The sequence below is a fragment of the Thalassomonas sp. RHCl1 genome, from assembly GCF_947387555.1.
Taxonomy (GTDB): domain Bacteria; phylum Pseudomonadota; class Gammaproteobacteria; order Enterobacterales; family Alteromonadaceae; genus Thalassomonas.
Genome location: NZ_CANDNZ010000001.1, coordinates 342,375 through 400,045 on the forward strand (window position 1 = coordinate 342,375; position 57,671 = coordinate 400,045).

Consider the following 57,671-nt stretch of genomic DNA (forward strand, 5'->3'; position numbering starts at 1 on the left):
ATTTGCTGCGGTTTTTTATTTCTGAAATAAAACCAAGCCAAGGTGTTGTAGTAAGTCTGATTGCAGCTAGGCAGGCTGTTGATACAACTGCTTCACCTCGGTAACTGTCTGCTTCAGCAGGCCAATAAGATTAATAAAATTCATTGCTTTACCCTTGTTTTTGCGATGAAGACCCTAACAATAGTATTTTAGTTTTCACCCACCCCTAAGGGTGAATGTTACAGAGGATAAAAAATGTCAAATATTAGTAAGATTATCGCACGTGAGATCATGGATTCGCGTGGTAATCCAACCGTTGAAGCCGATGTTTATCTTGAATCCGGTGCTTGGGGCAGGGCATGTGCGCCATCCGGTGCTTCTACCGGCTCACGTGAAGCGTTGGAATTACGTGACGGTGATAAGTCACGTTATTTAGGTAAAGGTGTGCTTAAAGCGGTTGCTGCTATCAATGACAAAATTAGCCCGGCACTGTTGGGTAAAGATGCTTTAGCCCAGGCCGATATCGATAAAGTGATGATCGACCTTGACGGCACCGAAAACAAAGAAGTATTAGGCGCCAATGCTATCCTGGCAGTTTCCCTGGCAAATGCCAAAGCGGCGGCTATGGCTAAAGGCGTGCAATTGTTCGAACACATTGCCGACTTGAACGGCACTTCGGGTCAGTACTCTTTACCTCTGCCGATGATGAATATCTTAAACGGTGGTGAGCACGCCGATAACAACGTTGATATTCAAGAATTTATGGTTCAGCCTGTTGGCGCTGTCAGTTTCAGTGAAGCTTTGCGTATGGGCGCTGAAATCTTCCACCAGCTGAAAAAAGAACTTTCTGCCCAAGGCCTTAACACGGCGGTAGGTGATGAAGGCGGTTTTGCTCCTAACCTGGCTTCCAATGAAGATGCCTTAAAAGTTATCGAGCAGGCGGTTGCTGCTGCCGGTTACGAAATGAATAAAGACGTGACTCTGGCGCTTGATTGTGCTGCTTCTGAATTCTACAAAGAAGGCGTTTACGATTTAAGCGGCGAAGGCAAGCAATTTGATTCCGAAGGTTTTGCCGGTTACCTGGCTGAGCTCAGCGAGCGTTACCCTATAGTTTCCATTGAAGACGGTTTAGACGAAAGTGATTGGAACGGTTGGAAAATTCTTACCGATAAAGTCGGCGAAAAAGTACAGCTGGTAGGAGATGATTTATTTGTTACCAACACCAAGATCTTAAAGCGTGGTATCGATGAAGGCATAGGTAACTCTATCCTGATCAAATTCAACCAAATCGGCTCGCTGACCGAAACCCTGGCGGCGATCAAAATGGCCAAAGATGCCGGCTTTACCGCGGTTATTTCTCACCGCAGTGGTGAAACCGAAGATGCTACCATTGCCGATCTGGCGGTAGGTACCGCGGCGGGCCAAATTAAAACTGGCTCTTTATGCCGCTCTGATCGTATTTCAAAATATAACCAGTTATTACGCATCGAAGAGTTCTTAGGTGACAAAGCTGTCTTCAATGGCCGCTCTGAAATCAAAGGACAATAACAAACCTGATGCTTGCAGCAGCTTATTCGCTGCTGTGGGCGGCTTTGTTAATTGCTTTACGACAAGCAAAAAAACCAGCGAACCCTCGCTGGTTTTTACTTTTTAAGGAGCCAGAATCCTGTCTCTTTAGCTCCCGGTAATAAGAGCCGGTTATGTTTGTTAACTTATCGTTAGTTAATATCCAGCCACTTGCTGCTTTATCTCGCCTTTTTTTATCTTAATGTTAACGAAATGTTTAATTTTTATTCGTAAAGTTGAAATTTTCCACTAGGCTTAATCTGGCATCCGGCTAATGTGTCTTGGCCTGGTTGCCGACAATAATACGAAATTAAAGGACTAAACAATGAGAAAAGTATCAAAACTATCAAGCCTGGTAGCCTTGGCGCTTGGCGGTGTACTGCCGGCATCCCAGGCGGGTAACCATCAGTTGGAGCAAACCCTGGACGGCATCACGCAGGAAATGGCGGTGACCAATATTTACCGGGCGTATTTTCCCAATGAAGAGATTGCCCGCAAAACGGCGATCAGCTTTCACAGCAATTTGCTTGAATCCCACCTCAGTGAAGGTTATTTAATCCTTGAGCTGAGCGAAGAGGAAATGGCGAAACTGAAACCTTTCGGCTATAAATTCGAGCAGGCGCAAGCCTTTATCAAACAAAGAGATCAGCGTCTGTTACGTCTTGAGCAGCAAATGCTGGAAAAAAAGCGAACATTGACTGATACCCCTCAAGCATTGCAGGCACTGCCGGAAATTCAGTCGATCCCCGGCTATAGCTGTTACCAGACGGTGGAAGAAACCTTTACCCAGGCGGAAGCCATGGTTGCAAACAATACCAACCTGGCAGAGCTTATCGATGTCGGTGACTCCTGGATGAAAACCCAGAACCAGGGGGGATACGATATCCGGGTACTCAAACTTACCAATAAGAATACCAGCGGTGATAAACCTATCTTATTTATCAACACCGCCATCCATGCCCGGGAATATACTACCGCGCCGCTGATCATGGAATTTGCCAACTGGTTGCTTAATGGCTACGGCACCGATGCAGATGCCACCTGGCTGCTCGATGCCCATGAGATTCACTGGATGATGCAAACGAATCCCGACGGCCGCAAGCAAGCGGAAACCGGGTTATCTTGGCGTAAAAACACCAATGAGAATTACTGCGGTACGACTTCCAGCAGTCGTGGCGCGGACTTAAACCGTAACTTCACCTTCAGCTGGAACTCCACCAACGGCCAGGGCTCGAGCGGCAACCAGTGCAGCAGTACCTACCGCGGACCGACGGCCGGTTCTGAACCGGAAATCCAGGCGCTGGAAAATTATGTCCGCTCTATCTTCCCCGACCGGCGCGGCACCGGCAGCAATGATGCCGCCCCTGCAGATACCCAGGGCATACATCTGGATATCCACAGTTACAGTGAGCTGATTTTATGGCCCTGGGGGGATACCAGCCAGGCGGCGCCTAACGGCACCGCTTTGCAGACGCTGGGCAGGAAGCTGGCGGATTTTAACGGGTATATGCCGCAGCAATCGGTTGGTTTATATCCCACCGACGGCACCAGTGACAATGTCAGTTATGGCGAATTAGGGGTGGCGGCTTTTACCTTTGAGCTCGGCACCAGCTTTTTCCAAAGCTGCTCTGTCTTTGAAAATACCATAGTGCCGGATAACCTGCCGGCGCTGGTGTATGCGGCGAAAGTGGTCGGTGCCCCCTATATTACCCCGGGTGGACCGGATATTACCGCCCTGACCATTAACGGCAGCAGCAACAGCGGTACTATCCCGCCAAACAGCAGCGGTACTTTGGCGGCTACCGCCAGCGATGATCGTTTCAGCTCCCGTAACGGCACCGAATCAACCCAGAATATCAGTGCGATAGAATATTACCTGGATACCCCGCCCTGGGAAAACGGCGCGGTGGCCATCAGCTTGTCCGCCAGCGACGGCAGCTTTAACAGTAAAACCGAAAGCGGTGATGTCACTATCGATACTACCGGCTTAGCGGCCGGCCAGCACACGGTTTACTTAAGGGCACAGGATGCTGGCGGTACCTGGGGGGCGGTTTCGGCGATGTTCCTGCAGGTCTCCGACGATGTGGTGATCCCCGATCCCGATAACCAGCTGGAAAACGGCGTCGCGAAAACCGGATTGAGTGGCGCAAGAGGAGAGGATAGTTACTTCACCATGGAAGTGCCGGCGGATGCCAACTCATTGAGTTTTGTCATGACCGGCGGCAGCGGTGATGCCGATCTTTATGTCAAATTTAATGCCGATCCGGCCAATGGCTATGATTGTCGTCCCTATAAAAACGGCAATGAGGAAACCTGTACCATCACTAATATCCAGGCAGGCACCTACCAGGTGATGCTCAGGGGATATAGTGCCTATAGCGGCGTGAGCCTGACCGGTACTTATACCACGGGCACGGTATCCGGCTATGAAAATACCACGGATGTGGCAATTCCGGATAACAGCACTGTCGGTGCCAGCAGTACCATCAATGTTGACCGCAGCGGTGCGTCCGGCACTGTCAGTGTTGAGGTCGATATTATCCATACCTATATCGGTGACTTGACTGTGGATGTTATTGCCCCCGATGGCAGCAGCTTTAACCTCCATAATCGCACCGGTAATGGTAGCAATAACATCAGCCAGACCTACAGCGTGGATGTCGGTGCTATCAATTCCCAGGGCACCTGGACCCTCAAGGTGGTAGATAATGCCAATATTGATACCGGCAATATCGATCGCTGGAAAATCAGCTTTTAATCTTGCCTGAGTCGCCTGGCCCCTTAAGTTAATACGTTATGTTAGTGCTTAAGGGGCCTTATCAATCTTTCCAACCCTTGCTTGCCTGTTAGTAAAAACGGCGGATAAAACCATCATTGTAAGTCTCTAACCCTGCTCTCTTTTTTTAACTCATTGCAATTATTGAGTAAAACCAAGTATGCTAAGTTAGGGGAGGCAGTCCAGGCACTGGCCTGATGCTGATATTGCAAGGAATTGTCCTGAGAAAGTACGCACGCTTATGACTCAAACATCAATTTGGCAAGATGACCAGCACACGGCACAATATGCCGAATTGTGTAATGCCCTTTATGAGCGGGAGTTAGCCATTTTGGCCCAGGCCGAGTTAACTAGTGCCGCTGCTATCCAGCACAGGATCAAAAGCCTGCCGTATTATATCAAGCGCACCGCCCATGCCATGATCCAAAGCCAGTGCCCGCTGGACTTAGATACGGTTAACGGCAGCTGGTCTGCCAAGCAGGGGACAAAAATGCCGTTATCCGGACAGGATGAATCGGCTATCTGGCAATGGTACCAAACGAGCAAGCCGCGCCCTGGCCTGGTGGTGCCGGTTGCTTTGGCCGATCGTATTATTCTTGACTGTATCGATCGCCTCGATAAACAGGGACAGGGTTTTCGCACCAATGTCTGTGGCTGGTTCAGGGAAGAAAGCAAGGCTCAGGCGCAAACTTTCCAATTGTTAAAACCGAATAAAAAAGTAATGATGGCCGCCTGCTGCGGACACAGCTGGCAAAACAATAAAAAAGTCCAGCCTGTGATGCCAACTTTGCGGGAACTTTTGCTGTCATGTGCGATAAACTGGCAAAACTTCAAGCAATCCCTGTTTATTTAGCCTGACCCCCTTATTTAATCGTCAATTTTATTTACAGCAGCAGGCACGCAATTATAATGGGTGCTTTATTTCTTTATGCTTTTTTTGGCTTTCTTTAGGCTTAGGTTGAGGCTTTTACGCTATGCGGGTGATCACTGCTGTTTTACTGGTGTTTTTGCTGTTATTGCAATACCGCCTTTGGTTCGGGAAAAACAGTGTGCCCGACTACCTGGCGCTGGAAGAGGAAGTGGTCCGGCAAAAGCTCGACAACGACAAGCTTACCCAAAGAAATAAATTATTATATGCCGACACCGATGATCTCAAATCCGGGGTCGAAGCCATTGAAGAGCGTGCCCGCAACGAATTGGGCATGATCAAAAGCGGTGAAACCTTTTTCCGCATTATTCCCAAAGATAAAAACGCCACGCAGGAAAGCCGTTAATGACGTTAAACACAGCTGCCACAGATAAAGCTTTAGTGGCAATAGTCCCGGCTGCCGGGGTCGGTAAGCGGATGTTATCGGCTTGTCCGAAACAATATCTGCAACTTGATGGCCTGACTATTTTAGAGCATACCGTAAACCGTTTGTTGTCGGTGGCAGATATAAAACATGTGGTGATCGCCATCAGCCCACAAGACGGTTATTTTCATGAGACCGGCCTGGCGGGGCATCCGGATGTGACTACCGTTTTTGGCGGCAAGGAGCGGGTAGATTCGGTGCTGGCAGGATTAAAAGCCATCGACAGCTCTTGTTATCCCTGGGTGCTGGTGCACGATGCCGCCCGCCCCTGTGTGCCGGGACAAGATATTGATGCCCTGATCAAGCGTTGCCGGGAAAGTGGCGAAGGCGGCTTATTGGCTTATCCGGTCAGGGATACCATGAAACGCAGTGATGCTTCGGACCAGGTGCTGGAAACCGTAGAGCGTGAAGCCTTATGGCATGCGCTGACACCGCAGATGTATCCGGCTGCCAAGCTGAAAGCGGCAATAGAAAAGGCCCTTGAAGATAACATCCAGATCACCGATGAATCTTCGGCGATGGAGTATGTTAACCACACCAGTGTTTTGGTGGCGGGCAGCAGTGAGAACCTGAAAATTACCCGCCCCGACGACTTGGCGATGGCGGAGTTTATTCTTCTTCGGCAGCAAGCAAACGACTAAGCCAAAAGGCGGTCACCAATAATAAAACAGGAAAAAACAGGAAAAGATATGCGCATAGGTCATGGTTATGACGTACATAAATTTGGCGGTCCGGGCCCCCTGGTTTTGGCCGGGGTGGAAGTGGAGTATGAGCAAGGTTTTATTGCCCACTCAGACGGTGACGTTGCCATTCATGCCTTATGTGATGCTATCTTAGGCGCGCTGGCTCTCGGGGATATCGGTAACCATTTTCCCGATACCGAGGCGCAATATGAAAATATTTCCAGCCGTATTTTATTGCGTCATGTGGTCGGCCTGATGGTGGCAAAAGGCTATCAAATCGGTAATGCCGATGTCACTATAGTCGCGCAGGCCCCTAAAATGGCGCCGCATCTGTTGGCAATGCGCCAATGCCTGGCACAGGATTTAAACTGCGATGTCGACCAGGTGAATGTCAAAGCCACCACCACAGAAAAATTGGGTTTTGCCGGGCGCAAGGAAGGCATCGAAGTCCATGCGGTTACCCTGCTGGAAAAAGTTTAACCCGGCATCTGGCACCATTTTTAAAGAAGAGACCTGCTGATCTGCCCTTAGGGTAAAGAACAGCTAAACCGATAGATATAAGGCAACTGAGCAATAATGACAACCGATGTAGTTTCCCAACTCGCTTATTTCCATGGCAAACCTCAATCCAGGGGTGAGCTGAGAGCACAAATGAGCGACTTTAAAGTATTTGAACAGCTGCCTTTTTCTCCCTGCGGAGAAGGTGAGCACCTGCTTATCCATATCCGTAAAACCGGCGCCAATACCGTTTATGTCGCCAGGCAGTTGGCCAAATACTTTAAGGTCAAAGAAGCCCTGGTTTCTTATGCCGGGTTAAAAGACAGGTTTGCGGTGACCGAGCAGTGGTTCGGGGTACATGTGCCCGGAAAACAGGTTTATGATCTCAGCGATCTGGTTATTGACGGGGTCGAAGTGCTCTCATATGCCCGCCACAATAAAAAACTCAAGACCGGTGCCTTAACCGGTAACCGCTTTGAAATTACCTTGCGCAATGTCACCAATATTGAGAGCTTAAAGCAAAAGTGGCAGCAAATTGTTGCCCACGGTGTGCCCAATTATTTTGGCGAACAGCGTTTTGGCATCGACGGCGGCAATATTGCCAGGGCCGAAGAGCTCTTTGCCGGTACTAAGGTGAAAGACAAGAAAAAGCGCGGTATCTATTTATCGGCGGCACGCTCTTATTTGTTTAATAAGGTGGTCAGCCAAAGGATTGAGGATAACACCTTTGATGTCCTGGCGCCGGGCGATGTTTGTATGCTGGCAGGCACGCAATCGGTATTTTTAGCCGAGGAAATCGACGAGGTGTTAACAGGGCGCTTGAGTGACAAGGATATCGATATTACCGCGCCCATGTGGGGAGCGGGAGAGCTGAAAACCACCGGCTCGGTGTTGGCTTTTGAGCAAGCGCTGATGGCGCAGCACCCGGACTTTTGTCAGGGGTTGCCCAAGTTTGGTTTAAAACAGGAAAGGCGACGTATTCGTTTAAATGTTGCCGGCACAAATATCAGCACAGCACAAGACAGCGTGACCTTAACTTTCTCCCTGCCGTCGGGCTGTTATGCCACGACCATTTTAAGGGAATTAGTTGATTATACCGATCTCACCGAGCGGGCCGTCGGGCGCAACCAAGCCAGCGCGGATGAAACAAAACCTGCGGCCGGTTAACCCCAAAGCGGTCTTTTTAAATGGATAACAAGATGAATATTTTATTAAGCAATGATGATGGTGTGCATGCCTTAGGTATCAAGGTACTGCACCAGGAGCTGGTGAAATTTGCCGGGGTAAAGGTTATTGCCCCCGACAGAAATTGCAGCGGCGCCAGTAACTCCCTGACCTTATTAAATCCTTTGCGGGCGCAAACGCTGGATAACGGCTTTATTTCCGTTAACGGTACGCCGACCGACTCGGTGCATCTTGGTATCAGCCAGTTGATGGATCCTCTGCCGGATCTGGTGGTGGCGGGGATCAATAACGGCGCCAACTTAGGCGATGATGTGCTTTACTCCGGTACGGTGGCCGCCGCCACCGAAGGCCGTCATATGGGGATGCCGGCGATTGCCGTTTCCCTGGTGGGCAAACATGAGCAACATTACCAAACGGCAGCCATAGTGGCTGCCCAGCTGATTAAGCGTTTACAGCAGCATCCGCTGCCGGCGGATCAAATCATCAATTTAAATGTTCCCGATGTTGCCATTGAAGACTTAAAAGGCATTAAGGTGACCCGCTTGGGCAACCGCCATAAAGCGGAAACCATGGAAAAAACACAAGATCCCTGGCGCCGCGATATTTACTGGTATGGCTCGTTAGGCCGGGAGCAGGATGCCGGCGAAGGCACTGATTTTCACGCGGTCGCCAATGGTTATGCCTCGGTTACGCCGTTAACCGTGGATATGACCGCCTATAAAAGCATGGAGCAAATGACCGAGTGGATGAGTGAATTGACGCTATGACTTTAAACAAGAGCAGAGTACACAGCAATATCGGCGGCAAGTCCGGGCGCAGCGGAGAAATTCTTGCGCAAAAACTCTTTGCTGAAGGTATTCAAAACCAGCAGGTATTACAAGCCATTGCCCGCAGCCCGCGCCATATTTTCGTGCCGGAAATACTGGCCCATAAGGCCTATGACAATACCGCGCTGCCGATAGGCCAGGGACAAACCATCTCTCAGCCTTATATTGTCGCCAAAATGTCTGAGTTATTGCTGGCCGGGGGAACGCCCGGCAGCATTTTGGAAATCGGCACCGGCTCCGGCTATCAGACCTCGATCCTGGCGCAGTTAACCAACCGGGTATTTTCGGTGGAGCGCATTAAATCGCTGCAATGGCAGGCGAAAAGACGATTGCAGGCCATGGATCTGCACAATGTGTCGATGAAACACGGCGATGGCTGGCAGGGCTGGGCCAGTAAGGCGCCGTTTGAAGCCATAATCGTTACCGCCGCTCCCAACCAGGTACCGCAGGCCCTGCTTGAACAACTGAGCGACAACGGCCGTTTGGTGATCCCGGTGGGGGAGCAGCAGCAGGTATTAAAAATCATCACCCGCAAGGGTGATCAGTTTCACGAACAACAGGTAGAGGCGGTGCGTTTTGTTCCCCTGGTACCGGGAACCCTATTATGAGAATTTTTTCCGCCCTATATGAGTGGACCATGCGCTGGGCCGAGCATAAGCTGGCGCCGAAAGCCCTGGCAGTATTAACCTTTGCCGAGTCGGTATTTTTTCCTATTCCCCCGGATGTCTTGCTTGCCCCTATGGTGCTGGCGAAGCCGAAAAAAGCCTGGTCGCTGGCAGCGTTGACCACAGTCTCGTCTGTGATCGGTGGTATTGTCGGTTATGTATTGGGTTATCTGATGTTTGAACCCTGGATTCAGCCGGTGATCACTGAGCTGGGTTATCAGGCGCGTTTTGATCAAGTCACCGACTGGTTTACCCGCTGGGGCTTTTGGGTGGTGTTTTTAGCGGGCTTTACCCCGATCCCCTATAAGTTATTCACCGTCAGCGCCGGTTTCCTGCAAATGGCCTTTTTGCCGTTTTTATTTGCCTCGGCGGTGGGGCGCGGCATGCGCTTTTTCCTGGTAGCGGGCCTTATTCAGTGGGGCGGCGAAAAAATGGAGCAAAAACTGAGGCAATGGGTGGATGCCCTGGGCTGGGGTGTAGTGATATTGGCGATCATGGCATACTTCCTCAGCCGCTGATGTTTTTTGAAAGTTTGTCTTACAGATTTAATCTTGATAAGCATTTTTAACGGCGTTATCTTTGAACCGGGTTTTTAAGTGTTTTTTATCGTGGCAAATAATGGCAATAAGATGACTGATATTATTAAGGAAATATTAAATTTTAACCGTGGCAGTGCCGCGGTTTTCTTTTGTTGTTTGCTGTTATCCGCCTGTAGCAGCCGGCAGACCCCGGCGCCGGTTGGCGATGTCCACGGCAGCGTGCCTTTGAAAAAGCGGGTCAAAAACAGTATCAGCGCCACCGAATATACGGTGAAGAAAGGCGAAACCTTATATTCTATTGCCTGGCGTGCCAATCTTGATGTCAGGAAGCTGGCGAAAATAAACAGCATAAATGCCCCCTATCGGATCTTCCCCGGTCAAAAATTAACCTTGACGCCAAAAGTGGCGAAAGCGAGTAAAGTCGCTGCCTCCGCTAAAAAATCGACTAAAAACTCTGGTAAGACCATTGCTAAAGTAGTGAAGAAACCAGTTGCACCGATTAAAAAGCAAGCGTATGGTAAGAGTGCAAGTGAACAAAAATTAAGCAAAAAATCAACTTTACCCCAGGACAACTATTCACAAAAAATTCGTGAATGGCAGTGGCCGGCGGCGGGAAAGGTAATTGCGAAATTTTCAACTGCACCCCAAGGCAACAAAGGAATAGATATTGCCGGTCGTCGGGGCAACGCGGTTAAAGCCGCCGCAGCGGGTAAAGTCGTGTATGCGGGCAACGCGTTAAGGGGATATGGAAATTTAATTATCGTCAAACATAACGATGATTATTTAAGTGCCTACGCCCACAATGACCAGATTAAAGTGAAAGAGCAGCAACTTGTTAAAGCAGGTGATGTTATCGCCAACATGGGAGATACCGAATCCGAAAGAGTCATGCTTCATTTTGAAGTTCGCTTTCGGGGCAAGTCGGTCAATCCACTGAAGTACTTACCAAAAAAATAATAATATCTATAAACGGATTATTGGAGCCAACGTGAATATTTAATCAGTATTTTTAAGCTTTGCTAAATTATGGGAGATATAGCATGGGCAAACAAAAAGAACTAAATGAAGTTGTTATTGATGATAAGAGCAGCGAACAGGAGGTCTCATTAAAGGCTCAGGATGAGGTTTCGGCGAACTTGGATGCAACCCAGTTGTATTTGAGTGAAATTGGTTTTTCCCCGTTACTGACCGCAGAAGAGGAAGTTTATTTTTCTCGTCTGGCACTTAAAGGTGACGAACCATCCCGTAAACGCATGATCGAAAGCAATCTAAGGTTAGTGGTTAAAATAGCGCGGCGCTATAACAACCGAGGTTTGCCGTTACTGGATTTAGTCGAAGAAGGAAATTTAGGACTGATCCGCGCCGTAGAAAAATTTGATCCCGAACGGGGCTTCCGCTTTTCCACCTACGCCACCTGGTGGATACGACAGACGATCGAACGGGCGATCATGAACCAGACCCGTACCATACGTTTACCTATCCATGTTGTCAAAGAGCTTAATATCTACTTACGTGCCGCCCGAGAGCTGGTGCAAAAACTTGACCATGAACCGACAGCCGAAGAAATAGCAGCAGCGCTTGATAAGCCGGTGGCGGATGTCAGCAAAATGCTCAGGCTCAACGAGCGTATTACCTCCGTCGACTCTCCCTTTAGCGGCGATACCGAAAAAGCCCTGCTGGATGTGATCCCCGATGAAAAAAGCGGTGGCCCGGAAGGGGACCTGCAGTCGGAAGATATGAACAATAATATTATCCACTGGCTGAATGAGCTTAACTCCAAGCAGCGGGAAGTACTGGCGCGCCGTTTTGGTTTAATGGGATATGAAGCGGCCACCTTGGAAGATGTTGGCGTGGAAATTGGGCTGACTCGGGAGCGGGTAAGACAAATTCAGGTAGAAGCATTGAAACGCCTGCGCGATATTTTAAGTCAGCAAAACTTGTCGATAGAAGCAATTTTCCAAAACTAACGATAGATACCTTAGCGGTAAGTATCAGTACACTCTGTAGTTTTTAAGCCTTGTCGCCTTTGGCGGTGAGGCTTTTTTATGTATGAAGGCTTGGTATTAAGTGGCTTTATGGATACCGAGAAACTTCGCCCTGAAAATACGAATGCAGGGAACATGTTTATTAAATGCAGCGTCAGTAGTTTATACCCGATAGAGAATAAGGGAGGGTTTTAAGCCGGGTGGGCCATCAACATAGCTGGCGATTGCCTGTGTTAGCTCACCTAAATCTTTTCCTCATCACCAAACCGATAGTTAAACCGGTTGTTCAGGCTTTAGATCGCGCAATCCCTGGAGGATCTTATTCATTTTATCCCGGTAGTCCCTGATCTGCATTTTCAAACGATAGCATACATACCAGATACCTTCACTAGTTGGCGGGGTGATGCATTCGGGCTCGCGGGCCACTGCGGCGAAGGCATCACAGAGAAAGGAGCATTCATCGCTAAACCTGCTAAAGTCGTCACAAAGCTCAAGACACTCACTTGATAGCTGTTTTCGCTTAGCTTCGTAATTAGTATTTGGGCTAGTTGATTCAGACATGATACTGCCCTCCTATGATGCTTGGTTGTACACAGTAACGGGCAAGCTTGCTACAGGTTATTGGCAGTTGCCTGGGGTGAGGTATAAGGTTAGGTATATCTTCTGTTAAAGAAACTTTAACCGCGTGAAACTCTGGCATATCATTAGAGTTAGCCATGATGGATACCTTCTTTATCTGTTGTGGTTAGCTTCCTCTGAGTGTTGCTATCACTTAGGGGGAGCGCTTGGTTTATCTGTTAGTTCTCTTTGTTAAGCACCTCCGCTGGTGAATTATTCACCTATTAGTCATAGTACAAAAGGCTGTAAAAATCAACAGTGATGGCTGGTTCTTGGTTATAAAGTGAAATAGCTTTTTAGTTTTTTCAGCAGCAGTGAGTGAGGTTTTTTTGGGGAGATTTAGAAAATCACTTGTCATCAATTATATTTCGAAACACTTTCCCGCATTTTGCCTCGACTACAACATAAATTCATTAAGCACTAAGGGGGTGAAGTGTGCAAATCGGATAAAAGTCACTAATTTTTATTTGAGCCCGTTTTCTTCCCCAAGCCGCTAATTTACTGCAGAAACCCGTCTATACTTAGCTGCGAAGTACCCACTCATAAAAACCGAGGACATATTCATGGACAGGAAAATAAGTTGCTCGTTAGTAGTCGGATTCGCCGTTTTAATCTCTCCCGTAAGCAATGCAGAAAACCTCCCCAGTGCGGAGGAAATGTGGCAGGCAATACAAGATTTACAAGCAGAAAACAAACGATTGCGTAAGGTACTAAGTTCATCCCCCGGCAATAAGGTTCAAGCATCTGGGCATGATAAAAATACTGAGACTCAGGTAAAGGAGGATAGTGGATTTAGCTTTAAATTTGGCCGGTTTATCCGTGCCGATGCCGGGCATGGTGATCGTTACGGCGATGGCCATGGTGATGATCGGCTAGGCATCACTAAGGCGGCACTTGCCATCACCAGTGAATATGAGAATATCACTGGCGTGTTTGTGGTCGGTACCGAAATAACCAGTCTTGACGATCCCAATGAAGATGGCGATGTTGATATTAAAGATGCCTTCATTGTCATTAAAGATTTTGGCTGGCAAGGCTTTGATGTCACTATGGGGGCGCAACCCCTGTTGATAGGTTTAAAGCCTGAAGGCTATCCGGGAGACCATAGTATTCAAGGCAGTATCGAGTATGGCGCCGGTGATGCTTTTGCTTTTTCCAATCAGGCCGGTCCGGCATTAACCGCCGATTGGCGCTATAGTGATACCCAGCGCATCAGAGTGGGGGTCTTTGATCAAAAAGACTATTTCAACTCGGGCTCTGTCGATGTCACCCTTGCCGAAGAGGGCTCTGATATCTCAGATAATTATTATTTGCAGTGGACCGGGAGCAGCCTGTTTGGCTCCGGCTTTTATGCCAACCTGGTTTATGAGTCACGCTATCTGGGGGGCATGATAAATAATAATGAAGATATATGGGCAGCCGGTTTGGGCTGGCAACAAGGAGCGGTTGATTTATCTTTGGAATATGTTTCTTTGGATAAAGCCTTTAATGCTACCTTAAAGGATGAGAGCTACCTTATTGCCGAGTCTTCTTATGCTGTGAGTGAAAAAACCGGTATCTACTTTGATTATTCGGCGGCCGATGAACTTGATTTGAAAACCTACCGTCTCGGTTTGAATTATTTTTATAATCCACACACCACCTTTTCCGTTGAATATAGTGAAGATGACTTACCCGGTGAGGATCTGGAGAGTTTAGATTTACGGGTTAGTTTGCATTATTAACCTGCATTATCGGTTTATACAAGGGCTGGTTAAAGATTGAATATTCGCCCTTGTTTTCCGTGTTTTAAAAAATAGAAATCCCGCCGCAGAAGTTTTATTATCTGTGACGGGGTTTCATGTTTACAAGTCAGTCATCTGCTGGTGTTACAGCTGTTCCTTGAGGTTAAAGAGTAAATCCAGTGCCTGTCTGGGGCTTAAGTCATTAATATCTGTGGCGGCTAAAGTATCGATCACCGGGTGGTTATTATCCATCAGCGGCAGCTGCTCGAAGCTGGCCTCGGTTGCGGGCAATATCGAGGGCGCCTGCTGATTTTCCAGTTCGCTCAATCTTTGTTTCGCCCTGTGGATCACGGTTTTCGGCACCCCGGCAAGCTGAGCTACCTGCAAGCCGAAACTCTTGCTGGCGGCCCCTTCCTGCACTGCATGCATAAAAATAATATTGTCGTTATGTTCAACCGCATCCAGGTGCACATTGGCCAGGCTGGGGATTTGTTCGGCCAGCAGGGTCAGTTCGAAATAATGGCTGGCAAACAGGGTAAAGGCGCGGGTTTTATTGGCGAGCATTTCGGCGCAGGCCCAGGCCAGGGATAAACCGTCATAGGTACTGGTGCCGCGGCCGATTTCATCGAGCAAGACCAGGCTTTTATCTGTGGCATTATGGAGAATATTGGCGGTTTCCGTCATTTCTACCATAAAGGTCGAGCGGCCGCTGGCGAGATCGTCGGAGGCGCCGATACGGGTGAAAATGCGATCCACCATGCCGATTTTGGCCGTGCTGGCCGGTACATAACAGCCGATATGGGCCAAGAGTACGATTAAGGCGGTTTGGCGCATATAGGTTGATTTACCGCCCATGTTCGGGCCGGTAATGATCAGCATTTTCCTGTCCTGGTTTAAGGCAACCGGGTTGGCGATAAAGGCATCTTCCGTCATTTGCTCTACTACCGGGTGGCGGCCGGCTTCTATTTCGACCCCGGGTTTGTCGCTTAAGACAGGTTTGACATAATTTAAGGTTTCCGCTCTTTCGGCGAAGGTATTAAGGACGTCCAGCTCTGCCAGGCCCTGGGCCAGCTGTTGTAATTGCGCCAGTTCCGGCAAGACTTTGTCGAAAAGCTCGTCGTATAAGCGTTTTTCCAGCGCCAGGAATTTACTCTGGGCGCTGAGTACGGTTTCTTCGTGCTGCTTCAGCTCTTCGGTAATATAACGTTCGTTGTTTTTCAGGGTCTGGCGGCGGATATATTCCGGCGGCACATCGCCGGAGGAGGCGCGGCCCACTTCGATAAAGAAGCCGTGCACCTTGTTATAGCCGACTTTCAGGCTGTGGATGCCGGTGCGGGCTTTTTCCCTTTCCTCTATTTGGGCGAGGAAGTCGGTGGCGCCGTCGCTTAAATCCCTTAACCTGTCCAGCTCCTGGTGATAACCGGGAGCAATTACGCCGCCGTCGCGGATCAGTACCGGCGGATTGTCGACTATCGCCTGTTCCAGCAAGTGCTGGATTTGCGGCATAGGCTTAGTATCCCGTGCCAGTTGCAATAAATAATCTTTCGGGCTGACCGCCAATACCTGTTGTATTTCATCCAGTTGCTGCAGGGCATTACGCAAGCGGGCGAAATCCCGCGGCCGGGCGGATCTTAACGCAATACGGGAGACGATACGCTCAACATCCCCTAAAGGTTTGAGCAAGTCGAAAAGCTCTTCCTGCAGGTCTTGCGCTAAGATATCGCTGATGGCATTTTGCCTGTTAGTCAGGGTACGCAGCTCCCTCAGCGGGAAGTGCAACCAGCGTTTTAACAGCCGTGATCCCATGGGGGTGGCGCTTTTATCCAAAATGGCTGCCAGGGTATTTTCCTGGCCGCCGGAGAGATTGATGGTTAATTCCAGGTTACGCCGGGTGGCGGCATCGAGCACTACCCCGGTGGCGGAAGACTCGCTGATAATGGCGCGGATATGGGGCAGGGCGGTGCGCTGGCTGTCTTTGACATATTGGAACAGGCAGCCGGCGGCGGCCAGGCCACGGGTTTGCTCGCTCACGCCAAAACCCGATAGTTCCTTGGTGCCAAATTGTTTGTTGAGTAATTTTACCGCGGTATCGAGATCGTATTCCCAGTCGGGGCGACGGCGCAGGCCCTTTCTGTGGTCGATTAACGCCATTTCGGAGAAAGACTCGGGATAAAGCAATTCTGCCGGCGATAAACGTTGTAATTCTGCCTGTAACTGTTCGCTGCTTCTGGGCTCGGTTAAGACAAAGCGACCGCTGGTCATGTCGAGATAAGCTAAACCAAAGCCCTGAGCCGTTTCGGCGATGGCGACAATCAGGTTATCCTGCCGGTCCGATAATAATGCCTCGTCGCTGACGGTACCCGGGGTGACGACTTTTACTACTTTACGCTCTACCGGGCCTTTGCTGGTAGCGGGATCGCCAATTTGCTCACAAAGGGCCACCGACTCACCCAGCTGGACTAATTTTGCCAGATAAGTTTCCACCGCATGATAAGGTACCCCCGCCATAGGGATGGCATTGCCGCCGGATTTGCCCCGGGCGGTGAGGGAGATATCTAATAAATCCGAGGCTTTTTTGGCATCGTCGAAAAACAACTCATAAAAATCTCCCATGCGGTAGAACACCAATATATGGGGAAACTCAGCTTTAATGGTCAGATACTGGCGCATCATCGGGGTATGGGAGGAAAAATCTGTCGTCGTCATTGCTCTTGGATTATTTGTTAACTGGCATTAAATATGCGGGAAATTATTTGCCGGGAATTATGCCACAGCCTCAGGGGAGAATCTTTAGTTATTACCAGGCAGATTGCCTTAAATTATTTATCCAGTAAAAACACCTGTATAAAAACACTGTGGCTGTGTTATCAACAAGAGGGGAGTCATTAAAAGATGAAAATAATTTTACTTTATTAACAGCGCGTTAGTTCGGTTTTGCCCACTAAGGATGAATTTAAATCACGAAAGGACTTGATACTGTACGACTATACAGTATACTGGCGTCATTGAAACAGATTAAACCTATCGTAATTGTGGAGCGATAAATGGACGATAACAAAGAAAAAGCACTTTCAGCAGCGTTAAGCCAGATTGAACGTCAGTTTGGTAAAGGCTCAATCATGAAACTGGGTGAAAACCGCAGCATGGAAGTCGAAACTATTTCTACCGGATCCCTGGGTCTGGATGTCGCCTTAGGTGCCGGTGGCTTGCCTTTAGGACGTGTTGTTGAAATTTACGGTCCGGAATCAAGTGGTAAAACCACGTTAACCCTGGAAGTGATTGCCGAAGCCCAGCGTAACGGTAAAATTTGTGCTTTCGTTGATGCCGAACACGCCCTTGACCCGATTTATGCTGAAAAACTCGGTGTTAACATCAATGATCTTTTAGTGTCTCAGCCGGATACCGGTGAGCAGGCTCTAGAGATTTGTGACATGTTAACCCGCTCCGGTGCTATCGATGTTATCGTGGTCGACTCGGTGGCGGCTTTAACGCCGAAAGCGGAAATCGAAGGAGACATGGGTGACTCTCACATGGGTTTACAGGCCCGTATGTTATCCCAGGCGATGCGTAAGTTAACCGGTAACCTGAAGCAGTCAAATACTATGCTGATCTTCATCAACCAAATCCGGATGAAAATTGGTGTGATGTTCGGTAGCCCGGAAACCACCACAGGTGGTAATGCCTTGAAATTCTATGCTTCGGTTCGTTTAGATATCCGTCGTATCGGTGCGGTGAAAAGCGGCGATGAAATTGTCGGTAACGAAACCCGGGTTAAGGTGGTTAAAAACAAAATTGCGCCGCCGTTTAAACAAGTGGAATTCCAAATCCTTTACGGTGAAGGCATCAACAACCTGGGCGAATTAATCGACCTGGGCGTACAGCACAAAATGGTAGAAAAAGCCGGTGCCTGGTACAGCTATAACGGTGAGCGTATTGGTCAGGGTAAAGCAAATGCCACTAAATATTTGGATCAGCACCCGGAAATGGCCCAGGAAATTGACGGCCGCCTGCGCGAGTTGTTGTTAACCAGACCTGTTGACAGCGAAGCTCAGGAAGAAAACGCTACTGAGTAATCTAGTTGGCTGTTAAGTCAGGTAGACTAAAGCTTAATATTAAACCACTGCCCCGGCAGTGGTTTTTTATATACAGGATGTATGGTATGCAGTGGCTTCATGGATGAAGAAGAACTGCTATACAGGATGTATGGTATGCAGTGGCTTCATGGATGAAGAAGAACTGCTATACAGGATGTATGGCATGCAGTGGCTTCATGGATGAAGAAGAACTGCTATACAGGATGTATGGTATGCAGTGGCTTTAAGGATGCAGAAGCATTTTGATGGCCTGAATTTACCGGTCCTGACCCGCGACATTTAATCCTCCATTTCCTATGCTGATTTATAATTTATCTAACAGTAAGAGAATAAAATAACTTATTTGGACGTCTAAACGTTTAGATGTTGACATTTCTAGAGTTCCAAGTCACATTAGACACTTTATATCTTAGTGTTCTTGTTTAGGTTGATAGTTATGCCCATTAAAATTCCGGATCAGTTACCTGCTTTGTCCATTCTTGATAATGAGAATATCTTTGTGATGTCAGAGCACAGGGCGGTAAACCAGGATATCCGTCCGATGGAAGTGGCGATACTCAACCTGATGCCGAATAAAATCGCCACCGAAGTACAAATTCTGCGTATGCTGGCCAATACCCCGTTGCAGATCAATGTTGAATTTGTCCGCATCCATGCCGACGAGTCCAGACATACCCCTAAGGAACATCTGGATAATTTCTACCGCCTGTTTGATGATATCAAGGACAAGCAATACGATGGCCTGATCATCACCGGGGCGCCGCTGGCGCTGCTGGATTATCAGCAAGTAACTTTCTGGGACAAGATTTGCGAGGTTTTTGACTGGGCGGAGAAAAATGTTACTTCCACCATGTTTTCCTGCTGGGCCGCCCATGCCGCCCTGTATCACCATTACGGCATTAATCGCCACCTGCGTGAGCATAAGCTTTCCGGGGTTTATAACCATAGTCCGCTGGATGCCAGGGAGCAGTTGACCCGGGGGTTTGATGAAAGTTTCAAAGTGCCGCATTCCCGCTATGGTTATATCAGCAAAGAAGACTATCTTTCCATTCCGGGGTTGAAAATCCTGGCAGAATCAGATGCTGCCGGCGTCTACCTGGCGGCCAGTGAAAACAAGCAGCAGGTTTATCTGACCGGGCACCCGGAATATGATGCCAGCACTTTGGCTGAGGAATATCAAAGGGATCTGCAGGCGGATTTAGCGCCAACAATACCTGAGTTTTATTTCCCGGAAAATGATCCCGGCAAGTCGCCGCAGAGCACCTGGCGCAGTCACGGCAGTTTACTGTTTACCAACTGGCTCAATTACTACGTTTATCAAATTACACCTTATAAATTGGATGCCGATAATATCCAGGCCATCCACCCGGGAGTTTAATATGAAGCAGTCTGACTCTTTTGATTTATTTTCACAGCAACTAAGCAGCAGGATTTTAATTCTCGATGGCGCCATGGGCACTATGATCCAGGCGTATAAGCTCGAAGAGCAGGATTACCGCGGCCAGCGCTTTGCCGACTGGCACTGTGACGTTAAGGGCAATAATGATCTGCTGGTACTCACCCAGCCGGACATTATCCGGGATATTCACCGCGAATACCTGGAAGCCGGGGCGGATATCCTGGAAACCAATACCTTTAATGCCACCACAATCGCCATGGATGATTATGAGATGGCGGATATCAGCGCAGAAATCAATAAGGTGGCGGCGCAGCTGGCGCGAGAGGTGGCGGATGAGTATAACCGCAAGACTCCGGATAAGCCCAGGTTTGTCGCCGGGGTGCTCGGGCCGACCAACCGTACCTGCTCAATATCGCCGGATGTTAACGATCCCGCTTTTCGTAATGTCACCTTTGAGCAGTTAAAAGCCGCTTATATAGAATCTACCCTGGCCCTGATTGAAGGGGGCAGTGATATTATTCTTATCGAAACCATCTTCGATACTCTTAATGCCAAGGCGGCTATTTTTGCGGTGGAAGAAGCCTTTGAGCAGCTGAACCTGCGCCTGCCGGTGATGATTTCCGGCACTATTACCGATGCATCCGGCCGGACCCTGTCCGGGCAAACCACGGAAGCTTTTTATAACTCCCTGCGCCATGCCAAGCCGATTTCTTTTGGCCTGAACTGTGCCTTGGGGCCGGTGGAATTACGTCAGTATGTTGAAGAGCTCAGCCGCATCAGCGATGTTGCGGTTTCTGCCCACCCCAATGCCGGTTTGCCCAATGCCTTTGGCGAATATGATTTCTCGGTTGAGGACATGAACAATCATGTCAAAGAATGGGCGCAGTCGGGGTTTTTAAACATTATCGGCGGCTGCTGCGGCACCACACCCGAGCATATTAAAGGCATGCTGGAATCGGTAGAGGGCATGAAACCCAGAGAAATCAAAGCCCGTGATATTAGCTGTCGCCTTTCCGGTCTGGAAGCCTTAAACATTGCCGGCGACAGCTTATTCGTCAATGTCGGCGAGCGTACCAATGTTACCGGCTCGGCGATTTTTAAACGTTTGATCACCGAAGAAAATTATGACCAGGCCATAGCCGTGGCGCTGCAGCAGGTGGAAAACGGCGCCCAGATCATAGATATCAATATGGATGAAGGCATGCTGGACTCAAAAGCGGCCATGGTGCGTTTCTTGAACTTGATCGCCGGTGAGCCGGATATCGCCAAGGTGCCGATCATGATCGACTCTTCCAAATGGGATATCCTCGAAGCGGGGCTGCAATGCATTCAGGGTAAGGGCATAGTGAACTCCATCAGCCTAAAAGAAGGTGAAGAAATCTTCCGCAGGCAGGCGAAACTATTACGCCGTTACGGTGCTGCCGTGATTGTGATGGCTTTTGATGAAGTCGGCCAGGCGGATACCCGGGTGCGTAAGTTTGAAATTTGCCAGCGCGCCTATCATATCCTGGTGGATGAGATTGGTTTCCCGCCGGAAGATATTATTTTCGACCCCAACATTTTTGCCGTGGCCACAGGCATCGAAGAGCATAATAACTATGCCCTCGACTTTATCGAAGCGGTGGCAGATATTAAAGAAAACCTGCCTCATGCCATGATCTCCGGCGGTGTTTCCAATGTCTCTTTCTCTTTTCGGGGCAATAACCCGGTACGTGAAGCCATACATGCGGTATTTTTATATCATGCCATTAAAAACGGCATGGATATGGGCATAGTTAATGCCGGCCAGCTCGCCATCTATTCTGATATTCCGGATAACCTGCGCCTGGCGGTAGAAGATGTTATTCAAAACAGCGATGACGGTGCAACCGAACGCCTGTTGGAAGTAGCGGAAGCTTTCCGCGGTCAGGGGGGCAGTAAAAGCTCGGCGGTGGATTTAAGCTGGCGGGAATTGCCGGTTAATAAGCGTTTGGAACATGCCCTGGTTAAAGGCATCAATGAATTCATCGTGGAAGATACCGAAGCGGCCCGCCTTGAAGCCGACCGGCCTTTGGATGTAATTGAAGGGCCGCTGATGGATGGTATGAATATCGTCGGCGACCTGTTTGGTGCCGGGGAAATGTTTTTGCCCCAGGTGGTGAAATCCGCCCGGGTGATGAAGCAGGCGGTGGCTTATCTTAATCCCTTTATTGAGGCGGAGAAAACCGAAGTCAGCTCCAACGGTAAAGTACTGCTGGCCACGGTGAAAGGGGATGTGCACGATATCGGTAAGAATATTGTCGGCGTGGTGCTGCAGTGTAATAACTATGACATTATCGATCTCGGGGTGATGGTCTCCTGTGAAGAGATTTTACGGGTGGCCCGTGAGGAGAAGGTTGATATCATCGGCCTGTCCGGCTTGATCACCCCGTCACTGGATGAAATGGTGCATGTTGCCAAAGAGATGAAGCGCCAGGACTTTAACCTGCCGCTGTTAATTGGCGGGGCCACCACCTCAAAGGCCCATACCGCGGTGAAAATTGAGCCCCAATACCAGCACCCTGTGGTGTATGTGCCGAATGCCTCGCGCTCGGTTTCCGTGGTTACCAGCTTATTGTCGGATGAATTACGGCCGGCATTTATGGCGCGCCAGACGGATGAATATCAGCGGGTGCGTGAGCGCCATTATAAAAAAGGCCCGCGCTCGAGTTTAGTGTCGCTGGAACAGGCGCGGGAGAATGCGACGCCGCTCAGCTTTGAGCAGTATCAGCCGAAAACCCCGAATAAGCTTGGCGTTACCGTACTCGATGAACTGGACTTAACCGAGATCCGAAATTTTATCGACTGGACGCCGTTTTTTATGACCTGGCAGCTCTCAGGTAAATATCCGAAAATTCTTGAGCATGAGCTTATCGGTGAAGAAGCCAGGAAACTCTTTAACGATGCCAATGCCATGCTTGATGATTTGATCAATAACAGCAAGGTTAAAGCCAAAGCGGTTTTTGGTTTATTCCCGGCGTTACGGGAGCAAGATGATTTAATTCTGTATCAGGATGATAGCCGCTCAGAGCAGCTGATGAGATTACATCAATTGCGCCAGCAAAGTAAGAAACCGGCCGGCCAATACAATCGCTGCTTATCGGATTATGTGGCCGATAAAACCTCAGGTATTAACGATTATGTCGGCGCTTTTGCGGTTTCTGCCGGTTTTGGTGTCGATGAACTGGTGAAGGTCTATGATGAGAACCATGATGCCTATAACAGTATTTTGCTAAAAGCGGTAGCGGATCGCCTGGCTGAAGCCAGTGCCGAATATCTGCATATGAAGATACGCACCGAGTACTGGGGTTATGCGCCGGATGAAGCTTTGGATAATGAAGCGCTTATTCGTGAGCAATACCAGGGCATACGCCCGGCGCCGGGTTATCCTGCCTGCCCCGAGCATACCGAAAAAGGCCTGTTATGGGAGCTGCTCAATGTCGAAGAAAATATCGGCATGCAACTTACCTCAAGTTATGCCATGTGGCCGGGGGCTGCAGTGAGCGGCTGGTACTTTGCCCATCCGGATGCCAAATACTTTGCGGTGGCCAAAGTGGCCAAAGACCAGGTACTCGATTATGCGGCGCGTAAAGAGATGACCTTGCCGCAAGCCGAGCGCTGGCTGGCGGCGAATCTGGATTATGAACCTGAGTAGCTGCTTTGAATAAGCCTGGCTTGAGCATAACAGGCAAATAACTTGAGATAAAAAATAACCCGGTGACTTGATAAGTGACCGGGTTATTTATTGCTTATTTATTTTGGCAGTTTAACGGCCTGTACTTGCACTGGCTTCACTGCTACTGGCAGCATTTTTACTTTCATCTTTGCTGTCCGTTTCTGCGATCGCCGGAGTGACATTAAAGTGGCGGTTAAAGAAGCCCATAATGGTATTGTTTAAATGTACTTTGACTTTTTTACCGCGCATACTGTGTTTGCTGCCGGGATAGGTCATGAGTTCAAACACCTTGTTTTCATCCTGTAAGCTCTTGATAAGCTTAGTGGTGTTGGTAAAGAGTACGTTGTCGTCCGCCATGCCGTGGTACACCATCAGCGGTCCCTGCAGGCCGCCAACATAAGGGAATACGCTGCTTTGCTGGTAACCGAAAGCATTGCTTTGCGGGTGGCTCAGGTAACGTTCGGTATAGTGGGTGTCATACAATAACCAGTCGGTGACCGGCGCACCGGAAACCCCGGCTTTAAAGTATTCGCCCGCTTTAAACATGGTCATCAACGCCATATAACCGCCGTAGGAATGGCCAAAAATTCCGATGCGCTCTTTATCGACATAAGGTAAGGTATGCAGGAATTTGACCCCGGTGATCTGATCGGCAACCTCTACCACCCCTAAGTTTTCATAGATGGGGAATTCAAATGCCGTACCCCGGTAGTTTGAGCCGCGGTTATCCAGCTGATAAACAATATAACCCTGCTGCACCATATACTGGCTCATGGCAGCCCCTTGCCATTTGTTGGTTACCCTTTGTGCGTGCGGGCCGCCGTAGACATTGACAATGACCGGGTATTTCTTCCCCGGCACCATGTTTTTAGGTTTGAATAATTTGTAATACAGGGTGGCCTTGTCGTCGTCGGATTTTAGCGAGCCAAATTCCGGCATCACAATATCGTCGTAATAAGGTTTGATCGGGTGGCTGTCTGTTACCTGGTTTTGCTCTAGCCAGGTAATGTGCTCACCGTTGACCTGGTGTAAACTCACCTGCTGTGGTGTCTGGATATTGGAAAACTTGTCGATATAACTGCGGTTATCCCGTGAAAATACTATGCTGTGGAAACCATTGCGTTTGGTGACCCGTACCACGTGTTCAGGGGCTTTGCCGTCCAGCGGCACCTTATATAAATGTCTTTCCAGCGGGGTATCCGCGCGACCGGTAAAATATACCCAGCCATTTTCTTCATCGACACTTTTTAGGGAATCCACTACCCAGTCGCCTTTGCTGAGCTGGGCGATAAGCTCCCCTTTGATATTGAAGTGATAAAGGTGTTTAAAACCGTCACGCTCCGAGGCCCAGATAAAAGATTTGGCATCTTTTAAAAATTTCAGGTCGTGGTGCAGGTTTATCCAGTGATCTGAGGTTTCCGTTAACAAGGTTTTTTGTTTGCGGCTTTTCAGATTATAGAGGTTAAGCTTAAGGGTCTTCTGATCCCGGCTTTGCCACTGGTAGGACAGGCTTTTACTGTTAGGCAGCCACTTTACCCGCGGCAGGTAAATGTTTTGTTCTTTACCTGTGTCGATAAAGCGGATGTCCTGATCTTCCAAGTCTACCGTTGCCAGTTGGATCTTGACATTGTTGCTGCCGGTGGCGGGATATCTTTGTTCGATCAGTTTAATTTCTTCGGCATAAATCTCATTGCGGATCACGGTTTGTACCGGAGATTCGTCTACCCGTAAAAAAGCGATATGCTTTTCATTCGGTGACCACCAGTAGCCGGTCATACGGTCCATTTCTTCCTGGGCAACAAATTCTGCCATGCCGTTTTTAATGGTGTCTTTGCCGTCTTTGGTCAGGCGGATTTCTTTGCCGCTTTTGATATTGATGGCATAAATATTCTGCTCGCGGATAAAAGAGACGTAATTGCCCTTGGGAGAGAATTTGACATCGGTTTCAAATGCCGCGGTTTTGGTCAGCCGTTTTGAGGTTTTGCTGGCCAGATCGTAATGATAAATATCACCGTTAAGGGGGAACAATAAGGCAGTGCCGTCTTTTGAGAAAGTATACTCCATGATCCCCTGACCATAGATGCGCTGGCGCTCACGCCGGGCTTTTTCTTCATCGGAAAGCACTTCCTCACCGCTGAATAATTCCTGGGAATCCACCAGTAATTTATTTTCCTTACTGGTCAGGTTATATTCCCAGAGATCATAACGGTTTAAATCTTCGGTTTTTCCCTGAAGGTAAGTGACCCGGTTGCCGTCGGGAGAAAAACTTAATGATTTCGGGCTTGGACCGTCTAATGACGGTGAGCTGTAGATCCTTTCTATGCTTAACTGTTCCGCATGCAGACTTTGCATACCGGCGAGGGATAAAGTCGACGCGATTAAAGCCGTTTTTAGTATATTTTTCATGTATAAACCGTAATTGGGGTTCTGATTTGCCAGCGGCTTGCCTGTGTCGGGAACAGGCAGGGCAAAAATTATTTTTTAAATTCCTTAAATAGTAACAAAAACTGCCGCCAATAGCAGTGATCAAGAATGTAAATTTGTTGCAAGATATAACTTTTTACGGCAAAGGCCTTTTGCGAATGATGAAGATATAAATGTCTCCCGGTTGTTGTCGTGACAGCGTCAAGAATTTGAACCTTATGCTGTTGGCTCATATTAAACGAAAGAAAACAGGAGAAAGTGATTGTTTTTTATGGCTGTTTTGCTGAAGGGCAAAGCGCTCAGGCTTGCTGGCCAAGGCTGCTGCGAGGGGGGCTGTATAGTGAAATAACCTTTGCTATTATTTAACTAAAAGGGCGTAAAAATTGCTTAGCTTTATTTTGCTTACTTTTTAACGAATCAAATTATAATTAGTTTATGGTGTTAACCTGAATAAGCATTTGTTCCATTATGATGATATATAAGCGTAAATGACTAAAGATTTCTCTCAGTATCAAAATATAATTAGCCAGTTTCGCGGCCGGGTGGCAAATGCCAGCTTTGAGGCAGAGTTTAATGCGGCCACCGAGCACCTGGCAAAGACTGAAAAGTTTCTGCTGAAAATGGAATTAAAGCGCCTGGCAACCCCCTGTACCCGTTTGATTGACTTGCGCGGCCATGTTGACGGCGATTGCCGTCCTTATGAACATGATGGCAGTGTCCATTTTTTAGATGCCATCGCAATTAAGGTGTTTGAAGAGAACCTGGGCTTTTACGGCGCTTATACCCTGGCGGTTTATGAAGCGGTGAATAATACCGAAAACAATTTTCGGGTGATCTACCAAAAAGAAAAAGCGCAGTTGCAGTTGGCGAAGAGCCAGGGGGAAACTAAGGGGCTTGAAAAAAATCAATATCCGGCAACCTTATACCGTTTAGGGGAATACCATAACCGGCGCGAAGAGAGAATGAACTTTGCGGTGCCGTTGCTGGTGATCTTAGACGATGATACTGAGCTTGAGTCTACCAGCTCGGATATCAGTGTGCATGGCTGTAAATTTCGTTTACCTGCGGTGTGTGTGCTTAATGTCGGCCAGGTGGTTGGCATACGTTTTGTCGGCCTGGAGCAAGAGTTCCAGTTTGGCTTTGAAAACAGCTTTAACTATGAAATCCTGCAGGTTCAGGAAGAGAATAATCAGCTGCTGGTGTCCGTGAAAAGGGTTGATGCTCCTGCCGATGACAGCTTTATCAAGTTCCTGCGCGGCTTTATTCAGGGCAATAAAAGACGCTATAAAATCAATCTGGATAATACCATTAACGCGCTCCAGGCGCGCAGCATGGAGCAGTTTGTTTTACCTAAATCCAATGAATTGCCGGTTTTTGTCGAAGAAAACCAGGGGCAGCTGGTACCGCGTTATGTGCTGACTTCCGGTAATAATCGGCCCTGTTATCAGTATTGGCAGGATGAAAAACACCAGGTGACCTTACATTGTTTGATCAACAAAGACAGGATCGAGCGATTACAGAAAAAACGCCTGCTGGAAAATTCTTTACTGGTTTATAGCTTTATTCATTACAACCAGGGCAAGTCCTATTTTTATAGCGCAGACGAAGAGCAGTTAAAAGACGATAAAGACTTTATGAAGCGTTTTTTGGGGTTTGCCGCCGCAAGAGATTCTTTTGCCATCACAGAGTTAAGCTTTTTTGAGCTCGATGCCAGCCGGGCGTATTCTCCCTTTACCCTGTCCGACTCCCTGACCAAAAAAGATGAATATTTAAACTTGCCGCCTTCTCAGGAAGTGTTCGGCATTTTAGGGAAGTTACCCTATATTGTGGTGGCGAATAATATTACCGATGAGCGTTTGGTAGAAGACTATCGCTTGATTTCCTATGAAGGCATAGACATCAACCAGCTGAAAAACTTCGGCCATAAGCGTTTGAGCAAGCCTTATCCGGTGGATGAACTGGGGATCAATTACCGCAACCAGCGCCAGGAGCCGAGATTTAATTATAAAACGCCGGTGATCATTGAAAGCGAAGGCGTGAGCTGGCAAGGGGTTTCCCATGACTTTTCCGTGTCGGGGTTAATGATAGAGCTGGATAAACCGGCGGTGCTAAAAAAAGGCGATATCGTTCATCTTAGTTTTCCCAAATTACAGAAAATCACCTCTACTTTTGATCTGAAGTCGCTGCCTTATGAAACCGTGTGTATCAATAAAAAGAAGACCATCATTAACCTGCGGGTCTATGTTGAGCAGCACCAGCATATCGGCCGCAGCTTTTTTAAATTGTTGATCGAAAAAAACCGCGATAAGTTAACGGCGGATGAATATGCCATGATAGTGCCGGGATTAAGCAAAGCGCTGCGAAATGTCTACAGCCATAGCCTGAATATTTCCTCTTTGGTGGTACAAACCAGCGGCAGCCGTTATAAGATAGAGGCAATTGCCTGCAGCGCAGAAAACAACGAATTACTGTCTTTGATGCGCAGGTTAAGCGACCGCCAGCAGTATTATAATTTATATCCGCTGCTGAGTAATTTGCAGGCGACTAACATCATGAATAACAGTTTGAAAAAAATGCAAACCGGCGATGAACCGATCACTGAAATTTTATATGTTGCCATAAACCATGATGTTGAAATGGTCGAAAAAGCGGTGATGACTAAGCTTGCCAGCGAATTAAAATCCACCGACGATAGAAAAAACTTTATCCGCGATGCGTTAAAAGCCGGCAGCTTTTATTGTGTCCAGGTGAAGTTGTCACGGGCGGATGAGCCGGATATGGATTACTTAAATCCCGAGCTCAGTTATATCGGCTCTTATGCCATCCACAGGGGCAAGCAAATTGAACAGGAAATCTGGAGTGTTGCCGGCATCATCCAGTTGCTCGATATTACCCACGAGGCGATGATCCGCTATAACTTTGTGCCTGAAGGGGTGCATTCCTCTACCCTTTTATAACAGGTGTATTGCCGGCTGCCTCAGCGGCTTTTGCCTGGCTAAGGGAGCATTGACCTTTTCTCTGATAAAAGGTGACACTTTTGGTTTTTCATGCCGATAAGCGGCTTGCCCGGTCGCTTAAACCCTGTTATTTCACCGCCTGCGCGCTTTTATTTGCATAAATAAAGAAGTTGACTAACGTTAGATGTGATATCAGCAACTTGAGAATCACAATGAAAAAAATTCTTTTTATATTGTATTTATTGCTAATGAGTTTTCCTTCACTGGCGGAAGTTTCTATAAATGGATTTGGTTCAATAGTGGCAGCGAAGCTGACTTCAGGTGATGGTTATATTGCCGAATATCCCAACGTGGCAATTTATGAAGGGAGCTCGGTAGATTTTTCCAAAGAAACCCGTTTAGGCATACAGATCAGTGCCGATATAAACGAAAAAACCAGTGTAACTTCACAGCTTATTATGCGTTCGGCCAATGATTATGATGTTGAGCTCTCCTGGTTATTTCTGTCTTATCAAATTGATAATGATAAAAAAGTACAACTTGGCAGGTTAAGGCTTCCCGTGTATCACTTTTCAGAATACATGGATGTCGGTTATGCCTACCCCTGGTTGCGTATTCCTTCTGATACTTACTCGCTCGATGTGACCAACTACAATGGCGTTCGCTATAAGCAATCCTTTCAAATCTCCGATTATGTTTTAGAAGCTACCGCCTTATTCGGACGGGAGAAAGATGAGGATTCAGAACTGATCAGCTATTTATTTCCTAAACAAATCGATCGGGAATTTAAAAACCTCTATGGCGCTGTGCTTAATTTTGATATGGATACGTTTGTGATAAGAAGCTCATATGTCGAGGGAAACCTTGAAGAAACCCGGCACCTGCAGGGCTGGTTAGCTACAGCGTTAGGGTTTGAGAATACTTATATCAGTGATTTAGGTAAGGTTGATGAAAATGGCGACCCTTTAGTGGCTGCCGATACCGAGTACGATATTTCGTTTTTTGATGTGTCCGTGCAGTGGCATCTTGATAATTTTCATTTTTTTGCCGAATACAATAAATTCAAGCCTTTTTATAAATCCTATTTTGGCAGTATCAGTTATTCTTTTGATGAGTTTGAACCTTACCTGCTATGGTCTAAGTTTGATCTGGAAGAGGCTTGGGAATCTCACGACACCACCGCAATTGGCGTGCGTTATAACTTTATGCCCGGCATGGCGTTAAAATTTGATGTCAGCCGCTTTGATGATACCGGCTATAACCCTTTTACCCGCGAGCCTAACCCTGTCTATAAAGCGGATGATGATGGTGACGGGGATGTAACCATAGTGTCGATGGCGATAGACTTTGTTTTCTAGGGGATTGACGATGAAAAGATCATTTTTTGCACCGGTTTTACTGGCTTTGGCCATGTTAACCAATAGTTGGAGTGTTATGGCTGAAGTTGCTGTTATCGCTCATCCTTCCAATGAAAACTCCCCGAATAAAGCTCAGCTTATTAAAATTTTTCTTAAAAAGAATAAAGCGTTTGGCGACGGCTCTCCGGCGAAACCGATTTACCAGAAGAGCGGACAGGACATCAGTAAGGAATTTTACACTAAGGTGCTGCATAAGTCGGCGTCACAATTAAAATCCTACTGGACTAAGCTGATGTTTACCGGCAACGGTTCGGCGCCAAAAGAAGTCAAGGGAGCCGATGAAGTGATTGAACTGATCGCTAATAACCCGAGTTTTATCGGTTATATTGATGCAAGCAAGGTGACCGGCGAGGTAAAAGTGATTGCCAAGTTTTAAGTGCTGAGCTTGTATCTGTTTTAGCAATTGCTGCTGGTTTTCTGGTGAGTTCTTTCCGGGGCCAGCGCAAGACCTGAAGTGACAGCTATGCATCCTCTCTTGCAATAAATACACAGGGGAGAGGATGACTTTGGCCATTGCCGGTTTATTTCAGGCTGTTTATTCCAGGCTTTTATTTAAGGCTTTTTATTTAAGGTAATGTAATAAACAGTCCAGGCCGCTGTGGTTAATGCTGACATCGGCCTGTTCCAATACCAGGGGTTTAGCTTTAAAGGCCACCCCCAGGGCGGCACTGTTCATCATCATCAGATCATTGGCGCCATCTCCCATGGCCACGGTTTGCCTGTGGTCGAGCTCAAACTTATCACTGAGTACTTTCAGGGTCTGGGCCTTAACTTTAGCATCGACGATGTCACCGGTGACTTTGCCGGTGAGCTTGCCGTTTATGATTTCCAGTTCATTGGCAAAGGCGCCGTCGAGTTCCAGCAGCTGACACAGGTGATCGGCAAAATAAGTAAAGCCGCCGGAGGCGATGGCGACCCGCCATTGATGCTGTTTCAGGACGCTCACCAGGGTTTTCAGCCCGGGCATTAAAGGGATATCCCGGGCTACTTCTGCCAGGATGGATTCCGGGGCGCCGCTTAGCCGGGCAACTCTTTGTACTAAGCTCTGGACAAAATCGAGCTTGCCCTGCATTGCCAGTTCGGTCACTTCCGCTACCTGCTGGCCGACACCGGCAAGGGCGGCGATTTCATCAATGCACTCGATTTCTATGGTGGTGGAGTCCATATCCATCACCAGCAACCCCGGCTCACTTAAGCTGGGGGCATCTTTGATGAGGGCAGCTTCGATTTTATGTTTTAATGAAAACTGCGCCAATAACTGCCGGGATTTCCCGGGGTTCTGACAGCTGACCTGAAAGCGGTAGCTTGATTGTTGGTTACGGTTATTTATCCGGCTCAGACCGTCAATCTTGATGTCGCTGTCGGTGACTAGGCCATGAAGTTGTCCGATATTGGTTTGCCCTAAGACGACCAGCTCCAGAGCCCCTTGCGGGTCGACGTTTGTTTGGGGAATACTTTCCTTGTGTTGTTGCAAGGGGAAATCGGCGGCACAAAGGTCGGCTTCGAGTTTGAGATCTGTATGAGTGAGTTGAAAAAAACTGGGGTTCTTGTTTATGGTTGCCGACGGCGAAATGCACTGTTCCAGCGTCAGGTGGGTGATACTATCTAATGGTATTGAATATGTGGCAATTGACACTATAAGCCCCTGTTTAGCTAACAAAATAATACAAATATGTTCACGCCGGCATTTAAAATGAAGGGAGAACCCTCTATAGTGTAAGAAAACCTTCACTTCACTATAAAGTTTTTATGAAGCAATCCGAACAGCCTTTATACCCTAAAATTTCATCGATTTATAATAAAATTCTGCAATTAGCTATCGCGATTGTGTTTATTATTGTTTTGATGAATTTATGGCTGGCGGTTAACAATCGCGGACAGGCAACCATCGAGCAGCATTTTGATCATTTGGGTGATGTTTATCTGGAACAGGTTGCTGTGGCGGTGCTGACGTTAATGGAAAAAAGTCAGCAGCAAGAAAATAACAGGAAAGGCTTGCAGCTTTATCTTGACCAGCTGGGACAGACGCCTATGGTGAAGGATGTTTCCTTGTATGATCCCCAGGGACGCTTGCTGGCGCAATCAAGCGCGGCAGAAACTGTGAAGGGGCTGTTTGGTTTATCTCCGGCAACTGAGGACCGCAGCCGGCTTTACGTGCCATTTGTGCAGGAGCTGCGTAATGACAAGTTACGGGGTTATCTGCGCCTCTCTATTGAAAAATCCGTTTTTACTTCCGATCTTAATGCCACTAACTATGACGGTCAGCGCTTGCTCGGGATCATGTTGCTTATGGCGGGGCTTACGGGGTTCTTATTGACCCGGGGATTTAGCCGTTTTAGCCGCCAGGGCTACCGGCTGGCAAAGCCCAATAATCGTCGTTAATTTCAGCGTATTTTGTTGAGCGGCCATTTATGGCAGCTGAAACAATGCATTGATATTGCTTTCTATCTCCTTTGCGATAACCTCTGCCGGCTCCTGGCGTATTTGTGTTAAACAGTTGAAGACATTCACCAGTTTAAGGGGGCTGTTACTTTGCCCCTGAAATCCCGCTAACGGCATTGAAGGAGCGTCGGTTTCCAGCACCATTGCCGATAAAGGCAGGCGTTTAACCGTGTTGATGGTTTTTACGGCCCTGTCATAGCTGATAGTGCCGCCAATCCCTAATTTAAAGCCGAGATCTATATAGGTTTTTGCTTCCTGGTAGCTGCCGGAAAAGGCATGGATAATACCGCCATAAGGAGATTTGTTTTGTTTTAGTAAGGGAATGATCTCGTGGTGTGAGCGCCTGTGGTGTACGATCACAGGTAAATGGCAGTCTTTGGCCAGTTGCAGCTGGTACTCGAAGAAGCTTCTTTGCTGAGCCAGATTATCTTCTTTTTCGGCGATAACTTTGTCTATGCCGGTTTCCCCTATGGCGACGATATCCTTGCTATGCTGCTGGCTTAAGGTAGTGAGTTGTTCAAGGTGCTGTTGTGTTAACCCGGATAAAAACCAGGGGTGGATACCCAGGCAGGCTAATAACCGGGGAGCCTGGTTTTCCCCGCTGCAGTGTTGTCTGCATAATCTGATGACTTTAGACCAGTTATCCGGCGCCGTTGACGGTACTATGATGCGATGGATACCTGACGTTACGCAGTTAAACAGTAATTCTGGCAAATGTCCGGAAAACTCATCAAAGTCCAGATGGCAATGGCTGTCGGTAAATATCATGCTGTTAAGGTTTTGTTCGGCTTAGCTTCTTATGCCAGTGTATTCATTTTTATGCCTTGCTGCGAGCGAAAGTGAAGTTTAGAGGCGGGGCAATTACCGCGGGGAGTGAAAGTACTTGTTATGCAGCAAGGAGTATTTTTCATTACTGATGACTTTGAACAAGGCTTGCTGGAATTCTTGTACTAGTTTGTCATCGACGGCCTTATTAAAAGCAAAGCAAGCGGTGGTAGTTTTTAGCGGGTAAACGATTTGGTAATTCTCGGGGTCATAGCCGTATTGTTTGAGCATATTAGGCAGGGCATAACTGTCATAGGTAAATAGCTGGATTCTGTTTTTTTCCAGCAACACCAGGTTGGACTGTATCGAGACATTGCTGCTGATATTATCGCCCAGCGCCAATTCATGTCTTAAGATGTGCTCACCGGCGTCAAAACGCACGGTACCTATGTGATAGTTTTTCAATTCACTGAGATCTTTGATCGTGATATTGCTTGATTTCAGGGCCACCAGTACCACTTGTACCGTGCTGATCGGGCAGGCCCATTTAAACATCTGCTCTCTTTTTTCCGTTTTGCTGACTGCAAACAAGACATGATGGCTGTTTTGCTGCAGCTCCTTAAATGCCCGGGCCCAGGGCATTACATCCACTTTTTGCGGGGCAACGCCCAGTTCCAGCCAGACTTGATTTAATACCTCGATAGAGATGCCGGTGAGCTTACCTTGTTCCAGGTAATTAAACGGCGGGTAATCTTCCGTGGTGTAGTAGAGGTTTTCGAACGGACCCGTAAAGGACACAGGTGTGAAAAGCAGGCAGGCGAGTAAAAGTATTCGGGTAATATCATTAACCATACTGGGGCATCAGCCATCTTGAGGCATTTATCACAGGTTGCTGACATCAGTATAATGAAAAAAGCCGGCTTTGGCGCCGGCTTTATATACAAGAAGTATGTATGACGTGATCGCAAGGATGCGAAAGAGCGTCGATGTCAGGTGCAACGGCTGCTACACCTTACTAAAATTACATCCGTTCCATCACTTCTATGCCTAAGATGTCCAGACCTTGTTTTAAGGTGGCGGCGATTTGCTTACATAACAGTAAACGGGACACTTTCACCTGGCTGTCGATACCTTCTTTTAAGATCGGGCAGGCTTCATAAAAGCTCATATAGAGACTTGCCAGCTCATAAAGGTAATTACACAGCAGGTTAGGGGTACCTTCACTGATCACGGCATCGAGGACATCTTCAAGCTGTAATAACTTCAAGGCCAGGGCTTTTTCCTGGGGCTCGGCTATGGTGATGTTACCGCTCAGGTCATTGCTGTCGATACCGGCTTTAGTGAAAATACTCTGGATACGGGCATAACCATATTGCAGGTAAGGGGCGGTCGCGCCTTCAAAGCTGAGCATGGTTTTCCAGTTAAAGATGTAATCACTGGTGCGGTTTTTCGATAAGTCGGCAAACTTGACCGCACCGATCCCTACTTTCTGGGCGATTTCTTTGAGCTGCTCGTCGCTGTAATCCGGGTTTTTCTCCCGGATCAACTCGCCGGCGCGGCTGACGGCTTCATCAAGTAATTCCGCCAGTTTAATGGTGCCGCCGGTGCGGGTTTTAAACGGTTTGCCGTCATCTCCCATCATCATGCCAAACGGGCAATGGTGATATTCAACATGCTCGGGTAAGAAACCGGCTTTACGGGCGACGATCTCCACCTGTTTAAAGTGCAAGGCCTGGCGGGCATCGGTGAAAATCATAATGCGATCGGCATTAAGTTCGCCGCTGCGGTAGCGACAGGCGGATAAATCCGTGGTGGCATATAAATAGCCGCCACCTGATTTTTGCACGATAAAGACCGAAGGTTCACCGTCTTTATTGGCCATTTCGTCAATAAAGACCACCTTGGCGCCCTGATCTTCCACGGCGATTTCTTTGGCGGTCAGTTCATTAATGACATTGGCCAGATCGTGGTTGTAGCTGCTTTCTCCCATGATATCGGCACGGGTTAAGGTAACATTTAACAGCTGATAAATTTCTTCGCTGTGGGTGATGGAAATATCGATAAATTGCTGCCATAAGGCGGCACATTCGCTATCGCCGCTTTGCAGTTTCACCACATATTCGCGGGCGCGATCGGCAAACCCCTCTTCTTCGTCGAAACGTACCTTGGCTTCGCGGTAGAAGTTTTCCAGATCCGATAAGGCGGTTTCGGCCACTTCATTGGCGGCCAGCTTGTCATTTAGATGGGCCAGCAACATACCAAACTGTGTGCCCCAGTCACCCATATGGTTTTGACGGATGACCTTGTCGCCGCGAAACTCCAGTGCGCGTACTACGGCATCACCGATAATGGTGGAGCGTAAATGGCCGACATGCATTTCTTTGGCCAGGTTAGGGGCGGAATAATCGACGACTACGGTTTGCGGTTTTTCCCGCTCCCTGACGCCGAGTTTTTCGTCTGCGCCTGTTTGTGCCAGCTGCTCGGCAAGCCAGCTATCGGCCAGTTTAATATTGATAAAGCCAGGGCCGGCTAATTCGATATTGTCGACAATACCGGATAAATCCAGTTGCTCGACAACTTTAGTGGCCAGCTCCCTGGGGTTGGTTTTCAGTTTTTTCGCCGCGCCCATGACGCCGTTAGCCTGGTAGTCACCGAACTCAGGGCGGTTGGACAGGCTGATCGCTGGATTAGTATCTTGGGGTAAGCCGGCGGCAATCATGGCCGCTTTTACTTTTTCACTTAATAATTGACGAATATTCATCTTGTTTGTCTCTTACGGGTTGCCGGGGCCGTTGTTCAAGTAAACGGCCCAAGTAACAAATGTTATTGCTGTACTAATCCAATCGATTAATGTTCACGGGTTTTGTGGAACTCTACGTCCGGGTGGCGCTCCTGTGCCAGGCTTAAGTTCACCATGGTCGGGGCGATATAGGTCAGGTTGTCGCCGCCGTCCAGGGCCAGGTTATCATAGGCCTTTTTCTGGAACTGTTCTAAGGTTTTGCCATCTTCACAGCTTACCCAGCGGGCGGTGGCTACGCTGATGGGTTCATAGAGGGCATCAACATTGTATTCGGTTTTCAATCGGTGCACGACCACTTCAAACTGCAATACCCCAACCGCGCCGACTATCATGTCGTTAGAGTTTAACGGGCGGAATACCTGTACCGCACCTTCTTCCGATAATTGGATCAGGCCTTTTTGCAGTTGCTTGGCTTTTAACGGATCTCGTAAACGGATGCGGCGGAACATTTCCGGAGCAAAGTTTGGAATACCGCTGAACTTCATCATTTCCCCGGCGGTAAAGGTATCCCCGATCTGGATACTGCCGTGGTTATGCAGGCCGATAATGTCGCCGGCATAGGCCTGTTCGACGTTAGATCTGTCACCGGCCATAAAGGTGACGGCATCGGCAATTTTGACATCTTTACCGATACGTACCTGTTTCATCTTCATGCCCTTCTCGTATTTGCCGGAGCAGATACGCATAAAGGCGATGCGGTCCCTGTGTTTGGGATCCATATTGGCCTGGATTTTAAAGACAAAACCGGAGAACTTTTCTTCTTCGGCGTTAACAACCCGGGTATCTGTGGTTCTGGGCAGAGGCTTGGGCGCCCACTTGGTCAGGCCGTCGAGCATATGGTCAACGCCAAAGTTGCCTAAGGCGGTGCCGAAAAATACCGGGGTCAGTTCGCCTTTAAGGAACTCGTCCAGATCAAACTCATGGGAAGCCCCCAGGACCAGTTCCAGTTCTTCACGCAGGTCGTCGGCGTAATGGCCGATGGCTTGATCAAGTTCCGGATTATCCAGGCCTTTAATCACCCGCTTTTCCTGTATGGTATGGCCCTGACCCGACTGATAAAGTATGGTTTCGTCGTCTAACAGGTTGTATACCCCTTTAAACTCTTTACCCATGCCGATGGGCCAGGTGACCGGCGAGCATTTTATTTTTAAAATGTCTTCGACTTCGTCCATCACTTCAATCGGGTCACGGACATCGCGGTCCATTTTATTCATAAAGGTAATGATAGGGGTATCCCGCAAACGGGTGACTTCCATCAGTTTAATGGTCCTGTCTTCGACACCTTTGGCGGTGTCTATGACCATTAAACAGGAGTCGACCGCGGTCAGGGTCCGGTAGGTATCTTCGGAGAAGTCTTCGTGACCCGGGGTGTCAAGCAGGTTTACCAGGCAATCGTTATAAGGGAACTGCATCACCGAGGTGGTAATCGAGATCCCCCGGTCTTTTTCCATTTCCATCCAGTCGGACTTGGCGTGTTGCCCCGACTTTTTACCTTTTACCGTACCGGCCTTTTGTAAAGCCTGGCCGAACAGCAAGACTTTTTCGGTGATGGTGGTTTTACCCGCATCGGGATGCGAGATGATAGCGAAAGTGCGACGTAGGTCGACTTCTTGCTGTTGTACAGACATGCGAGTTACCTGATAAAATAAAGACGAGAATAAATTTTTAAGCGCAGTAGTATAGCGAAAAGACGGCGGCGGAGCAGCAATTAATCGCCAACTTTCGCCGAAAATTTTGTTGGCAGGATAGTGGGTGGCTGCGTAGCGGATGCCCGGGCGGGCTTTTGCCAAAAAAGCGATATCCCTTATCCGGAAAAATAAAGCTATTCGGCCGGATTATAACGATCGGGCCATGACTATGGCATCTTCATAACCTATAGTGCTGGGGTAATAACCGGTGCGGCGGCCAATTTCATTAAAGCCGTTATTGATATACATCATTTGTGCGCTGATATTGCGGGCCCGCACTTCCAGCAGGGCTTTTTCCGCTCCCAGGTTTTTAGCCTGTTCGATATAATGTTGCAGCAGCTGTTTGCCAAAGCCTTGTCCCTGTTGGTCCGGATGTATACAAATATCCATCAGGGTGCTTTCCCCGGCGATATAATCACCGATATAAAAGCCGAGGATTTCCGCGGTTTGCTTGCTGTTTTCCCGGATAAGACTTTTTTCTTGAATAAGATAATGACCGAAATAACGTCCGCCGATGCAGGAGCTAAAGACCTGCCGGTTCCAGGGGTGGCTGTGGCAGGCATTTTCAATCGGCATTAAGCGATCGACATCATCCGGGGTTACCGGGAAAAAACTTAAGGTCATAAGCTGTGTTCTTGCAGTAATTGCCAAAGCTGGCGTTTTAGTGTGCCGCTGGCGGCTAATACCTGGATGGGCGGGGTAATTAATACCTTGTCTGCTAAGTCGAGCCGCTGTTCGGGGTTAAATTGCCAGTGCAGCAACCCCAGATCCAGGTGCTCCTCAGTCGCAGTGACTTCCCCGATAGAGAGCCCGAGACTCAGGAGAATATCATGAAACAAAGGCTGGGCCTTGAGAGCGTCAAAGTCGGGGGGCGTGATCTTTTGCTGATTTTTTTCAGCTGCAACCACAACTTTACCGGCAAACTGGTTACCGGGCTTTTCTTCAGATGCTTTTTCTGGCAAGGCCCCGGCAGCAGTTTCGGCGGTTCTCGGTTGCCATAATTCGATGCCCATCTCACTGAGCAATTGAAACTGATGTTTACTTACGGCCATTTTTTATCGAATAAATTTTCATGTTAGCCAAGATGATATAACAGATAAAAGATAAAAACAGTATTATTCAACCGCGCTGATTATTGCTTTAGGATTGAGTAAGAGTCGAGAAATAAAAAGAAAAGAAAAAATGGCAGGGGTAGAGAGATTCGAACTCCCAACCGTCGGTTTTGGAGACCGCTGTTCTACCAATTGGAACTATACCCCTGCTGAGGGCTTCGCATTATACGCAAGCCGAACTAAAGGTAAAGGGGTAAATTAAAAAAATTTATCGTTCGCTTAAATGTTGAACAAATCAGGCGTTATTTGGGGATTAAGCCGTTTTTGTTGTTGTCTTTTTGTACGCCATCCTTGGTTAAATTGCAAAAACGTATTTTATCCGGGTAGGGAAAGACATCTTCAAAGATGCCGTTGGCAATATTTTGCTGGCACTGCTGCCAGAAGGCGGCATCGAGCAACTCCGGATGATGCTCCATAAAAGCATTGCGGTAGCGGTGATTGGCCAGGGCAAAGGTGGCCAGCTCTTCGGGAAAAACATCGCCCGGGTCTACCGAGTACCAGGGTTCGGAGGCATAAATCTGCTCTTCGGTTTTCGGCTCGGGTTTTACCCGGAAGTTGACTTCATTCATATAACTGATTTCATCGTAATCATAAAAAATGACCCTGCCGTGGCGGGTGACGCCGAAATTTTTCAGCAGCATATCGCCGGGAAAGATATCGGCGGCGATCAGCTGTTTTATCGCCTTGCCATAGCCGTACATGGCATCGCTGATCTGCTGGTCATCGGCATCTGCCAGATAAAGGTTAAGCGGATTCATCCTGCGTTCGATGTACAGGTGCTCGATGATCACCAGATCATCTTCCAGGCGGATAATGGAGTCGGCGACCTTGGTCAGCTCTTCCAGTAGTTCAGGGGAGAAGCGCGCTTTGGGAAAGGCAACTTCTGAATATTCCATGGTATCTGCCATACGGCCGACCCTGTCGTGCAGTTTTACCAGGCGATATTTTGCCTTGACGTCTTTTTTGGTGATGTTTTTACTGGGGGAGAATTTATCCTTGATGATTTTAAAGACATAGGGATAGGAGGGCAGGGTAAATACCGACATCACCATGCCTTTAATGCCCGCCGCCAGTTCAAATTTATCTTCACTGTTGTCCAGGTGATTGAGGAAGTCCCGGTAAAACTGGGTTTTTCCCTGTTTATGAAAGCCTATTGCCGCATATAAATCCGCCCGGGTTTTATGGGGAATAAGGCGATGGAGGAATTCCACCAGGGCATGGGGGTGCTGGCAATCGACAAAGAAATAAGCCCGAGCAAAACCAAAGACTACCGCCATGCTTTCCCCTTCGGTGAGCAGGGCGTCGATATAAAGACCGCCTTTTTCATCATTGAGTACGGCAACGATAAAAGGGGTTTGTCCGGCGGGAGAGAGTACCCGGCCGATAATATAGGCGCCTTTATTGCGGTAAAAGATGAAATCCAGGATATCAAACTGCAATTCTTCCAGACGGAACATGGTTTTTCTCGCCTGGTGGCGAAAAGCTTTGATCAAGGTATCTATATCCCGGTGTAGATCTTCGTAGGCAATATCAAACTGATGAAAGGTAAAAATATCTTCTATGGTTTGCGCCAGGCCTTTTTCTGCCGGCAAATAGCTGCGGTATATCGGCGGTGGCGGCCTGTTGTCGAGGCGGGTAACCGTACTTTCGACGAAAATATAGGCATTATGATAATATTTTCGTTCAAACAGGTGACAAAATACCGAGTTATAGAAACTTTCCGCCAGTTCCGGCTGGTTATGCTGGCTGAGCAGCTCTATATACAGATTTTTGATGTTTTGCCATAAGGTATCGTCAAGGGAGGTAATATTAAAGTCCTGGCGTATGGTGACTAAGGTTTCGGCCACCCGCTTGTCATAATAATCGGTTCTGTCCCTGGCGGCTTTTTGTACCTGGGCCCATTGGCATAATTCAAATCTTTGCTTGGCGGAGCGGGTGATTTCACTGAAAAGATGAATATGGCGTTCAAAACCGTTCAAAATAGTTTTGGCGATGGCAAAAGCGTGATCTTTCATATCCGTATTAAGTCTTGATAAGCATAAAGGGGCTTTAGCCCAGCATACCTTATAGTGATTAACTAGGGGGATAATTCTTTGATGAATGGCGGTAATAATCTCCCTGAATCTGTTTTAAATCAAGTCCATATCAGGTTCTTAAAAGCGGTATTACATGCCTGTGCGCCCGGTCGGTAAAATAAGGCGCGAATAGCGGCTCTGATGGCCCTGTTGCCTTCAGTTTTCCCGGCAGGAGCCAAGGCAAGTGCTTGCTTGTTATTTTTGTGTAATTAGACTAAAATACTGCGCCTTTAAACTTGCCTATTTCTTGTTGTAAATTCATGCGCGTAGCAGACTTCTCATTTGATTTACCCGAAGAGCTTATTGCTCGTTACCCTAAAACCGACCGCAGTGCGAGCCGCCTGATGGCTTTGGATGGCGCCAGTGGCAATATCCAGGATCTCGTTTTTACCGATCTGGTGGATAAGCTTGAACCCGGCGATTTACTGGTATTTAACAATACCCGGGTGATCCCGGCCCGTATGTTTGGCCAAAAGGCCAGCGGCGGTAAGGTGGAAGTTTTGGTCGAGCGTTTGTTGGATGAGCGCAGGGTGCTGGCGCATATCCGTGCCAGTAAATCGCCAAAAGTCGGCACGGAATTACTGTTGGAAAACCAGGTGAATGCTACTATGGTGGCCCGTCATGATACCTTGTTTGAGCTTGAGTTTCATGGCGATAAATCGGTGCTGACCGTGCTCGATGAAATCGGCCATATGCCTTTGCCGCCTTATATCGACAGGCCGGATGAAGACAGCGATCGCGAGCGTTACCAGACGGTTTACAATGAAAAACCCGGCGCCGTGGCGGCACCGACCGCAGGGCTGCATTTTGACGAAGCCCTGATGGAAAAGATCCGCGCCAAAGGGGTAAATTTTGCTTTTGTGACCTTACACGTTGGCGCCGGTACTTTTCAGCCGGTGCGGGTGGAAGAGATCAGTGAACATGTTATGCATGCCGAATATGTGGAAGTGCCGCCGGAGGTGGTGCAGCAGATTAGCGAGACGAAAAAGGCCGGCGGCCGGGTCGTTGCCGTGGGCACGACTTCGGTACGTTCACTGGAAAGCGCGGCACGCGATGCCCTTGATAAGGGCACTGAGTTGAAGGCTTTTTACGGGGACACCGATATCTTTATCACCCCGGGGTTTGAGTTCCAGTTGGTGGATGCCCTGGTGACCAACTTCCATTTATCTGAGTCGACCTTGCTTATGCTGGTCAGTGCCTTTGCCGGTTATGAGCATATTATGCAGGCCTACCGGCAGGCGGTGGAAAAAGAGTATCGCTTTTTCAGTTATGGTGATGCCATGTTTTTAACCCGAAAAGATTAGTCTTTTCAAAAAAGCACGCAAAAAGAAGAAAAATGCAACCTTTGTCCTGTTAACGCTCTAGGGCTTAAAGCAACAGGGAGTAAGGGGATAAAGCGAATGCCGTTCTGCGGCAACCATGTTAATTAAACAGCTGCCGGCCTGTTTCGCTGGTGGGCGAAGGATATTTATGAATAACAAAGCAATGCAATATGAACTGGTCACCACTGACGGTAAAGCCCGTCGCGGCCGTTTGATTTTTGACCGTGGCGTGGTGGAAACCCCGGCCTTTATGCCGGTAGGCACTTATGGCACGGTAAAGGGCATGACCACAGCCGAAGTTGAAGCCACAGGTGCCCATATACTATTAGGTAATACCTTTCACCTGATGTTACGTCCGGGGACGGAAATCATCGAACAGCACGGTGATTTGCATGACTTTATGAACTGGCATAAGCCGATTTTAACAGACTCCGGTGGTTTTCAGGTCTTCAGCCTGGGGGCTATGCGGAAAATTACCGAAAAAGGGGTGGAGTTCCGCTCTCCGGTAAACGGCGAAAAAATCATGTTAACCCCGGAACGTTCGATGGAAGTTCAGCGCAGCCTGGGGTCGGATATTGTGATGATTTTTGATGAATGTACCCCGTACCCCGCCAGCCATAAAGAAGCGAAAACCTCGATGGAGCTTTCCCTGCGTTGGGCGCAGCGTTCGAAAGACGCCCATGGCGATAACCCGTCGGCGCTGTTTGGCATCGTCCAGGGCGGCATGTATGAAGATTTACGCGAGGTGTCGGTTAACGGCCTTAAAGCGATAGATTTTGACGGTTTTGCCATCGGCGGTTTGTCCGTGGGCGAGCCCAAAGAAGATATGATCCGCATATTAGATCATACCACCCCCTTGATCCCCGAGAATAAGCCCCGATATTTGATGGGGGTAGGTAAACCGGAAGACCTGGTGGAAGGGGTACGCCGCGGTATCGATATGTTTGATTGCGTGATGCCGACCCGTAATGCCCGTAACGGCCATTTATTTGTCACCAATGGCGTGATCAAGATCCGTAACTCGCGCCATAAAACGGATACCGGGCCACTGGATCCACAATGTGATTGTTATACCTGTAAAAATTACTCGCGCGCCTATTTACATCATTTAGATAAATGTAATGAGATCTTAGGAGCGCAATTAAATACCCAGCATAACCTGCGTTTTTATCAGCGGGTGATGCAAGGTTTGCGCGATGCCATTGAGCAGGGTAAATTAGACGAGTTTGTCGAAGAATTTTATGCCTTACGGGATATGCCGGTACCGCCATTAAAAGGTGTAGATAAAACAGAAGATTAAAACATACTTTACCGGAATGGCGCTTTCGACTTAAGCCAAATTCCGGTATGGTCTCCAAATTAGCTATTGATAAAAAAAATTAAGAGGAAGTTATGAGTTTATTTATAAGTCAGGCGCATGCCGCCGCGGCACCAGCACCACAAAGTGGCGGTATGGAAATGGTGATCATGTTATTGGTCTTTGGTCTGGTGTTTTATTTTATGATCTACCGTCCGCAGGCCAAGCGGGTAAAAGAGCATAAGAACCTGATGTCAGAATTATCAAAAGGTGATGAGGTACTGACCCAAGGTGGCGTGGTCGGTAAGATCGTTAAGGTTTCCGACGAGAAAGACTTTATTGTCGTCAGCATCGCCGAAGGCACCGAAGTGACAGTGCAAAAAGGTGCGGTCACCGCGGTATTGCCTAAAGGCACAATGAAGTCGCTATAACCGCTAAAATAAGGACAAACTTGTGTTAAATAAGTCTCCACTATGGAAGTCACTGCTGGTACTCTTTGTAGTCGCCTTTGGTGCATTATACGCTTCGCCGAACTTGTACGGTGAAGATCCTGCAGTGCAGGTTTCCGGTTTGCGCGGCGTTGAAGCCGATGCCGCGACATTAGACAATGTCCGGACTCAGCTGGAACAGGATAAAATCGAGTTTGCCAGTATCGGTCTTGAGAAAGGCCAGGTATTGGTGCGTTTTCATGATACCGAGTCTCAGCTTAAGGGCCGGGATTTACTGGACGAGAAACTGGGCAACCAATTTTCTGTGGCACTAAACCTGACACCGGCAACCCCCGAGTGGTTGGCGGGCATAGGCGGTACGCCGATGAAATTGGGCCTGGACTTAAGCGGCGGCGTCAGCTTCCTGATGGAAGTGAACATGAATGAAGCCATCATCAAGGCAAAAGAAGCCATGGTGGGTGACTTCAGGAATGACCTGCGTAGCGAAAAGATACGTTATCGCAGCGTGAAAGAAGGCGCCAAAGGTATCAATATCCAGTTTCGTAATGTTGAAGATCTGGCGAAAGCCAAGTCATTATTAAAGAAACGTTATCGTGACTTATTGTTAGTGGATAATGAAGATACTTTGATGTTAACCGCTTCGATGACAGAGCAGAAGCTTAAAGAAACCCGCGAATATGCCCTGCAGCAAAACATCACCATTATCCGTAACCGGGTCAATGAACTGGGTGTGGCCGAGCCGCTGGTACAGCGTCAGGGACAAAAACATATCGTCATAGAATTACCCGGTGTTCAGGATACCGCCCGGGCCAAAGAAATTCTTAATGCCACCGCCACCATAGAGTTCCGTATGGTGGATACCGAAGGCGACCTGGCTAATGCCCTCAACGGCCGTGTGCCGGGCAGCTCTGAGCTGTTATATGACAGGGACGGTAAACCGACCTTGTTGAAAAAGCGGGTCATGCTAACCGGGGATCATATTGTCGATGCCGGCTCCAGCTTTGATGAATACAGCCGTCCACAAGTTAATATTACCCTGGACTCTCCCGGCGGCAGCAAGTTTTCCAATGCCACGAAAAATAATATCGGCAAGCCTATGGCCACGGTATTTATTGAATATAAGGCAACGGACAAGCTTGATCCTCAGGGCAATACCGTTTTTGAAAAAATTGAAGAAGTGATCAGTGTTGCCACTATCCAGGCGCGTTTAGGTAAAAGTTTCCGTATAACCGGTGCCGGCTCCCAGGCAGAAGCTCATAACCTGGCACTGTTACTACGTGCCGGTGCCCTGATTGCTCCAATTCAGATTGTTGAAGAGCGTACCGTCGGCCCGACTTTAGGAGCTGAAAACGTCCAGTTGGGTTTCCAGGCGATCATGATGGGCTTTGGTCTGGTCTTTATCTTTATGATGATTTACTACCGTGCCTTTGGTGTGGTGGCCAACCTGGCGCTTGGCGCTAACCTGGTATTAATTGTCGGTGTCATGTCGATGATCCCGGGAGCTACCCTGACCTTGCCGGGTATGGCGGGGATAGTGTTAACCGTAGGTATGGCGGTAGATGCCAATGTACTGATTTTTGAACGTATCCGTGAAGAAATACGACAAGGGAAATCGGTTCAGCAGGCGATCCATCAGGGTTATGATGCGGCATTTTCCACCATTTTGGATGCCAACATCACCACCTTGATTGCCGCCTTGATCCTCTTTGCCGTGGGTACCGGGCCTATCAAAGGTTTTGCGGTTACCTTATCCATCGGTATCGTCACTTCCATGTTTACCGCCGTTGTCGGTACCCGCACCGTGGTCAATGCGGTCTGGGGTGGTAAACGCCTTGAAAAACTGTCGATATAGGTTGGAATTAACATGCAAATTTTAAGATTAAAAGAAACCGTTAACTTCATGGCCTTTCGTAAGGTGGCCATGGTCTTCAGCATAGTGCTGATGATATCGGCCATTAGCCTGTTAACGGTCAAAAAGCTGAACTTTGGTTTGGACTTTACCGGCGGTACCTTGATTGAAGTCGGTTTTGAGGAAGCGGCGGATTTAACGAAAATTCGCCAGGTACTCGACAGTAATGGCTTTGAAGATGGCGTAGTACAATTATACGGCAGCAGCCGGGATATCGTGATACGTCTGGCCCAGCGTGAAGATGTTAAGGCGGAAATGCTGGGCAACCAGATCCTGTCGATATTACAGCAAAGTACCGATAAAAATATCGATATGCGCCGTATTGAATTTGTCGGTGCCAGTGTCGGTGAAGAGTTGACGGAGCAAGGTGGTCTGGCGATGTTAACCGCCCTGATTTGTATCCTGGTTTATGTTGCTTTTCGTTTTGAATGGCGTTTTGCCCTGGGCTCTGTGGTGGCCTTGTTCCACGATGTACTGCTGACCTTAGGTTTGTTTGCCTTGCTTGGCCTGGAATTTGACTTGACGGTATTGGCGGCCATCCTGGCGGTTATCGGCTACTCCCTTAACGATACTATTGTTGTTTCTGACCGTATCCGTGAGAACTTCAGGAAAATCCGTGAAGGGGGCCCGGCGGAAGTGATTAATATTTCCCTGACGCAAACCCTGAGCCGTACCTTTATTACCTCGATCACTACCTTGCTGGTATTGGCGGCCCTGTTTTTTAAAGGCGGCGCTTTGATCCACGGTTTTGCTACGGCATTATTATTTGGTGTTTTTGTCGGTACTTACTCTTCAATTTATGTGGCCAGTGCGGTTGCCCTTGCCCTCGGGATTTCCAAAGAAGATTTGATCCCGGAAGTGATTGAAAAAGAAGGTGCGGAACAAGAACAAATGATGCCTTAAGCGTTAATTGCTGATACTGGCGGGTTTACCCCGCACCATAAAACCGGGCACTTTGCCCGGTTTTATTATATTTGTCGTGTAATATTTCTACTCTTTTTGCTTATGCTTATGCTTCCCGCCCTAAAGCTATGATGAGGCCGGTTATGCAGGACTTGATAAGCTTTTAAACCTTTCCCTGATGATTGCGGCGCCCCCGGCACTATGCTGTATCAGGACGGGGGCGGCTCTTCCCGGAGCTGTTTGTTAATTGCTGCCAGTACATGTTGTAGCTGGCTCGCCATGTTATCAAGCTGGTCCTTGTCCGTATTGCTAGGGGAGACGGTTAACTGGTGATATAAATCGGCAGCTTGCTGGGCAAGGGTTAACGCCCCTATGTTGCCGGCAATACCCTTAAGGTTATGTAGCAGGGCGCAGGCCTGCTTGATGTCGCCGTTTTCCAGCAAACCTTTGAGCCGCTCAATGCTGTCCCCGTGTTTATCCGAAAACTGCTGCCATAAACTATTGAGTAAGTGCTGCTTACCGGCGCAAACCTTCAATCCGGCTTCAATATCCAGGATCTGACGATTAAATTCAGCGGGAGTTGCTGCAACCGGCTCCGGCGCTTCCCGGTGTTTTGCCGGTGAACTATCGGCAGCGGCACTGTCAAAACTGCCGGGCACTTCAGGGCTGTCAGCCGTTGATATTTTTGCCTGTGTGGGATAATCACCGCACCAGCGTATCAGGCTCTGATATAACTTATCGGAAAAGACAGGTTTGGTAAGGTAATCGCTCATGCCTATCGCCAGGCCTCTTTCTTTGTCGCCCCGCATGGCACTGGCGGTCAGGGCAATAATGGGGATGGCCCGCCACTGAGTTTGCCGGCGGATCTGTTTGGTGGCTTCTATGCCGTCCATGACCGGCATCTGAATATCCATCAGTATGGCGTCAACCTTGTGCTCCGACAGTAATTCTATCGCCTGCTGGCCATTTTCCGCCAAAATGACATTGATGCCGACATCAGATAATAATTCCACCACTATTTGCCGGTTCATGGCGTTATCTTCTGCCAGTAGGACACGTTTCCCCCTGAGGTTATCTTCCAGGCTGACGATTTTGTCCTGTTGCTGGGCTTGCTCTGCCTTGAGCTGCTGAGCAATCATGCCTATGTCGGCCGCCAGGCAAAAACTGCTTAGGTGTACGGCTTTTGATAATATTGCCAGTTTTTCCTGTGCTAACGCCCCGGGCAATTCCGCTTGGTTGGTTAACAGGATATTGGTGGTGCCAAGATGTTTTTGTCTGAGCAGGCAGAGAAAGTCACAGATGTCCTGTGCTTTGAAATGGTCGTTAATCAGCAGGGTTTTGCCGTCTCTGATATGAGGCAGAGCGGATGTAAAGCTGTTATAACGTTCGATATTAGCGCCATAACTGGCCAGGGTATGGGTGATGGCCAGGGCTAACTTGTCATCGCCGGCTATGATGATGATTTGCTTGCCGGCCAGGACATCACAGGCTTCACGGCTAGATCGCTTGCTTTTTTCGAAGGTCAATGCGACGGTTATTTTCGTGCCTTTGCCCAATTCACTGGTGAGGCTGATTTCCCCGCCCATCAATAAGATCAATTGCCGGGAAATGCTCAGCCCGAGGCCGGTGCCGCCATAACGGCGTGTGGTTGAGGGATCTGCCTGGATAAATTCATCAAAAATATGCTCGGCGCTTTCTTCGGACATGCCGATGCCGGTGTCTTCTACGATGAAAATTAAGCTTACCTGCTGCTGTGTTTGTTCAGCCAACCTGACCGTGACATAAATCGCGCCGCGCTCGGTGAACTTTAATGAGTTCTGTACCAGGTTTAAGGTGACTTGCCCTAAACGCAGCAGATCGCCTTTAAGCATAAAAGGCAGTTTGGCCTGTATGTCAAAAATGAGCGGTACCCCTTTTTCCCTGACGCTTTCAAAGGTGAGGCGATCGAGGTAGCTCAGGCAATCATCCAGCATAAAATCTGTTATTTCCAATTCCATTTTGCCGGCGTCAATTTTAGAGAAGTCCAAGATGCTGTTAAGCAGGCCAAGCAGGGAGCTGGCGGTGTGATGAATATTGTTAATGTAGCGGGCCTGTTTCGCTGAAAGTTCGGTGCGCTGGCATAAATAGGACATGCCGAGGATGGCATTCATCGGGGTTCGGATCTCATGGCTCATATTGGCGAGAAAATCTCCCCGGGCACGGTTTGCTTTTATTGCCTGCTCATTGGAGAGTTCGGCTTCATCTTTGGCCTGCTCGGCATCGTCTTTGGCAAGCCTGAGTTGAAAGGTACGGTAATCGACTTCTTTTTTAATTTCCTGATTTATTTTTTTTATTTTGGCGTTGTAAACACAGAACAGGGTCAATAAGGTGGTGCCGAGTAATAGCAGGCTGAGTAAGATGGTGAGCGAGGTCAGGGCACTGGCGTCTATGCCGCGCATGGTGATATCCCGGGGGATATTGGCGTGTATTTTCAAAGCCGGCCGGTTGAAGATGTCCCTGAGTAAGCCGTGGACGGTAAGTACATGTTTATTGGTGGTGATCAGCTCTTTTCCTATTTCCTGTTCCGGGGCAAGCTCTGTGGGGGGGGGTATTCTGCTTTTTTTTACCGGTTTAACAAAGAAATTAATCTTAGTTTGTTTTGATAATCTTCTGATGGTGTCCTGACTGATAAAACGGCCCATGATTAATGTACCGTTCACCGGACCGGAACCATCATCTTTGAGTATGGGTAAGGCACTGATTAGCAGGGGGCCATATTCGCTCATGACTATGCCCTGAAGCAGGTCTTCGGCCTGGTGTTGAAATAAACTATGTTGTTGCGGCAGCATCTGGCGGTCAAACAGGCTTAAGGTGATATTTTTCAGGTAAAGGGGATCAAAAATGTCTTCTTTGATCTTTTTTCCTGTCCGGTCATAAATTTGGAAAAGGTGTATCTGGGTGATTTGCATCACCTCCATACCGAAGTTGTTCTCGATATAGGTTTGATTACCGTCTTTGGCAAATTGATAGGTATCTATCCAGGAAGAAAAAGTATTGGCGACATTGGTTAAGTGGTTTGTTTCCTGCTCTATGGCATCAAGCACCCGGTTCAGGTCCTTAATGGCCAGCTCCCGCTCCAGCTGATAAAAACTTGGCAGGATAATCCATTGCTGAACGCCGTAGCTTAATCCCGCCAGAAAAAAAGCGAAAAAAATGATGATCAGAACTATTTTTTTTGCCAAGGCAGATGACTCCAGCCAATAGCCGAGCTGTCAGCAGGGACAGTTTGGCTCAGTGAACAAATTTTTGCAGCTTGGTGATAATGATATTAAACGCCTTAGTGATCATGCTGGTTTTATCTATGGCTTCAAAAGCCCGCTCGGTATGGCTGTGAATAATTTCATTGAGCTGATCTTCCTGCTCTTCGGTTAAAGCCAGGAACTGCAGGCTTTTTTCCATGTCTTTGGTCATATCAAACATGGCAGCCTCGAAAACACTGTGATTGACCTTTAACTCCCGCTCAATAATGACAAATTGTTCGCTGACTTCCTGGACGGTTTCCCGCAGCAGTTTCTCCTGCTTACTTAATTGAAAGCCGATATCCAGATTTTTTAAATAACCGTCGGTCAGCCTGAGCATAAAAGGTAAATGGTCTTTTAAACGGCCATATTCTTCCGGATCTTCCGGCATGTTGTTTACCAATACGCTCACCCGTTTTTCATTGATTTGTGAGCGTTGTTCGAAATCATAGATGCGGCCCCTGTCCTTTAATAAAATCAGGATTTCCTGTTCCATCGGCGAGCACTGGCCGCGGTTGGAGTAAAACGCTTCACCGTAATCTGCCCTGATATGCACCGCAGCATCGACATTAAATAAACCTAAGGTGCGCAGCATGGTTTCCGCTACCTGGGTGTAGCTTTTGGCGTTATAGATCTCCAGGGCAAAATCCACGACATAGCCAAATTCACTGCTAAAACTCAGGGCATTCATAAAGGCGCTGGTGGTTTCCTGAGCGGTTTGCTCCAGGGCTTTTTTCTCGGCCTGATGTTCCAGGATAAGTTTGATTTTTGCCAGTAACTCATAGCCGTCCACGGGCTTGACAATATAATCATAACCGCCGGCGGCATAGCCGGCTAAGCGCTCTTCAAGGCTGCCTTTGGCTGACACGAATACTATGGGGGACTGGGCGATGATTTGCAGTTCGCGCGAAACTTGTAAGCCGTCCATAACCGGCATTTCGACATCAAGCAGTACGATATCCGGGTCAATGGACAAGAACTGTTCCAGGCATTGTTCACCGCTGGTTAATGCGATGACTTCATAATCATCTTCTAGGATACCGGTTATCAACGACAGGTTAAGCTCTTCATCGTCGACGACTAAAATGCGTTTTTTTTCGGTCATCAGAACTTCTCATATCTTGAACTAAAGTTGACCCGGTTTCTTTATTCCTCCGTGAAAATGTTTCCCTGTTAACTTGCCAGGGCCGTATTTTGCCTTTTCAGTATAGTAAAAATATTATTTTTGCTGCTCTCGTAGGCAAAAACTCTGCTGATTCGTACTCAAGCCGGGGGTTAAGGGAGATGTCTTGCTTCGTTTTTTTATAAACAGTAAAAAGCTTATGTTGTCATTACCTCTTAAGTTGCTGATTACGATGTCTTTTGAGCTCAAGTTTAAGGTCACTACCGGATGGCTTATGACAATTTAAGGAAAAATATCCACTTATATCTATAATTGAACAAGCAAACTTATGATTCATTGACGAATACCTCATTCATAAAAGGAATTCTTAGTGGAAAATAGGTGTACAGGTGATTGATAAAAGCAAGAGTAAGTGGTTAAACGCTTCACCTATAATGATTTCTGTACTGGCTGCCGCTGTTGTTCTCTTTAATGACCTTTCCTTGTTTTCCTGGCTCAGCATGGCTGTTTTACTTCTGTTGGGGATATTTTTTAGCCTGCAGCTGGAGAACAGCTTTAAACTGGCCTGGGATAATGTCCAAAAGCCGGAAGAGCAAAGACAAACCGAGAAAGAAAAACAAGCCTATCAACATTTGAATCAAGCCATCTGTACCCTGATGCCGATATGGTCCCGGCAGATCATTCATTCCAGAGATATTACCGGCGATGCCATTACCCAGTTAAGTCAGGAATTTACCAATATTGTTAACCGTTTAACGCAAACCATAGATACGACAAACACTATCAGCGCTGAAGGGGAGCAAGGGGTTTGCGGCCATATCAAACACAGCAATGAGGAGTTGAACCTGAGCCTGGATACCCTGGTGAAAGCGTTTGCCAGTCAGGAACGGGCACTGGAGGAAATGAATGTTTTGGTTAATTTAACCGAGGAGCTCAAAACCATGGCGGTAGAGGTTTCCGGTATCGCCGAACAAACCAATATGCTGGCGCTGAATGCCGCCATAGAAGCAGCCCGGGCGGGAGATAGCGGCCGGGGATTTGCCGTGGTTGCCGATGAAGTACGTAACTTGTCTATCCGTTCATCAGAAACCGGCACTAACATGTCGCAAAAAGTCGATGATATCAATAGCGCCATGGACTCGGCACTGACAACGGTAAAAGCCGGGGCAAACACGGCAGAAACGGTATTGGGGGACAGCCGGGATAAGATAGGTAAAGTGATCTCAGACTTTAAGCAGATAGCCGGTAAAATGTCCGAGTCCACTAAAATTATGCAGCATGATAATGCTGAGCTGCTCAAAGATATTTCTAATGTTCTGGTATCGCTGCAATTTCAGGACAGGGTTAGTCAGATGTTAACCCACACCAGTGATTTTATGAATCAGATTGAGCTGGAGCTGCCCGGCTACCATGCCGGCTTGTTTGATGACGACATTATTGAAAAGTGGCTGGCGGAAAGTGAAGCCGCTTACACTATGGTCGAGCAAAAACAGCTCCATCATAACAGCGCACCGGAGCAAACGAAACCTTCCGGAAATACTGATGAAGTTGAGTTCTTTTAACGGGGAATATTATGGCGAAAACTATTCTTATTGTGGATGATTCGGCGTCACTTCGCCAGATCATAAAAATCACCCTAACGGGAGCCGGTTATCAGGTGATAGAGGGAGAAAATGGTCAGGATGCGCTGGATAAGCTGGCGGGGCAGAAAGTTAATCTGGTGGTCAGTGATGTTAATATGCCGGTGATGGACGGCATTACCTTTGTTACTGAGCTGAAAAAACTGCCCTTGTATAAATTTACCCCGGTGATCATGCTGACGACAGAGTCTGAGCAGGAAATAAAAGAAGCGGGTAAAGCGGCCGGGGTCAGGGCATGGATGGTGAAACCTTTTAAACCGGCGCAAATGCTTACTGCTGTGCAAAAACTGATCATGTGAGTAACCCGGGATGCTGACGGTAATAACCTCACAGGACAAAAAAGAAGTTGTCTTTGAAAGTGATATGACCATTTATGAAGCGGCAGCCCTATATCAGGAAATAACTGAAAAACTTACTTTTGATGCGAATTTCACGGTAAATTTAACTCAGGTGGGGGAAATCGATATTTCGGGTATTCAGCTTATTTTTCAGCTGTATTTTCTTGCGCAAAGCCACGATTTTACTTTGACCCATATCAGCCATAGCGAAGCCAGTTCGCAGGCATTTGAGCTGTTACAACTCGATGTTAAGAGCTTTGATCAATACCTTGACACTAAGGTTTAGCCATGGATTTAGATCCGGTAATACAGACATTTCTGATTGAAGCGAAAGAACAGCTGGAAGAGATGGAAGAAAAGCTACTATCGCTGGAGCAAGATCCCGGGGATATTGAAGCGGTAAATGCGGTGTTTCGCGCCGCCCATACCATAAAAGGCAGCGGCGGTATGTTTGGTTTTGAGCACCTGGTTGCCTTTACCCATGAGGTTGAGTCTGTCTTGATGCGCATGCGTAAAGAGGAGCTGGCGATAGATCAGCTGTTGATTTCTGTGTTGCTCAGTTGCAGTGATCATATCCGGGTGCTGGTGGATTGTACCGGCGCTGACGGCGAAAAGATCTCTGAGCAAACCGCCCAGGTCAGCCAGGCCTTAGTGGATAAACTCAGCCCTTATAGCGCTAAAGGCGGACAAGCGCATGAGCAGAGCGGCCAAATATCGCAGCAGGGGGGGAGTGGCACGCCGGATAAAAGTGAGCCGGGGTCGGAGCAGGGGCAGCCGGGAACGGTTTCTGATAACTGGCATATTTCCCTCAGGTTTAATGCCTCGGTATTAAAAAATGGCATGGATCCTTTGTCCTTTATCCGTTTTCTTGCCACCGTCGGGGATATTAAATCGGTACACACTTTGGCTGATAAGCTGGCTGCTGCCGGTGAAGCCTTCGATCCCGAAGACTGTTATCTTGGCTTTGAGGTGCAGTTATATTCCCGGGCGGAAAGAAAAGATATCGAAGAAGTGTTTGAGTTTGTCCGGGACGACTGCACCCTGACTATTATTGCCCCCCACAGCAAGACCGAGGAGTATATTGCCCTGATCAATTCCCTGGCGGATGATGACGCTAAGTTGGGGCAGATTTTATTACAGGTCGGGGCGCTGACGCCGAAAGAGTTGGAAAGTGTTTTACAAACGCAAATGGCCGTGCCAGAGGAAGAAGAGCCGGTAAAAGTCGGTGAGCTGCTCCCCGCTCAAGGGGTCGATAAACAGGTGGTTGATAGCGCCCTGAACAAACAAAAGCAGTCCCGGGAGCGGCAGGCAAAAGCCAAAGCGAGTGAGAGCACCAGCATGCGTATCGATGCCGAAAAACTCGACAGCCTGATCAATCTGGTGGGGGAGCTGGTGATCGCCCAGGCCAATAGCGCTTTGTTAGCCAAACAGAGTCATATCAGCAACTTAATTGATGCCATGGCATCAACTTCAAACTTGATTGAAAGTATACGGGATAACTGCCTGAAATTGCGCATGGTGCCGATAGGTCAAACCTTTTCACGCTTTCAGCGTGTGGTCCGGGATATCAGCCTGGAGCTGGATAAGGATATTCGCTTAACCACTTCCGGTGAAGATACCGAGCTGGATAAAAGCATGGTGGAAAAGTTGGTGGACCCCCTGATGCATTTAGTGAGAAATTCCATGGATCACGGCATAGAAAATTCAGCGCAAAGGGTCGCCGCCGGTAAACCTGAATACGGGCAGCTGGCCCTGCGTGCCTATCATGATTCCGGGAACATAGTGATTGAAGTCAGTGACGACGGTCAGGGGATCACAAAAGAGAAAGTCATTAAAAAGGCGATAGAAAATGGCCTGATTAAAAGCAGCAAAGGCATGGCGGATTATGATATTTATCGCTTGATTTTTGAACCCGGATTTTCCACTGCCGAAACCATCAGCAATATTTCCGGACGCGGTGTCGGCATGGATGTGGTTAAGCAAAATATCGAGCAGCTTAAAGGGTCGATTGAAATTGATTCCCGCCCAGGATTGGGATTGACCATGCGTATCCGGGTGCCGTTAACCTTAGCGATAATCGATGGCTTTTTGATGGAAATCAGCGGGAGTCAGTATGTGCTGCCGTTAAACAGTGTGATCGAGTGCCTGGAGCTGTCCGAGTCGAGTGATATTAAGGAAATCACCAATAATTTGATTAATTTGCGTGGAGAGGTGTTGCCGATTATCCGTTTGCGGGAATTATTTGCCTGCCGGGACAGGGCGCCGCAGCGGCAAAATATTATCGTGGTGCGTTATGGCAACCGCAAGGGCGGGGTGGTGATCGACCGTTCCCTCGGTGAATATCAAACCGTGATCAAACCCCTGTCCAATATTTTTAAAGGGTTAGAGTGGCTGGCGGGCTCTACAATCCTGGGCAGTGGTGAGGTTGCCATGATCCTTGATGTCGCCGGCTTATTTAAAAATGCCGACTTGCAGGCGAGTGGCAAAAATACCGGCCTGTATTAGTTTGAAATACAGCTATAGGTTTGTGGAGAGCAGCTATGAAAATGTCGTTACATTTGAAATTGGGCAATAAGGTGATCCTCGCTTTTGTTATTGTGACGCTGATCACTATTATTTCTACTGCTATCCTCAGTTATAACGCCGCCCATGATGCCTTGGTTTCCAGCGCCTTTTCACGGCTGACATCGGTAAGGGAAATTCAAAAGTCCCGGATTGAAGATTATTTTAAAAAGATCCGGGCTCAAATTGTTACCTATTCAGAAGATCGTATGATAGTGGATGCCATGAAAGCCTTTAAAAAAGACTTTAATGGCATAGAGGAAGAGTTGGCTCTGGACGATAAAGCTCTTGCAAGCCTGGATAGTAAACTGCGTGCCGAATATAACAATGAATTTTTAAAGCGGCTGAATAAAAATCTCAATACTAAGGTCGAGCTCAATCAATACTTGCCAAAAAACAGCATCACCAGGTTGCTGCAGCATTTATATATTGTGGAAAACCCGGAGGCAACCGGGGATAAACATAATCTGGATGCCGCCCCGGATGGCAGCAACTATAGTAAAACTCATGCCCGTTACCATCCAATCATACATAATTTTCTGAAGCAGTTCGGTTATCACGATATTTTCCTGGTGGACAATAAAACCGGTGATATTGTTTATTCTGTGTACAAGGAGATGGATTATGCCACCTCATTATTAACCGGGCCTTATAAGAAGAGCAATATCGCGGATGTTTTTCGCAGTACCCGGGACTCTGTTGCAGCAGATGAAATCAAGATTGTTGATTTTAAACCTTATATTCCGACATTTAATGCCCCCGCCTCTTTTATTGCCTCACCTATTTTTGATGAAAATGAGCAGATTGGGGTACTTATTTTTGAGATGCCGGTGGATCGCATTAATAACATAATGACAAATAATAGCCGTTGGCTAGAGGCGGGGTTTGGCGAATCGGGAGAAACTTATCTGGTCGGGGAAGATCGGACCCTGCGCAATCAGACCCGTTTTTTAATTGAAGATCAAAATGCATACATCAAAGTGCTCAGACAGTCGGGTATGGATAGCCAACTTGTTGATAAAATCAACAACATCAGCAGTGCTATCGGTTTGCAACCGGTCAATAGCCAAGGAGTCGAAGCGGCTCAGCAGGGGATAACAGGGCAGGGTATCTTTAATGATTATCGTAACGTCCCTGTGCTGTCTGCCTATGCGCCGCTTGATATTATCGGGGTTAATTGGGTTATTTTAAACGAAGTGGATGAAAGTGAAGCCCTGGCACCTGCTTACGAGCTGAGAAATACGATTCTAATGTCGGCTTTGTTTTTGTTGTTGATTGCCACCACCATTGCCTTGTGGTTTTCCCGTACCATCATTATCCGCCCCATTAATGCCATGTTAACCGCCGCCGAAGACTTACGTTCCGGTGAAGGGGATTTGACCGCCAGGATCCCCGACTTTGGAAGGGATGAGCTGGGGCAAACGGCGCGCTCTTTAAATGGTTTTCTGGAAAAATTGCATGATGTTATTTATGAAATCCGCGATTCTATCCAGGTGCTGACGGTTGCGTCGACGGAAGTAAAAACCACGGCCCATGCGGTAAGTAACGGGGCCTCCCAACAGGCGAGCAGCGTGGAAGAAACCAG

The 57,671-nt window shown here is 48.0% G+C and carries 43 protein-coding genes and 1 tRNA gene (1 of these 44 only partly in view); 30 read left to right on the forward strand and 14 right to left on the reverse strand.

What is annotated here, in order from left to right:
• Positions 1–234 precede the first annotated feature (234 nt).
• The 12 genes from eno to rpoS all read left to right on the forward strand — a co-directional run bounded on the left by eno (position 235) and on the right by rpoS (position 12,037).
• Positions 235–1,527: a phosphopyruvate hydratase gene (gene eno / locus QL234_RS01590; protein WP_281556114.1), complete on the forward strand. Its 1,293-nt coding sequence runs from the start codon at positions 235–237 to the stop codon at positions 1,525–1,527.
• Positions 1,528–1,870: 343 nt separating this feature from the next.
• Positions 1,871–4,303, forward strand: a complete 2,433-nt coding sequence (locus QL234_RS01595; RefSeq protein ID WP_281556115.1) for a M14 family zinc carboxypeptidase — start codon at positions 1,871–1,873, stop codon at positions 4,301–4,303.
• 259 nt (positions 4,304–4,562) lie between these two features.
• A complete protein-coding gene (locus QL234_RS01600) occupies positions 4,563–5,174 on the forward strand; it encodes a hypothetical protein (RefSeq protein WP_281556116.1) in 612 nt (203 codons plus the stop codon).
• A gap of 121 nt (positions 5,175–5,295) precedes the next feature.
• Complete coding sequence (gene ftsB, locus QL234_RS01605; RefSeq protein WP_281556117.1) at positions 5,296–5,595, forward strand: cell division protein FtsB; 300 nt, start codon at positions 5,296–5,298, stop codon at positions 5,593–5,595.
• A complete protein-coding gene (ispD, locus tag QL234_RS01610) occupies positions 5,595–6,314 on the forward strand; it encodes a 2-C-methyl-D-erythritol 4-phosphate cytidylyltransferase (protein WP_281556118.1) in 720 nt (239 codons plus the stop codon). Before ftsB ends, ispD begins: the two co-directional genes overlap by 1 nt.
• A gap of 48 nt (positions 6,315–6,362) precedes the next feature.
• Positions 6,363–6,836, forward strand: a complete 474-nt coding sequence (ispF, locus tag QL234_RS01615) for a 2-C-methyl-D-erythritol 2,4-cyclodiphosphate synthase (RefSeq protein WP_281556119.1) — start codon at positions 6,363–6,365, stop codon at positions 6,834–6,836.
• A 96-nt stretch (positions 6,837–6,932) separates the two neighbouring features.
• A complete protein-coding gene (truD, locus tag QL234_RS01620; protein WP_281556120.1) occupies positions 6,933–8,021 on the forward strand; it encodes a tRNA pseudouridine(13) synthase TruD in 1,089 nt (362 codons plus the stop codon).
• Between the two features lie 32 nt (positions 8,022–8,053).
• Positions 8,054–8,806, forward strand: coding sequence for a 5'/3'-nucleotidase SurE (surE, locus tag QL234_RS01625; protein WP_281556121.1), 753 nt, complete (start codon positions 8,054–8,056; stop codon positions 8,804–8,806).
• A complete protein-coding gene (locus tag QL234_RS01630; protein ID WP_281556122.1) occupies positions 8,803–9,474 on the forward strand; it encodes a protein-L-isoaspartate(D-aspartate) O-methyltransferase in 672 nt (223 codons plus the stop codon). Before surE ends, QL234_RS01630 begins: the two co-directional genes overlap by 4 nt.
• The gene (locus QL234_RS01635; protein ID WP_281556123.1) at positions 9,471–10,049 is read left to right on the forward strand and encodes a YqaA family protein; all 579 of its coding nucleotides are present in this window, start codon (positions 9,471–9,473) and stop codon (positions 10,047–10,049) included. The genes QL234_RS01630 and QL234_RS01635 overlap by 4 nt, the downstream gene beginning before the upstream one ends.
• A 177-nt stretch (positions 10,050–10,226) precedes the next feature.
• Positions 10,227–11,027: a peptidoglycan DD-metalloendopeptidase family protein gene (locus tag QL234_RS01640; protein WP_281556124.1), complete on the forward strand. Its 801-nt coding sequence runs from the start codon at positions 10,227–10,229 to the stop codon at positions 11,025–11,027.
• A gap of 83 nt (positions 11,028–11,110) precedes the next feature.
• Positions 11,111–12,037 carry an RNA polymerase sigma factor RpoS gene (rpoS, locus tag QL234_RS01645; RefSeq protein WP_281556125.1) on the forward strand — a complete coding sequence of 309 codons (927 nt, stop codon included), beginning with the start codon at positions 11,111–11,113 and terminating at the stop codon, positions 12,035–12,037.
• 291 nt (positions 12,038–12,328) lie between these two features.
• Here the strand turns inward: rpoS and QL234_RS01650 are convergent, their stop codons facing one another.
• The gene (locus QL234_RS01650; protein ID WP_281556126.1) at positions 12,329–12,616 is read right to left on the reverse strand and encodes a hypothetical protein; all 288 of its coding nucleotides are present in this window, start codon (positions 12,614–12,616) and stop codon (positions 12,329–12,331) included.
• Positions 12,617–13,236: 620 nt separating this feature from the next.
• Here QL234_RS01650 and QL234_RS01655 point away from each other — a divergent pair.
• Complete coding sequence (locus QL234_RS01655) at positions 13,237–14,397, forward strand: hypothetical protein (protein ID WP_281556127.1); 1,161 nt, start codon at positions 13,237–13,239, stop codon at positions 14,395–14,397.
• Positions 14,398–14,541: 144 nt separating this feature from the next.
• On the opposite strand, the gene mutS is transcribed toward QL234_RS01655, so the two are convergent.
• Positions 14,542–17,103 (reverse strand): DNA mismatch repair protein MutS, encoded by a 2,562-nt coding sequence (gene mutS, locus QL234_RS01660; protein WP_281556128.1) that lies wholly within the window; start codon positions 17,101–17,103, stop codon positions 14,542–14,544.
• A 338-nt stretch (positions 17,104–17,441) separates the two neighbouring features.
• Between mutS and recA the strand changes: the two genes are divergently transcribed.
• From recA to metH, 3 genes are all read left to right on the forward strand, one after another.
• Positions 17,442–18,470: a recombinase RecA gene (gene recA, locus QL234_RS01665; protein ID WP_281556129.1), complete on the forward strand. Its 1,029-nt coding sequence runs from the start codon at positions 17,442–17,444 to the stop codon at positions 18,468–18,470.
• A 457-nt stretch (positions 18,471–18,927) separates the two neighbouring features.
• A complete protein-coding gene (gene metA / locus QL234_RS01670; protein WP_281556130.1) occupies positions 18,928–19,869 on the forward strand; it encodes a homoserine O-succinyltransferase in 942 nt (313 codons plus the stop codon).
• A gap of 1 nt (position 19,870) precedes the next feature.
• Complete coding sequence (gene metH, locus QL234_RS01675) at positions 19,871–23,563, forward strand: methionine synthase (RefSeq protein WP_281556131.1); 3,693 nt, start codon at positions 19,871–19,873, stop codon at positions 23,561–23,563.
• A 111-nt stretch (positions 23,564–23,674) separates the two neighbouring features.
• Here the strand turns inward: metH and QL234_RS01680 are convergent, their stop codons facing one another.
• Positions 23,675–25,990 carry a S9 family peptidase gene (locus QL234_RS01680; protein WP_281556132.1) on the reverse strand — a complete coding sequence of 772 codons (2,316 nt, stop codon included), beginning with the start codon at positions 25,988–25,990 and terminating at the stop codon, positions 23,675–23,677.
• A gap of 506 nt (positions 25,991–26,496) precedes the next feature.
• Between QL234_RS01680 and QL234_RS01685 the strand changes: the two genes are divergently transcribed.
• The 3 genes from QL234_RS01685 to QL234_RS01695 all read left to right on the forward strand — a co-directional run bounded on the left by QL234_RS01685 (position 26,497) and on the right by QL234_RS01695 (position 30,759).
• Positions 26,497–28,965, forward strand: coding sequence for a PilZ domain-containing protein (locus QL234_RS01685; protein WP_281556133.1), 2,469 nt, complete (start codon positions 26,497–26,499; stop codon positions 28,963–28,965).
• Positions 28,966–29,264: 299 nt separating this feature from the next.
• Positions 29,265–30,323: a hypothetical protein gene (locus QL234_RS01690; RefSeq protein WP_281556134.1), complete on the forward strand. Its 1,059-nt coding sequence runs from the start codon at positions 29,265–29,267 to the stop codon at positions 30,321–30,323.
• Positions 30,324–30,333: 10 nt separating this feature from the next.
• Positions 30,334–30,759, forward strand: coding sequence for a phosphate ABC transporter substrate-binding protein (locus QL234_RS01695; protein ID WP_281556135.1), 426 nt, complete (start codon positions 30,334–30,336; stop codon positions 30,757–30,759).
• A 186-nt stretch (positions 30,760–30,945) separates the two neighbouring features.
• On the opposite strand, the gene serB is transcribed toward QL234_RS01695, so the two are convergent.
• On the reverse strand, positions 30,946–32,019 hold the full coding sequence (serB, locus tag QL234_RS01700) for a phosphoserine phosphatase SerB (RefSeq protein ID WP_281556136.1): 1,074 nt from the start codon (positions 32,017–32,019) through the stop codon (positions 30,946–30,948).
• 113 nt (positions 32,020–32,132) lie between these two features.
• Between serB and QL234_RS01705 the strand changes: the two genes are divergently transcribed.
• Positions 32,133–32,765: an AhpA/YtjB family protein gene (locus QL234_RS01705; protein WP_281556137.1), complete on the forward strand. Its 633-nt coding sequence runs from the start codon at positions 32,133–32,135 to the stop codon at positions 32,763–32,765.
• A gap of 27 nt (positions 32,766–32,792) precedes the next feature.
• Here QL234_RS01705 and QL234_RS01710 read toward each other — a convergent pair whose 3' ends face one another.
• The 8 genes from QL234_RS01710 to aceK all read right to left on the reverse strand — a co-directional run bounded on the left by QL234_RS01710 (position 32,793) and on the right by aceK (position 41,205).
• Complete coding sequence (locus QL234_RS01710; protein ID WP_281556138.1) at positions 32,793–33,593, reverse strand: TatD family hydrolase; 801 nt, start codon at positions 33,591–33,593, stop codon at positions 32,793–32,795.
• A gap of 93 nt (positions 33,594–33,686) precedes the next feature.
• Positions 33,687–34,442: a transporter substrate-binding domain-containing protein gene (locus QL234_RS01715; RefSeq protein WP_281556139.1), complete on the reverse strand. Its 756-nt coding sequence runs from the start codon at positions 34,440–34,442 to the stop codon at positions 33,687–33,689.
• A 169-nt stretch (positions 34,443–34,611) separates the two neighbouring features.
• Complete coding sequence (gene argS / locus QL234_RS01720) at positions 34,612–36,351, reverse strand: arginine--tRNA ligase (RefSeq protein WP_281556140.1); 1,740 nt, start codon at positions 36,349–36,351, stop codon at positions 34,612–34,614.
• A gap of 86 nt (positions 36,352–36,437) precedes the next feature.
• Entirely contained in the window at positions 36,438–38,018 is a 1,581-nt protein-coding gene (prfC, locus tag QL234_RS01725; protein WP_281556941.1) for a peptide chain release factor 3, read from the reverse strand.
• A gap of 207 nt (positions 38,019–38,225) precedes the next feature.
• Positions 38,226–38,702: a ribosomal protein S18-alanine N-acetyltransferase gene (gene rimI / locus QL234_RS01730; protein ID WP_281556141.1), complete on the reverse strand. Its 477-nt coding sequence runs from the start codon at positions 38,700–38,702 to the stop codon at positions 38,226–38,228.
• The gene (locus QL234_RS01735) at positions 38,699–39,130 is read right to left on the reverse strand and encodes a DNA polymerase III subunit psi (RefSeq protein WP_281556142.1); all 432 of its coding nucleotides are present in this window, start codon (positions 39,128–39,130) and stop codon (positions 38,699–38,701) included. The genes rimI and QL234_RS01735 overlap by 4 nt, the downstream gene beginning before the upstream one ends.
• Positions 39,131–39,261: 131 nt before the next feature.
• A tRNA-Trp gene (locus tag QL234_RS01740) sits at positions 39,262–39,338 on the reverse strand.
• A gap of 94 nt (positions 39,339–39,432) precedes the next feature.
• Entirely contained in the window at positions 39,433–41,205 is a 1,773-nt protein-coding gene (gene aceK / locus QL234_RS01745; RefSeq protein ID WP_281556143.1) for a bifunctional isocitrate dehydrogenase kinase/phosphatase, read from the reverse strand.
• Positions 41,206–41,525: 320 nt separating this feature from the next.
• Between aceK and queA the strand changes: the two genes are divergently transcribed.
• The 5 genes from queA to secF all read left to right on the forward strand — a co-directional run bounded on the left by queA (position 41,526) and on the right by secF (position 47,145).
• Positions 41,526–42,569, forward strand: a complete 1,044-nt coding sequence (queA, locus tag QL234_RS01750) for a tRNA preQ1(34) S-adenosylmethionine ribosyltransferase-isomerase QueA (protein ID WP_281556144.1) — start codon at positions 41,526–41,528, stop codon at positions 42,567–42,569.
• Positions 42,570–42,750: 181 nt separating this feature from the next.
• On the forward strand, positions 42,751–43,887 hold the full coding sequence (gene tgt, locus QL234_RS01755; protein ID WP_281556942.1) for a tRNA guanosine(34) transglycosylase Tgt: 1,137 nt from the start codon (positions 42,751–42,753) through the stop codon (positions 43,885–43,887).
• A gap of 92 nt (positions 43,888–43,979) precedes the next feature.
• Complete coding sequence (yajC, locus tag QL234_RS01760; RefSeq protein ID WP_281556145.1) at positions 43,980–44,315, forward strand: preprotein translocase subunit YajC; 336 nt, start codon at positions 43,980–43,982, stop codon at positions 44,313–44,315.
• 22 nt (positions 44,316–44,337) lie between these two features.
• Positions 44,338–46,185: a protein translocase subunit SecD gene (gene secD, locus QL234_RS01765; protein ID WP_281556146.1), complete on the forward strand. Its 1,848-nt coding sequence runs from the start codon at positions 44,338–44,340 to the stop codon at positions 46,183–46,185.
• 12 nt (positions 46,186–46,197) lie between these two features.
• The gene (secF, locus tag QL234_RS01770; RefSeq protein ID WP_281556147.1) at positions 46,198–47,145 is read left to right on the forward strand and encodes a protein translocase subunit SecF; all 948 of its coding nucleotides are present in this window, start codon (positions 46,198–46,200) and stop codon (positions 47,143–47,145) included.
• 209 nt (positions 47,146–47,354) lie between these two features.
• Here secF and QL234_RS01775 read toward each other — a convergent pair whose 3' ends face one another.
• Positions 47,355–50,366, reverse strand: a complete 3,012-nt coding sequence (locus QL234_RS01775) for a CHASE4 domain-containing protein (RefSeq protein ID WP_281556148.1) — start codon at positions 50,364–50,366, stop codon at positions 47,355–47,357.
• 49 nt (positions 50,367–50,415) lie between these two features.
• Positions 50,416–51,528 (reverse strand): response regulator, encoded by a 1,113-nt coding sequence (locus QL234_RS01780; RefSeq protein ID WP_281556149.1) that lies wholly within the window; start codon positions 51,526–51,528, stop codon positions 50,416–50,418.
• Between the two features lie 518 nt (positions 51,529–52,046).
• On the opposite strand from QL234_RS01780, the gene QL234_RS01785 reads away from it, so the two are divergent.
• The 5 genes in view from QL234_RS01785 to QL234_RS01805 are tightly spaced (at most 35 nt apart) and all read left to right on the forward strand, a layout consistent with a single transcriptional unit that may run on beyond the window.
• Positions 52,047–53,108, forward strand: a complete 1,062-nt coding sequence (locus tag QL234_RS01785) for a methyl-accepting chemotaxis protein (protein ID WP_281556150.1) — start codon at positions 52,047–52,049, stop codon at positions 53,106–53,108.
• Between the two features lie 11 nt (positions 53,109–53,119).
• A complete protein-coding gene (locus QL234_RS01790) occupies positions 53,120–53,485 on the forward strand; it encodes a response regulator (protein WP_281556151.1) in 366 nt (121 codons plus the stop codon).
• Between the two features lie 10 nt (positions 53,486–53,495).
• On the forward strand, positions 53,496–53,810 hold the full coding sequence (locus QL234_RS01795; RefSeq protein ID WP_281556152.1) for an STAS domain-containing protein: 315 nt from the start codon (positions 53,496–53,498) through the stop codon (positions 53,808–53,810).
• A 2-nt stretch (positions 53,811–53,812) separates the two neighbouring features.
• Complete coding sequence (locus tag QL234_RS01800) at positions 53,813–56,029, forward strand: chemotaxis protein CheA (RefSeq protein WP_281556153.1); 2,217 nt, start codon at positions 53,813–53,815, stop codon at positions 56,027–56,029.
• A 35-nt stretch (positions 56,030–56,064) separates the two neighbouring features.
• Positions 56,065–57,671: the 5' portion of a methyl-accepting chemotaxis protein gene (locus QL234_RS01805; protein WP_281556154.1), read on the forward strand. The gene runs 730 nt beyond the window's last position; only the first 1,607 of its 2,337 coding nucleotides appear in the window; its start codon is at positions 56,065–56,067; its stop codon lies off the right edge, out of view.

What these genes read in the sequence shown, in the direction of transcription:
- metH (WP_281556131.1), top strand. Translation starts at nt 19,871, where the DNA reads ATGAAGCAGTCTGACTCTTTTGATTTATTTTCACAGCAACTAAGCAGC.
- ftsB (WP_281556117.1), top strand. Translation starts at nt 5,296, where the DNA reads ATGCGGGTGATCACTGCTGTTTTACTGGTGTTTTTGCTGTTATTGCAA.
- QL234_RS01685 (WP_281556133.1), top strand. Translation starts at nt 26,497, where the DNA reads ATGACTAAAGATTTCTCTCAGTATCAAAATATAATTAGCCAGTTTCGC.
- prfC (WP_281556941.1), bottom strand. Translation starts at nt 38,018, where the DNA reads ATGTCTGTACAACAGCAAGAAGTCGACCTACGTCGCACTTTCGCTATC.
- aceK (WP_281556143.1), bottom strand. Translation starts at nt 41,205, where the DNA reads ATGAAAGATCACGCTTTTGCCATCGCCAAAACTATTTTGAACGGTTTT.
- QL234_RS01695 (WP_281556135.1), top strand. Translation starts at nt 30,334, where the DNA reads ATGAAAAGATCATTTTTTGCACCGGTTTTACTGGCTTTGGCCATGTTA.
- ispF (WP_281556119.1), top strand. Translation starts at nt 6,363, where the DNA reads ATGCGCATAGGTCATGGTTATGACGTACATAAATTTGGCGGTCCGGGC.
- QL234_RS01635 (WP_281556123.1), top strand. Translation starts at nt 9,471, where the DNA reads ATGAGAATTTTTTCCGCCCTATATGAGTGGACCATGCGCTGGGCCGAG.
- QL234_RS01780 (WP_281556149.1), bottom strand. Translation starts at nt 51,528, where the DNA reads ATGACCGAAAAAAAACGCATTTTAGTCGTCGACGATGAAGAGCTTAAC.
- QL234_RS01600 (WP_281556116.1), top strand. Translation starts at nt 4,563, where the DNA reads ATGACTCAAACATCAATTTGGCAAGATGACCAGCACACGGCACAATAT.
- QL234_RS01705 (WP_281556137.1), top strand. Translation starts at nt 32,133, where the DNA reads ATGAAGCAATCCGAACAGCCTTTATACCCTAAAATTTCATCGATTTAT.
- QL234_RS01630 (WP_281556122.1), top strand. Translation starts at nt 8,803, where the DNA reads ATGACTTTAAACAAGAGCAGAGTACACAGCAATATCGGCGGCAAGTCC.
- mutS (WP_281556128.1), bottom strand. Translation starts at nt 17,103, where the DNA reads ATGACGACGACAGATTTTTCCTCCCATACCCCGATGATGCGCCAGTAT.
- recA (WP_281556129.1), top strand. Translation starts at nt 17,442, where the DNA reads ATGGACGATAACAAAGAAAAAGCACTTTCAGCAGCGTTAAGCCAGATT.
- truD (WP_281556120.1), top strand. Translation starts at nt 6,933, where the DNA reads ATGACAACCGATGTAGTTTCCCAACTCGCTTATTTCCATGGCAAACCT.
- QL234_RS01710 (WP_281556138.1), bottom strand. Translation starts at nt 33,593, where the DNA reads ATGATATTTACCGACAGCCATTGCCATCTGGACTTTGATGAGTTTTCC.
- argS (WP_281556140.1), bottom strand. Translation starts at nt 36,351, where the DNA reads ATGAATATTCGTCAATTATTAAGTGAAAAAGTAAAAGCGGCCATGATT.
- QL234_RS01715 (WP_281556139.1), bottom strand. Translation starts at nt 34,442, where the DNA reads ATGGTTAATGATATTACCCGAATACTTTTACTCGCCTGCCTGCTTTTC.
- QL234_RS01735 (WP_281556142.1), bottom strand. Translation starts at nt 39,130, where the DNA reads ATGGCCGTAAGTAAACATCAGTTTCAATTGCTCAGTGAGATGGGCATC.
- rimI (WP_281556141.1), bottom strand. Translation starts at nt 38,702, where the DNA reads ATGACCTTAAGTTTTTTCCCGGTAACCCCGGATGATGTCGATCGCTTA.
- tgt (WP_281556942.1), top strand. Translation starts at nt 42,751, where the DNA reads ATGCAATATGAACTGGTCACCACTGACGGTAAAGCCCGTCGCGGCCGT.
- eno (WP_281556114.1), top strand. Translation starts at nt 235, where the DNA reads ATGTCAAATATTAGTAAGATTATCGCACGTGAGATCATGGATTCGCGT.
- QL234_RS01595 (WP_281556115.1), top strand. Translation starts at nt 1,871, where the DNA reads ATGAGAAAAGTATCAAAACTATCAAGCCTGGTAGCCTTGGCGCTTGGC.
- QL234_RS01680 (WP_281556132.1), bottom strand. Translation starts at nt 25,990, where the DNA reads ATGAAAAATATACTAAAAACGGCTTTAATCGCGTCGACTTTATCCCTC.
- QL234_RS01655 (WP_281556127.1), top strand. Translation starts at nt 13,237, where the DNA reads ATGGACAGGAAAATAAGTTGCTCGTTAGTAGTCGGATTCGCCGTTTTA.
- metA (WP_281556130.1), top strand. Translation starts at nt 18,928, where the DNA reads ATGCCCATTAAAATTCCGGATCAGTTACCTGCTTTGTCCATTCTTGAT.
- yajC (WP_281556145.1), top strand. Translation starts at nt 43,980, where the DNA reads ATGAGTTTATTTATAAGTCAGGCGCATGCCGCCGCGGCACCAGCACCA.
- QL234_RS01800 (WP_281556153.1), top strand. Translation starts at nt 53,813, where the DNA reads ATGGATTTAGATCCGGTAATACAGACATTTCTGATTGAAGCGAAAGAA.
- QL234_RS01790 (WP_281556151.1), top strand. Translation starts at nt 53,120, where the DNA reads ATGGCGAAAACTATTCTTATTGTGGATGATTCGGCGTCACTTCGCCAG.
- ispD (WP_281556118.1), top strand. Translation starts at nt 5,595, where the DNA reads ATGACGTTAAACACAGCTGCCACAGATAAAGCTTTAGTGGCAATAGTC.
- QL234_RS01785 (WP_281556150.1), top strand. Translation starts at nt 52,047, where the DNA reads ATGGCTGTTTTACTTCTGTTGGGGATATTTTTTAGCCTGCAGCTGGAG.
- QL234_RS01650 (WP_281556126.1), bottom strand. Translation starts at nt 12,616, where the DNA reads ATGTCTGAATCAACTAGCCCAAATACTAATTACGAAGCTAAGCGAAAA.
- secF (WP_281556147.1), top strand. Translation starts at nt 46,198, where the DNA reads ATGCAAATTTTAAGATTAAAAGAAACCGTTAACTTCATGGCCTTTCGT.
- QL234_RS01795 (WP_281556152.1), top strand. Translation starts at nt 53,496, where the DNA reads ATGCTGACGGTAATAACCTCACAGGACAAAAAAGAAGTTGTCTTTGAA.
- queA (WP_281556144.1), top strand. Translation starts at nt 41,526, where the DNA reads ATGCGCGTAGCAGACTTCTCATTTGATTTACCCGAAGAGCTTATTGCT.
- surE (WP_281556121.1), top strand. Translation starts at nt 8,054, where the DNA reads ATGAATATTTTATTAAGCAATGATGATGGTGTGCATGCCTTAGGTATC.
- rpoS (WP_281556125.1), top strand. Translation starts at nt 11,111, where the DNA reads ATGGGCAAACAAAAAGAACTAAATGAAGTTGTTATTGATGATAAGAGC.